General features: G+C 43.2%; 68 protein-coding genes (1 of these 68 cut by a window edge). 32 read left to right on the top strand and 36 right to left on the bottom strand.

Annotated elements, in window-relative coordinates:
* The 12 genes from DX073_RS00330 to DX073_RS00275 all read right to left on the bottom strand — a co-directional run.
* On the bottom strand, positions 1-716 hold the 5' portion of the coding sequence (locus DX073_RS00330) for a KpsF/GutQ family sugar-phosphate isomerase (protein WP_051225776.1). 274 nt of this gene lie to the left of the window's left edge; the window shows 716 of its 990 coding nt (coding positions 1-716); the start codon lies at positions 714-716; its stop codon lies off the left edge, out of view.
* A gap of 165 nt (positions 717-881) precedes the next feature.
* Positions 882-1,487, bottom strand: a complete 606-nt coding sequence (gene hfq, locus DX073_RS00325; protein ID WP_115004490.1) for an RNA chaperone Hfq — start codon at positions 1,485-1,487, stop codon at positions 882-884.
* A 65-nt stretch (positions 1,488-1,552) separates the two neighbouring features.
* Positions 1,553-2,695 carry a tRNA (adenosine(37)-N6)-dimethylallyltransferase MiaA gene (gene miaA, locus DX073_RS00320; protein WP_115004488.1) on the bottom strand — a complete coding sequence of 381 codons (1,143 nt, stop codon included), beginning with the start codon at positions 2,693-2,695 and terminating at the stop codon, positions 1,553-1,555.
* Positions 2,696-2,759: 64 nt separating this feature from the next.
* The gene (locus DX073_RS00315; protein WP_115004486.1) at positions 2,760-3,485 is read right to left on the bottom strand and encodes a hypothetical protein; all 726 of its coding nucleotides are present in this window, start codon (positions 3,483-3,485) and stop codon (positions 2,760-2,762) included.
* An 11-nt stretch (positions 3,486-3,496) separates the two neighbouring features.
* A complete protein-coding gene (gene tsaE, locus DX073_RS00310; protein ID WP_115004483.1) occupies positions 3,497-3,925 on the bottom strand; it encodes a tRNA (adenosine(37)-N6)-threonylcarbamoyltransferase complex ATPase subunit type 1 TsaE in 429 nt (142 codons plus the stop codon).
* Positions 3,922-4,428, bottom strand: a complete 507-nt coding sequence (locus DX073_RS00305) for a GNAT family N-acetyltransferase (protein ID WP_181814333.1) — start codon at positions 4,426-4,428, stop codon at positions 3,922-3,924. Before DX073_RS00305 ends, tsaE begins: the two co-directional genes overlap by 4 nt.
* Entirely contained in the window at positions 4,415-4,669 is a 255-nt protein-coding gene (locus tag DX073_RS00300; protein ID WP_029102153.1) for a type II toxin-antitoxin system TacA family antitoxin, read from the bottom strand. Before DX073_RS00300 ends, DX073_RS00305 begins: the two co-directional genes overlap by 14 nt.
* 9 nt (positions 4,670-4,678) lie before the next feature.
* Positions 4,679-5,275, bottom strand: a complete 597-nt coding sequence (locus DX073_RS00295) for a 6-pyruvoyl trahydropterin synthase family protein (protein ID WP_115004479.1) — start codon at positions 5,273-5,275, stop codon at positions 4,679-4,681.
* A gap of 136 nt (positions 5,276-5,411) precedes the next feature.
* Positions 5,412-5,813 (bottom strand): ExbD/TolR family protein, encoded by a 402-nt coding sequence (locus DX073_RS00290; RefSeq protein ID WP_115004477.1) that lies wholly within the window; start codon positions 5,811-5,813, stop codon positions 5,412-5,414.
* 8 nt (positions 5,814-5,821) lie between these two features.
* Positions 5,822-6,376, bottom strand: coding sequence for a MotA/TolQ/ExbB proton channel family protein (locus DX073_RS00285; RefSeq protein WP_115004475.1), 555 nt, complete (start codon positions 6,374-6,376; stop codon positions 5,822-5,824).
* A 40-nt stretch (positions 6,377-6,416) separates the two neighbouring features.
* Positions 6,417-7,469: an energy transducer TonB gene (locus DX073_RS00280; protein WP_115004473.1), complete on the bottom strand. Its 1,053-nt coding sequence runs from the start codon at positions 7,467-7,469 to the stop codon at positions 6,417-6,419.
* A 133-nt stretch (positions 7,470-7,602) separates the two neighbouring features.
* Entirely contained in the window at positions 7,603-8,799 is a 1,197-nt protein-coding gene (locus DX073_RS00275) for an AI-2E family transporter (RefSeq protein WP_115004472.1), read from the bottom strand.
* A gap of 186 nt (positions 8,800-8,985) precedes the next feature.
* Here DX073_RS00275 and ilvD point away from each other — a divergent pair, with 186 nt between their 5' ends.
* From ilvD to DX073_RS14445, 6 genes are all read left to right on the top strand, one after another.
* A complete protein-coding gene (gene ilvD / locus DX073_RS00270; RefSeq protein ID WP_115004469.1) occupies positions 8,986-10,884 on the top strand; it encodes a dihydroxy-acid dehydratase in 1,899 nt (632 codons plus the stop codon).
* 235 nt (positions 10,885-11,119) lie between these two features.
* Positions 11,120-11,461, top strand: coding sequence for a hypothetical protein (locus DX073_RS00265; RefSeq protein WP_115004467.1), 342 nt, complete (start codon positions 11,120-11,122; stop codon positions 11,459-11,461).
* A gap of 139 nt (positions 11,462-11,600) precedes the next feature.
* A complete protein-coding gene (locus DX073_RS14160; RefSeq protein ID WP_181814332.1) occupies positions 11,601-11,750 on the top strand; it encodes a hypothetical protein in 150 nt (49 codons plus the stop codon).
* A complete protein-coding gene (locus tag DX073_RS00260) occupies positions 11,751-12,329 on the top strand; it encodes a hypothetical protein (protein WP_115004465.1) in 579 nt (192 codons plus the stop codon).
* A 91-nt stretch (positions 12,330-12,420) separates the two neighbouring features.
* Positions 12,421-14,148, top strand: a complete 1,728-nt coding sequence (locus DX073_RS00255; protein ID WP_115004463.1) for an Hsp70 family protein — start codon at positions 12,421-12,423, stop codon at positions 14,146-14,148.
* Positions 14,145-16,040: a J domain-containing protein gene (locus DX073_RS14445; protein WP_220186696.1), complete on the top strand. Its 1,896-nt coding sequence runs from the start codon at positions 14,145-14,147 to the stop codon at positions 16,038-16,040. Before DX073_RS00255 ends, DX073_RS14445 begins: the two co-directional genes overlap by 4 nt.
* Positions 16,041-16,118: 78 nt before the next feature.
* Here DX073_RS14445 and DX073_RS00245 read toward each other — a convergent pair whose 3' ends face one another.
* The 6 genes from DX073_RS00245 to DX073_RS00220 all read right to left on the bottom strand — a co-directional run bounded on the left by DX073_RS00245 (position 16,119) and on the right by DX073_RS00220 (position 23,685).
* Positions 16,119-17,156, bottom strand: a complete 1,038-nt coding sequence (locus tag DX073_RS00245; protein ID WP_258556830.1) for an IS110 family transposase — start codon at positions 17,154-17,156, stop codon at positions 16,119-16,121.
* A 281-nt stretch (positions 17,157-17,437) separates the two neighbouring features.
* Positions 17,438-18,223 (bottom strand): hydroxyacylglutathione hydrolase, encoded by a 786-nt coding sequence (gloB, locus tag DX073_RS00240; RefSeq protein ID WP_115004461.1) that lies wholly within the window; start codon positions 18,221-18,223, stop codon positions 17,438-17,440.
* Between the two features lie 216 nt (positions 18,224-18,439).
* On the bottom strand, positions 18,440-19,522 hold the full coding sequence (gene serC, locus DX073_RS00235; RefSeq protein ID WP_115004459.1) for a 3-phosphoserine/phosphohydroxythreonine transaminase: 1,083 nt from the start codon (positions 19,520-19,522) through the stop codon (positions 18,440-18,442).
* An 88-nt stretch (positions 19,523-19,610) separates the two neighbouring features.
* Positions 19,611-20,498: a hypothetical protein gene (locus DX073_RS00230; RefSeq protein ID WP_147279656.1), complete on the bottom strand. Its 888-nt coding sequence runs from the start codon at positions 20,496-20,498 to the stop codon at positions 19,611-19,613.
* Between the two features lie 182 nt (positions 20,499-20,680).
* On the bottom strand, positions 20,681-23,080 hold the full coding sequence (locus tag DX073_RS00225; RefSeq protein WP_115004455.1) for a M48 family metalloprotease: 2,400 nt from the start codon (positions 23,078-23,080) through the stop codon (positions 20,681-20,683).
* Between the two features lie 14 nt (positions 23,081-23,094).
* The gene (locus DX073_RS00220; protein WP_181814331.1) at positions 23,095-23,685 is read right to left on the bottom strand and encodes a LemA family protein; all 591 of its coding nucleotides are present in this window, start codon (positions 23,683-23,685) and stop codon (positions 23,095-23,097) included.
* Between the two features lie 219 nt (positions 23,686-23,904).
* Between DX073_RS00220 and rodA the strand changes: the two genes are divergently transcribed.
* The 3 genes from rodA (at position 23,905) to DX073_RS00205 (ending at position 26,272) form a co-directional block, all read left to right on the top strand.
* On the top strand, positions 23,905-25,047 hold the full coding sequence (gene rodA / locus DX073_RS00215; RefSeq protein ID WP_115004451.1) for a rod shape-determining protein RodA: 1,143 nt from the start codon (positions 23,905-23,907) through the stop codon (positions 25,045-25,047).
* Between the two features lie 218 nt (positions 25,048-25,265).
* A complete protein-coding gene (locus DX073_RS00210; protein ID WP_115004423.1) occupies positions 25,266-25,445 on the top strand; it encodes a hypothetical protein in 180 nt (59 codons plus the stop codon).
* 257 nt (positions 25,446-25,702) lie between these two features.
* On the top strand, positions 25,703-26,272 hold the full coding sequence (locus DX073_RS00205) for a septal ring lytic transglycosylase RlpA family protein (RefSeq protein WP_115004421.1): 570 nt from the start codon (positions 25,703-25,705) through the stop codon (positions 26,270-26,272).
* A gap of 289 nt (positions 26,273-26,561) precedes the next feature.
* Here the strand turns inward: DX073_RS00205 and DX073_RS00200 are convergent, their stop codons facing one another.
* A complete protein-coding gene (locus DX073_RS00200; protein WP_115004420.1) occupies positions 26,562-26,867 on the bottom strand; it encodes an HU family DNA-binding protein in 306 nt (101 codons plus the stop codon).
* 347 nt (positions 26,868-27,214) lie between these two features.
* On the opposite strand from DX073_RS00200, the gene DX073_RS00195 reads away from it, so the two are divergent.
* The 13 genes from DX073_RS00195 to DX073_RS00135 all read left to right on the top strand — a co-directional run bounded on the left by DX073_RS00195 (position 27,215) and on the right by DX073_RS00135 (position 38,371).
* Positions 27,215-27,916 carry a hypothetical protein gene (locus DX073_RS00195; RefSeq protein ID WP_258556829.1) on the top strand — a complete coding sequence of 234 codons (702 nt, stop codon included), beginning with the start codon at positions 27,215-27,217 and terminating at the stop codon, positions 27,914-27,916.
* Positions 27,917-28,283: 367 nt separating this feature from the next.
* Positions 28,284-28,793: an Rrf2 family transcriptional regulator gene (locus DX073_RS00190; RefSeq protein WP_115004417.1), complete on the top strand. Its 510-nt coding sequence runs from the start codon at positions 28,284-28,286 to the stop codon at positions 28,791-28,793.
* Positions 28,790-30,013: an IscS subfamily cysteine desulfurase gene (locus DX073_RS00185; RefSeq protein WP_115004415.1), complete on the top strand. Its 1,224-nt coding sequence runs from the start codon at positions 28,790-28,792 to the stop codon at positions 30,011-30,013. The genes DX073_RS00190 and DX073_RS00185 overlap by 4 nt, the downstream gene beginning before the upstream one ends.
* A gap of 26 nt (positions 30,014-30,039) precedes the next feature.
* The gene (locus DX073_RS00180) at positions 30,040-30,867 is read left to right on the top strand and encodes a hypothetical protein (protein WP_115004413.1); all 828 of its coding nucleotides are present in this window, start codon (positions 30,040-30,042) and stop codon (positions 30,865-30,867) included.
* Positions 30,868-30,888: 21 nt separating this feature from the next.
* Positions 30,889-31,269: a VOC family protein gene (locus DX073_RS00175; RefSeq protein ID WP_115004411.1), complete on the top strand. Its 381-nt coding sequence runs from the start codon at positions 30,889-30,891 to the stop codon at positions 31,267-31,269.
* 23 nt (positions 31,270-31,292) lie between these two features.
* A complete protein-coding gene (locus DX073_RS00170) occupies positions 31,293-32,135 on the top strand; it encodes a hypothetical protein (protein ID WP_115004410.1) in 843 nt (280 codons plus the stop codon).
* Between the two features lie 47 nt (positions 32,136-32,182).
* Complete coding sequence (locus DX073_RS00165) at positions 32,183-33,085, top strand: hypothetical protein (protein WP_115004408.1); 903 nt, start codon at positions 32,183-32,185, stop codon at positions 33,083-33,085.
* 155 nt (positions 33,086-33,240) lie between these two features.
* Positions 33,241-33,627 (top strand): Fe-S cluster assembly scaffold IscU, encoded by a 387-nt coding sequence (iscU, locus tag DX073_RS00160; RefSeq protein WP_115004406.1) that lies wholly within the window; start codon positions 33,241-33,243, stop codon positions 33,625-33,627.
* A gap of 116 nt (positions 33,628-33,743) precedes the next feature.
* On the top strand, positions 33,744-34,064 hold the full coding sequence (gene iscA, locus DX073_RS00155) for an iron-sulfur cluster assembly protein IscA (RefSeq protein WP_115004404.1): 321 nt from the start codon (positions 33,744-33,746) through the stop codon (positions 34,062-34,064).
* 3 nt (positions 34,065-34,067) lie between these two features.
* On the top strand, positions 34,068-34,610 hold the full coding sequence (gene hscB / locus DX073_RS00150; RefSeq protein WP_115004403.1) for a Fe-S protein assembly co-chaperone HscB: 543 nt from the start codon (positions 34,068-34,070) through the stop codon (positions 34,608-34,610).
* Positions 34,611-34,748: 138 nt separating this feature from the next.
* The gene (hscA, locus tag DX073_RS00145) at positions 34,749-36,608 is read left to right on the top strand and encodes a Fe-S protein assembly chaperone HscA (protein ID WP_115004401.1); all 1,860 of its coding nucleotides are present in this window, start codon (positions 34,749-34,751) and stop codon (positions 36,606-36,608) included.
* Positions 36,609-36,663: 55 nt separating this feature from the next.
* On the top strand, positions 36,664-37,005 hold the full coding sequence (gene fdx / locus DX073_RS00140; RefSeq protein ID WP_115004399.1) for an ISC system 2Fe-2S type ferredoxin: 342 nt from the start codon (positions 36,664-36,666) through the stop codon (positions 37,003-37,005).
* 199 nt (positions 37,006-37,204) lie between these two features.
* Positions 37,205-38,371 carry a hypothetical protein gene (locus DX073_RS00135; RefSeq protein ID WP_115004397.1) on the top strand — a complete coding sequence of 389 codons (1,167 nt, stop codon included), beginning with the start codon at positions 37,205-37,207 and terminating at the stop codon, positions 38,369-38,371.
* Between the two features lie 250 nt (positions 38,372-38,621).
* On the opposite strand, the gene DX073_RS14965 is transcribed toward DX073_RS00135, so the two are convergent.
* The 3 genes from DX073_RS14965 to DX073_RS14955 are packed head-to-tail and all read right to left on the bottom strand — an operon-like array spanning position 38,622 to position 39,510.
* A complete protein-coding gene (locus DX073_RS14965) occupies positions 38,622-38,702 on the bottom strand; it encodes a hypothetical protein (RefSeq protein ID WP_404932915.1) in 81 nt (26 codons plus the stop codon).
* Positions 38,692-38,955 carry a type 2 periplasmic-binding domain-containing protein gene (locus tag DX073_RS14960; protein ID WP_115004395.1) on the bottom strand — a complete coding sequence of 88 codons (264 nt, stop codon included), beginning with the start codon at positions 38,953-38,955 and terminating at the stop codon, positions 38,692-38,694. The genes DX073_RS14965 and DX073_RS14960 overlap by 11 nt, the downstream gene beginning before the upstream one ends.
* A 9-nt stretch (positions 38,956-38,964) precedes the next feature.
* Complete coding sequence (locus DX073_RS14955; RefSeq protein ID WP_115004393.1) at positions 38,965-39,510, bottom strand: ABC transporter substrate-binding protein; 546 nt, start codon at positions 39,508-39,510, stop codon at positions 38,965-38,967.
* A gap of 281 nt (positions 39,511-39,791) precedes the next feature.
* Between DX073_RS14955 and fba the strand changes: the two genes are divergently transcribed.
* Both fba and ruvA read left to right on the top strand, forming a co-directional pair.
* A complete protein-coding gene (gene fba, locus DX073_RS00115) occupies positions 39,792-40,829 on the top strand; it encodes a class II fructose-bisphosphate aldolase (protein ID WP_115004391.1) in 1,038 nt (345 codons plus the stop codon).
* Between the two features lie 65 nt (positions 40,830-40,894).
* Positions 40,895-41,521 (top strand): Holliday junction branch migration protein RuvA, encoded by a 627-nt coding sequence (ruvA, locus tag DX073_RS00110; protein ID WP_115004390.1) that lies wholly within the window; start codon positions 40,895-40,897, stop codon positions 41,519-41,521.
* A 42-nt stretch (positions 41,522-41,563) separates the two neighbouring features.
* Here the strand turns inward: ruvA and DX073_RS00105 are convergent, their stop codons facing one another.
* Together DX073_RS00105 and tsaA are read right to left on the bottom strand one after the other, a co-directional pair.
* The gene (locus DX073_RS00105; protein WP_115004388.1) at positions 41,564-42,115 is read right to left on the bottom strand and encodes a DUF2059 domain-containing protein; all 552 of its coding nucleotides are present in this window, start codon (positions 42,113-42,115) and stop codon (positions 41,564-41,566) included.
* Between the two features lie 59 nt (positions 42,116-42,174).
* Positions 42,175-42,879: a tRNA (N6-threonylcarbamoyladenosine(37)-N6)-methyltransferase TrmO gene (gene tsaA, locus DX073_RS00100; protein ID WP_115004386.1), complete on the bottom strand. Its 705-nt coding sequence runs from the start codon at positions 42,877-42,879 to the stop codon at positions 42,175-42,177.
* Positions 42,880-43,020: 141 nt separating this feature from the next.
* Here tsaA and DX073_RS00095 point away from each other — a divergent pair, with 141 nt between their 5' ends.
* From DX073_RS00095 to DX073_RS00080, 4 genes are all read left to right on the top strand, one after another.
* Positions 43,021-43,794, top strand: coding sequence for a ferredoxin--NADP reductase (locus DX073_RS00095; RefSeq protein WP_115004384.1), 774 nt, complete (start codon positions 43,021-43,023; stop codon positions 43,792-43,794).
* 71 nt (positions 43,795-43,865) lie between these two features.
* Positions 43,866-44,054, top strand: coding sequence for a hypothetical protein (locus tag DX073_RS00090; RefSeq protein WP_115004382.1), 189 nt, complete (start codon positions 43,866-43,868; stop codon positions 44,052-44,054).
* Positions 44,035-44,475, top strand: a complete 441-nt coding sequence (locus tag DX073_RS00085; protein ID WP_115004380.1) for a hypothetical protein — start codon at positions 44,035-44,037, stop codon at positions 44,473-44,475. The genes DX073_RS00090 and DX073_RS00085 overlap by 20 nt, the downstream gene beginning before the upstream one ends.
* 70 nt (positions 44,476-44,545) lie before the next feature.
* Positions 44,546-45,136, top strand: coding sequence for a L,D-transpeptidase family protein (locus DX073_RS00080; protein ID WP_220186695.1), 591 nt, complete (start codon positions 44,546-44,548; stop codon positions 45,134-45,136).
* 14 nt (positions 45,137-45,150) lie between these two features.
* Here DX073_RS00080 and DX073_RS00075 read toward each other — a convergent pair whose 3' ends face one another.
* Positions 45,151-45,630 (bottom strand): pyrimidine dimer DNA glycosylase/endonuclease V, encoded by a 480-nt coding sequence (locus DX073_RS00075; RefSeq protein ID WP_115004375.1) that lies wholly within the window; start codon positions 45,628-45,630, stop codon positions 45,151-45,153.
* Positions 45,631-45,636: 6 nt separating this feature from the next.
* Positions 45,637-46,059: an HIT family protein gene (locus DX073_RS00070; RefSeq protein WP_115004373.1), complete on the bottom strand. Its 423-nt coding sequence runs from the start codon at positions 46,057-46,059 to the stop codon at positions 45,637-45,639.
* Between the two features lie 155 nt (positions 46,060-46,214).
* Between DX073_RS00070 and DX073_RS00065 the strand changes: the two genes are divergently transcribed.
* Complete coding sequence (locus tag DX073_RS00065) at positions 46,215-46,667, top strand: thioesterase family protein (RefSeq protein ID WP_115004371.1); 453 nt, start codon at positions 46,215-46,217, stop codon at positions 46,665-46,667.
* Between the two features lie 96 nt (positions 46,668-46,763).
* On the opposite strand, the gene hemE is transcribed toward DX073_RS00065, so the two are convergent.
* The 3 genes from hemE to cgtA all read right to left on the bottom strand — a co-directional run bounded on the left by hemE (position 46,764) and on the right by cgtA (position 50,287).
* A complete protein-coding gene (gene hemE, locus DX073_RS00060; protein WP_115004369.1) occupies positions 46,764-47,870 on the bottom strand; it encodes a uroporphyrinogen decarboxylase in 1,107 nt (368 codons plus the stop codon).
* Positions 47,871-47,931: 61 nt separating this feature from the next.
* Positions 47,932-49,047, bottom strand: coding sequence for a glutamate 5-kinase (gene proB / locus DX073_RS00055; protein ID WP_115004367.1), 1,116 nt, complete (start codon positions 49,045-49,047; stop codon positions 47,932-47,934).
* Between the two features lie 25 nt (positions 49,048-49,072).
* The gene (cgtA, locus tag DX073_RS00050; protein WP_115004365.1) at positions 49,073-50,287 is read right to left on the bottom strand and encodes an Obg family GTPase CgtA; all 1,215 of its coding nucleotides are present in this window, start codon (positions 50,285-50,287) and stop codon (positions 49,073-49,075) included.
* 152 nt (positions 50,288-50,439) lie between these two features.
* Here cgtA and DX073_RS00045 point away from each other — a divergent pair, with 152 nt between their 5' ends.
* Positions 50,440-50,871, top strand: coding sequence for a hypothetical protein (locus tag DX073_RS00045; protein ID WP_115004363.1), 432 nt, complete (start codon positions 50,440-50,442; stop codon positions 50,869-50,871).
* On the top strand, positions 50,841-51,464 hold the full coding sequence (locus DX073_RS00040) for a type II CAAX prenyl endopeptidase Rce1 family protein (RefSeq protein ID WP_147279655.1): 624 nt from the start codon (positions 50,841-50,843) through the stop codon (positions 51,462-51,464). Before DX073_RS00045 ends, DX073_RS00040 begins: the two co-directional genes overlap by 31 nt.
* Before the next feature lie 124 nt (positions 51,465-51,588).
* Here DX073_RS00040 and rpmA read toward each other — a convergent pair whose 3' ends face one another.
* Both rpmA and rplU read right to left on the bottom strand, forming a co-directional pair.
* Positions 51,589-51,846 (bottom strand): 50S ribosomal protein L27, encoded by a 258-nt coding sequence (rpmA, locus tag DX073_RS00035; protein WP_029102112.1) that lies wholly within the window; start codon positions 51,844-51,846, stop codon positions 51,589-51,591.
* A gap of 40 nt (positions 51,847-51,886) precedes the next feature.
* Positions 51,887-52,198 (bottom strand): 50S ribosomal protein L21, encoded by a 312-nt coding sequence (rplU, locus tag DX073_RS00030; RefSeq protein WP_115004359.1) that lies wholly within the window; start codon positions 52,196-52,198, stop codon positions 51,887-51,889.
* Between the two features lie 573 nt (positions 52,199-52,771).
* Between rplU and DX073_RS00025 the strand changes: the two genes are divergently transcribed.
* Positions 52,772-53,701: a hypothetical protein gene (locus DX073_RS00025; RefSeq protein WP_115004357.1), complete on the top strand. Its 930-nt coding sequence runs from the start codon at positions 52,772-52,774 to the stop codon at positions 53,699-53,701.
* Between the two features lie 375 nt (positions 53,702-54,076).
* On the opposite strand, the gene DX073_RS00020 is transcribed toward DX073_RS00025, so the two are convergent.
* The 5 genes from DX073_RS00020 to DX073_RS14155 form a co-directional block, all read right to left on the bottom strand.
* Positions 54,077-54,292, bottom strand: a complete 216-nt coding sequence (locus DX073_RS00020; protein WP_147279654.1) for a hypothetical protein — start codon at positions 54,290-54,292, stop codon at positions 54,077-54,079.
* Positions 54,282-54,644, bottom strand: coding sequence for a dihydropteroate synthase (locus DX073_RS14880; RefSeq protein ID WP_309473747.1), 363 nt, complete (start codon positions 54,642-54,644; stop codon positions 54,282-54,284). The genes DX073_RS00020 and DX073_RS14880 overlap by 11 nt, the downstream gene beginning before the upstream one ends.
* Positions 54,596-55,201, bottom strand: a complete 606-nt coding sequence (gene folP, locus DX073_RS14875; protein WP_309473746.1) for a dihydropteroate synthase — start codon at positions 55,199-55,201, stop codon at positions 54,596-54,598. Before folP ends, DX073_RS14880 begins: the two co-directional genes overlap by 49 nt.
* Before the next feature lie 109 nt (positions 55,202-55,310).
* Complete coding sequence (locus DX073_RS00010; protein ID WP_115004352.1) at positions 55,311-55,706, bottom strand: hypothetical protein; 396 nt, start codon at positions 55,704-55,706, stop codon at positions 55,311-55,313.
* Positions 55,707-55,712: 6 nt separating this feature from the next.
* On the bottom strand, positions 55,713-56,044 hold a 332-nt coding region (locus tag DX073_RS14155), incomplete at its 5' end, for a hypothetical protein (protein ID WP_220186694.1).

The raw sequence follows: 56,044 nt of genomic DNA, 5'->3' as shown, positions 1-56,044 counted from the left end.
AGTCGCCCCCCTGTCATCACAAGCAAGGCTTTATCAAGACTGGTATCGGCTCGTACCACGGGCAAGTTCTCGGTGTGCATGACATCCTTGACACGGGTCAACAGTTTACGCCCCAATGCCCCTGCTGGGTGCGACAAGGCAAAATCATTACTGGTAAAACCCCGAGCATGCAACAGTGCCACCGCCAACGCATCGCCCAGTGCCAGTGTGGCGGTCGTGCTTGATGTCGGTGCCAGTCCGAGCGGACAGGCTTCTTCAAAATTACCAAGGGTCAAAGCGATATTGGCAGATTTGGGTAAAAACCCACGACGGTCACGGCTGATACTAATCAGGGGAATACCCAACTGTTTGACAACAGGGATAAGCATTTTAATCTCATCGGACTGCCCTGAGTTAGAAATGGCAATCAGTACATCGCCCTGCACGAGCATACCCAAATCGCCATGCCCTGCTTCGCCTGGGTGCATAAAAAATGCAGGCGTGCCCGTGCTTGCCAATGTCGCCGCTATCTTACGCCCGATATGTCCACTCTTGCCCATGCCTGTCACCACGACACGCCCCCGACACGCCAAAATCGCCTGACACGCCTGCACAAAACGCTCATCAAGCTCATCTTTAAGCAGTGCCAATGCTTCTTGTTCGGTGTTAATGGCAGTCAAGCCCACGCTAATAAAGTCAGTATCAAGGTCGGCTGTGTTCGGGGTTTGGTCGTTCATGAGTGGCGAATGGTTTGTAAAATAAAATGGGTATGATACCATATTTGGCGATGTTTTATGGCAAATTTTTATCAAACTGCGATAACTTTTATCATAAAAACTTTTATGATAAAAAAAGCCCACATCATGTGAGCTTTTTGGCATGGTTAGTTACCACGAGCGACATCATTCATCGTCATTGGTTTTGTCAAACCCTTGGCGGTCAAAGGTGCTATTGTCAAAGGCTTTATTATCAAATCCCTTGCCATCAAAGCCACGTTCATTTTTCTCAAAGCCTTTGCCATCAAAGCCACGCTCTTCAAAACCCGAACGCTCAAAGCCTTGATTAAAGCCCATGCCCCCTTGTGGATAGCCACCACGTTCAAAGCCTTGATTGCCACCGAAACCTTGGTTTGGCGGAGTGCGAGTAAAGCCACCCACAGGACGGGTTGTGCCTGCTCCACCGCCAAAGCCTTGACGGTCAAAGCCTGCATTAGGATAGCCCGTGCCTTGATAGTTACTGCCACTCATCACGCCCACCGATGACGGATAGCCCGTACCTACACTAGGGGTTGCACCATCTGTGCGTGGGTTGCGAGTGGGGACAACGGTAGAAATGGCATGCTTATAGACCATTTGGCTCACGGTGTTTTTTAGTAACACAACATACTGGTCAAATGACTCAATCTGACCTTGTAGCTTGATACCATTGACCAAAAAAATAGACACAGGAATGCGGTCTTTACGCAGAGCGTTTAGGAAGGGGTCTTGTAGGCTTTGCCCTTTTGACATTGTTGTTCTCCAAAATTAACACAAGAAAAAAGCAACCAACGGTGCTTGGAAAAATATGTTAAAAATTACGCCAAAAGCTCATTTTGTGCGTCTTTCATGCTTGCAAATGAAAAAATCCGTTGCTGTGACTGGGGGTCACTTGTTATGCTAGCCTTTGTTTTATTCATTTCATTGGCGTTTATAAATTGGGGTAAACTGGTCAGTTGTCTTTGCCATGTTGATTGGCGTTTTGCCAGTTGCCTTGTTGCATATAATGCCTTATTTTTCATGTCTTGGCAAGCCATATCATGCATATTTTGCCCTTTTGTTACAAAATTCTTGCCATTTTCGGCAGTCATTTTGTTGTTTTTTTGTAAATTTAGAGCAAATGCCTGCCAAATGGGGGAGATTTGCATAATCTCATGGTCGGTTATCGCCAAAAACTCTAACACTTGCCGATAGCCCACGCACCGCATAGACGGCATATTGGGCGTTAAATCGGGGTATTTTTGCAAAAGATGAATCACTTCATCAAGCAGTCCCTGCTCCCACATGATGTCAAGGCGTTTGGCGATACGCTCATGTAGCCACGCACGCTCAGGCTCAACCGACAGAGTCAGCCAATGCTGGCGTGGATTATGACAAGGGGCAACTTTGGGCGTATCTTGCCAGACGCTCATGGGTGTGCCTGTCTGCACATGAACTTCCACCGCCCTTGTAATACGCTGGGTGTCGGATATTTTTAGACGCTGACAAATCTTGGGGTCGTGCGTTTGCAGATAGGCGTACAGCTCGCCGATACCTTTATCAGACAGCCACGCCATGACCTGCCCACGAATGACAGGGTCGGTGTCAGGCACGGCAGACAAACCGTCCAAGAGCGCCATATAATACATCATCGTACCGCCCACAAGTAGCGGAATCTTGCCCCGCGCGTGAATGTCGCCAATGAGTCGCTCCACGTCCGCCACAAAAGTCGCCACGTTATAAGTTTCGGTCGGCTTGATGATATTCACCAAATAATGCGGAAAAAGAGCAAGCTCATCATCACTAGGCTTTGCCGTGCCGATGTTCATGTCCTCATAAATCAGGGCACTATCCACCGAAATCAGCTCAAACCGCCCTGTATCAAATAATTTAAACGCCAAATCGGTTTTACCGCTGGCGGTTGGGGCGATTAGGCAAATCACAGAATTGCCAGGCAGGTTTTTATAATATAAATTATTCATTTTTAAAAATCATAAAGCCAAAATAAATATGAAATTATTAACTTAACAATCTTTATTTTACGCCCTACAAAAATTCAATAAAGAAATAAGCCAACAAAAAACTCAAACTAATGGTTGTAATGAAATAATACCCACTCTTTATCCATAATTTTCTTCTGATAAATGACAGATATTTGTAAAAAGAAAATAAAATTAAGGAACATAAAATAGCAATTTCAGTATATCTCTTGATTTTATAATACAGCTTATCATCATCAGGTTTTGTATTATTGGTAATTGTTTGCAAATACAATGGACTTTTTTTGTCCATTACCCTACCAGAAATAAAATGGTAATGATGTCCAAAATCAAATTGCTCATCTTTATACTTATTATTAAAAATATAAATCGGCTCTCTATTGGTTGATTTTTTGGATTTTAATATAACCAGATTATCCAATTTTAAAGAAATAGCGTTATCAAAACCACCACAAGGAATATTGCTATTTTCTATATCAAAATTTTGATAAATCGGAATAACAGGTGTGCTTTTAAAATCAATAATACCATTTTCATTAACTTCATACAAACTTATATGGCATTTTTTACCATTTGATTTATGAGTATAAAGAGTTAAATTTGTTGTCTGTGCAATATTAGCATTTTCCCAATTTAGTTTATTTCTATATTCATCATCAAAAATAACAATATTTATGTGTAATGAACCAATTAAGAAAATAACATACCAAAAAATAGCATAAAAAACCATTAAAATAATATGTAATATAATAGATGGTTTTTGGTGTTTCATTGCAAAAAACTCTATTGATTGCTTATATCAATAATTTTTACTTCTCTACTATCATCATCTAATTTTTTAAATTCAATGACCATATCAGGCGTTGGCAAAATGCTCTCGGCACGGCTCGCCCACTCAATGATAACTAGCGAATTTGGCTCATCAAAATATTCAAAAAACCCAATAAAATCCAGCTCTTCTGGGTCATTTAGCCGATATAGGTCGGCATGGTACACGGGCTTGCCATTGATGTTATACGGCTCAACTAGTGTATAAGTTGGGCTTTTTACCGCCCCTGTATGCCCCAACGCACGCAAAAGATAACGGGTAAAGGTCGTCTTGCCCGCCCCCAAATCGCCCGATAACCACAGACTGCCTGTGGGATTGGTTTTGGCAAGGGCGTTGGCAAGGCACTGGGTGTCGGTTTCGTTTTTTAGGATTAAAGTTTTCATTCTTCACGTTCAATTTTAGAAACAGGAAAAGCCATTCTCAATGGCGCATTTTGCAATTCAAAAAATCCATAACTTTGATAAAATGATTTTGCCTGTTCATCTTTGGCATCAACAATCACACAAGCCACACCAATCAACTCAGCTGTTCTTTTTACTCGCCGTAGGGCGTGTGCCAACAAATCAATACCGATTCCCATGCCTTGATAATTTTTATCAACTGCCAAACGCCCAATCAATATGCAAGGTATGGCAGTATGTGGTGATTGATTTTTTAATTCATCAGGACTGTCCGATTTTTGTATTTTATCCGCTGATAAGGTGTAAAATCCAATGACACGACCATTTTCATGACTAACATAAATAACCGCTTCCTGTCTTTTTACAATTTGACTGGCAAGTTGTTTAATAAAACGATTTAATATGTCATTACCACAGTTAAATAAAAACCTATCGTGATTTTTATTTAACGGTTCAAATACCAATGAATGCTTACGATTTATCAAGTTCATAACCCCGAGCAATTAACGCTTTCATTTTTTCATTTGGCTCTGGGGGATTATTTAAAAAATCCATCATATTATTCCACTCTTCATCAGTCAAATAAATACCTTTGTCTTTATCAACTATTTTTAAAGCGGTTTGATAGGCTTGCTCAGTAATAAAATCACTCAATGGCATACCAACAATTTGACTTGCTTTTTCAATAATCACTTGCTCACTAGGAGTAATGTCTAACACTATCATAGTTTATCCTTAAAAATTCACTTGTCTTAACGGCTGTGGATTGACAAATTTCTCGCCACGTTTTAGCTTATCAAACAGCTCACTATCGCCCCACTCGGCTTTGACTTGCTCGCTAAATTCAAACATATCCAGCGACAATTTGCCCATGCGTTCGTTTTCAACATCTTCACGAAAACATTGGGCGTACCCTGTGGCGGTCTCGTGAACGATGACCGAATAGACCGATACGTCCGTTTCACCATTTTGGGTTGTGGTATTGGCTAGCACTTTATCCGCCCAATAAAAAATCACACGGCTAAACTGCTCGGCAGATGGCGATACAGGCAGACTTATCCAGCGAGCCGAAAAGTCCTTGCACGCACCGATATAGTCGCTGTCGTCCTTATCCCAAAAGGTAATGGCGTGGTCAAAACTGTCAATCAAGTCCTTAATGTGCGACTTTAACAGCCCAAAATCATAGACCATTTGCCCATTGTCAAGGGCATGGGCTTCTAGGATAAGCTCCACTTGATAGCTATGCCCATGAATGGAGCGACTACAACGGTCGGACGTGCAGTTACGGACGATGTGGGCATTTTCAAATTTAAAGAGTTTACGGATACGCATTTTTGAATGTTGTGTGGTTAATTTTTTGTATTATATCATGAAATTTGGGTTTTGGACGGATACGCATTTTTAGCCCAAATACATAAAACCCCACATAAAGTAGGGTTTTATTTGATGATGATTTATTTTTAACAAATCACTCATTAACAAAAGCAATCTTAGTCAGCCCTGCCCCGCTTGCTGTTGCCAGTACTTGGGCGACTGTGTCATATTTGCCTTCTTTGTCGGCACGCAGATGAACCTGTGGGTCTTTGCCTTTTGCCACTTCTTCGCCAAAACGAGCATTAAGCTCATCTAGGCTCAAAGCCGTTTTATCCCAATAAATTTGACCGTCCGCATCAATGCTAATCTGTATCACTTCTGGCGGTACGTCATTGACTTGTGCCGATGTCTTTGGCAAATCAAGCGGTACGGTCGGGTTTAGTACCGTTGCTGTTACCAAAAAGATAATCATGAGTACCAGCATGATGTCAATTAGGGGGATAAGGTTAATCTCATTCATGCCCCCATTGTCGTTGTCGCCCAGCTCAAACGCCATGATACCCCCTAGCGTGCCACACGGGCAAGCAGTGCGTGAGCGGTATCATTGGCGTGATGAATGGCACGCTTGTTGATACGTGTGATGATGTTAAAAAACACCACCGCAGGAATCGCCACCGCCAGACCCAGACCCGTCATAATCAAGGCTTCGCCCACCGGCCCTGCCACTTGGGCAAGTCCTGCCTGCCCGCTCTGACCGATGGAATGCAAGGCGTGAAAAATCCCCCACACCGTGCCAAACAGTCCGATAAATGGGGCAATGGCGGCGGTCGTGCCGAGTACCGACAAACCCTTTTCAAGCTCAAAACGGTAGCGTGCGATGTTCTGTAACAGGCTCTGCTCGGTGATGATTTTGCGTTGATTAAAATCAAGCTCGCCAAAATCTTTGCTGACGTTATCAATCTCGGCAGTGAGTTCATCGCCAATCACGCCTGCCATTTGGCGAGAGCTAAGTAGGCGAGTAATACCCACAAACCATGAAACCAATGACAAAGCAATCAAGATAAAAAATAATGTTTTACTGACAGCGTCAGTATATTGCCAATAATGTGCAAAATCCATAATCATTCCTTATAAAGAATGGGTTAAGTAAATGTCGTGTTTAAAATTGTACTGTCGTAGAGAATGTCGCTGTTCCCGACATCGGCTGACCGCTTGATGATTTAAAAGGGTGCAATCTGGCTCGGCGAAGGGCTTGGGAGATTTGTCTATCCAAGTCTTTATCGCCTGTATTCACGCCAGAGACACTGATAATCCTACCATTAGCATCAATGGTGAGCGTGGCAACAAAATTTGCCGAACCGCTTAATTTTTCGGACGTCAATCCATTCCAGTTAGGTTTGCTTTTCCAACTGGCATTGGAGATGGATAAATTTTGACCTTTTAGCTCACCACCGCCAGCACCACCGCTTTTTGTCGTGTCTTTATTGCCAGTTTTATTGTCGGTTTTGGTGTCTTTACCATCACCGCCCCTGCCTCGACCTTGTTCGGCACGGGCTTTGGCATCAGCTTCGGCTTTTTGACGTGCCAACTCTGCCTGTCTATCTCGTTCGGCTTGTTGGCGTGCTAACTCGGCTTGTCTGTCTCGCTCAGCTTGGCGTTCTCTTTCTTGTTGCTCACGTTCACGCTGTTCTCGCTCTCTTTGCTGTTGTAACTCAAAGGCTTTTTGAGCCCGCTCCTGAGCGATGATGTCCACCTGTGGCTCTGTGACCTTGGGTGGCTCTTTGGGTTTGAATTTAACAGGTTCTTGTTTAAGTTCAGGTTTTGGTGGTTTAGGTTTTGGTAACTCTTTTTGGGGTTCAAGTCTAGGCTCAGGCTTAGGAGCTTTTGGTGGTGGCGGTGGACTTGCCTTGGGTGGGGCAGGTGCCGCCACAGACTGTGCAGGGATGGGCATTGGCTTAGGTTCGGGGATGGATTCAGGCTTGGGTGGTTCAGGCAACTCTTCGTTGTTAAGCTTAATCATCTGAATTTCAAGCGGTGGCGTGATTTTAGGTGGCTCGATATGAAGCATTTGCATGGTTGCCAAGCCCACGCCTGCCACGCCATGCAAAATAATCGCCACAGCCGCCGCCAACACCTTGTATTTATTAGAATGCTCAAAGGTCATCATCACAAGCCCACAAAAGAAAACGCTGTTTTTAGGTACAAACAGCATTTATCATAACAAAAAGTTATACAAAACGGATAAAAAAGTAAGAAACGATAACAATTATCAATCGGTATATTATCTTAAATTTTGTACAAAATTGCAAGGGGGCTAAGAATGATTATTTTTAAAATTTTCACAGTTAAGACTTCTTGTCCATGTCGTCCACTTCTTGCTTTTGTGACAACACCACCACTTTCGGCTCGCTTTTTGCCTTATAAGCGTCATAATCGGCATAGGGGTCGGTTTTCATGTCGTTTTCGTTTTGGTCAAGCACTTTGATTGAATAGTCTTGTAAGACAAACTTCACATACACCACCTGCACCCACACAATCGCCACCACCATAAGCGGTGTCGCCATGGCAATGCCAAGCACACCTGTGAGCGTTCCCATGATGATTTGCGAGAGCAGTAGAGCCACAGGGGGCAGGTCGATAAGCCGTTGTTGCACCATTGGGGCGACCACATAGCTTTCTAACTGCTGAACCACGACAATCATAACAAGTGTCCACAGTAGCAAATCAGGCGAGACAATCAGCACAAGGAGCAGAATCGGCACCGCCGACAGCCACGGACCAATCACAGGCACAAAATCCAGCACAAAGGCAATCACGCCCATTGCCAACGCAAACGGAATGCCCATCAGCCACAAAGCTACCCCTGTTGCCACACCCACAAACGCCATGACCACAAACTGCCCGATGAGCCATTGCTCTATCGCCCCATAACTGCGTTTTAGCAGGTATTCGCCCTTGTCTCGATATGGCTTTGGCACAAGGGCAATGGCACTTTTGGTGTATACGCTTGGCGATAATGCCAAAAACAGCCCCACCACCAAAATCACAAAAAACGTCCCCACACCGCTTAACATACCCCCAAAAAATGCAGGCAAACCGCCGACAATGCTGTCTTGAAATTTTTTAAAAAACGCCTTGGGGTCTTGCTGAAATTCCACCGCCCATGCATTTTGGGTTAGCCATTCATAGATGGCAGGATAGCCTTTGGCGTACTCTTTTATGGCATCAAAGGACTTGGGGGCAAGCTCTTTCATGTCGGCAAACTGAGCGACAAGCTCCGAGCCAAACATCGCCAAAAACCCTGCCACCACCGATAGCACCGCCACCGTTACCGCACCGACTTGCACGCCGTGGGGCAGTTTGGCAAAGTAGTTGCCCACTTTGGGGATTTGGCAGGTAAGCCGTGCCAAACTTAGCAAAAACACCGCCACCAAAATGGACGCAAATACCATAAGCCACACTTGAATGAGATAATAAAAACTCATCAAAAACAGGACAAGGGCGACAAAAAAGACAATGGCGGATTTGTAAGATGTGGTCATGGCAAATTTAGCATAATAGATTTGGTTTGGCTAAAATGTAGCCTAAAATCGTCCGTTTGGCAAGCGGTTATTTTTATAATAATAAGTTTTTAAATTTATAAAAATTATAAATAAAATTTGTCAAATATTATCCTTTAAAAAGTGCTAAAATAACCCTTTTAGCCAACCGCCAATCTAGGAAAAATTATGCCACAATACCGCTCAAAAACTTCCACACACGGTCGCAACATGGCAGGGGCAAGAGCCTTATGGCGTGCCACAGGCATGACGGACGATGATTTTAATAAGCCAATCATTGCCATTGCCAACTCATTTACGCAGTTTGTGCCGGGACACGTTCATCTAAAAGACTTAGGACAGCTCGTCGCTCGTGAGATTGAAAAAGCAGGGGGCGTTGCCAAAGAGTTTAATACCATTGCCGTAGATGACGGCATTGCCATGGGGCATGGCGGTATGCTGTATAGCTTGCCAAGCCGTGATTTGATTGCTGATAGCGTGGAGTACATGGTAAACGCCCACTGTGCGGACGCTTTGGTGTGTATCTCCAACTGCGACAAAATCACCCCTGGTATGCTGATGGCTGCCTTACGCTTAAACATCCCTGTGGTGTTCGTCTCGGGCGGCCCTATGGAAGCTGGTAAAGTGCTGGCAAGCGAAGTGCATGACGGACACATGACCCATGAGACCATAACCGATGAGACGGGCAAAAAGGTGCGTAAACTTGACCTAGTAGATGCCATGATTGACGCCGCAGACGACCTTATCAGCGATGAAGACGTGGCAAATGTGGAGCGTTCTGCTTGCCCAACTTGTGGCTCATGCTCTGGTATGTTTACCGCCAACTCCATGAACTGCCTAACCGAAGCACTAGGCTTGTCCCTACCTGGTAACGGCTCGCTCCTTGCCACGCACGCCAAGCGTAAAGAGCTTTTTTTGGAAGCAGGTCGGCTGATTGTAGAGCTTGCCAAACGTCATTATGAACAAGATGATTATAGTGTTTTGCCAAGAAGTATCGCTACCAAAGACGCATTTTTGAACGCCATGAGCCTTGACATTGCCATGGGCGGTAGTACCAATACCATTTTGCACCTATTAGCGGCGGCATTTGAGGCAGGCGTGGACTTTAAAATGGCGGACATTGACCGCCTATCTCGTGCCGTGCCGTGCCTATCCAAAGTCGCCCCCGCCACCCAAAAATACCACATGGAAGACGTGCACCGTGCAGGGGGTGTGATGGGGATTTTGGCGGAGCTTAACCGAGCAGGGCTGCTTCGCACGGGCGTGCCAACCGTGCATAGCCCAACCTTAGCGGACGCTCTTGCCAAGTGGGACGTGATGAACCCCGACAACCAAACCGCCCGAGAGCTGTACATCGCCGCCCCTGCGGGCGTGCGCACCACGCAAGCATTTAGTCAAAACAAAGTCTGGGGCAACCTTGATTTGAACCGTGAATCTGGCTGTATTCGTAGCAAGGAATTTGCATACAGTCAAGACGGTGGCTTGGCAGTGCTGTTTGGCAATATTGCCGAGCGTGGCTGTGTGGTCAAAACCGCAGGCGTGGACGAGAGCATTTTGACCTTTACAGGACGTGCCAGAGTATTTGAAAGCCAAGACAGTGCGGTGGAGGCAATCTTGGCGGACAAAATCGTCGCAGGCGACATTGTCATTATCCGCTATGAAGGTCCAAAAGGTGGGCCCGGTATGCAAGAAATGCTCTATCCCACGTCTTATCTAAAATCAAAAGGCTTGGGCAAGGCGTGTGCGTTGCTTACGGACGGACGATTTAGCGGTGGTACATCAGGGCTTTCTATCGGACACGCAAGCCCAGAAGCTGCCGAAGGCGGAGCGATTGGACTTGTCGAAGAATTTGACATCATCAAGATTGACATTCCAAACCGCACCATTCATCTGGACGTATCGGACGATGAGCTTGCCAAACGCCGTGTCGCCATGAACGAGCGTGGCAAACAAGCGTGGAAACCTGTAAACCGTGAACGCTATGTCTCCCAAGCCCTGCGAGCCTATGCCGCTATGGCGACAAGTGCCGATACAGGGGCGGTGAGAGATGTGAGTCAAGTGGAATAAGATAACACAACATGATAAAATGAGCTCAACTTTTTGGGCTTATTTTTTTGGTGTAAATATGGATAATTTGATTGGTATTTAATTAACTTTGCCATTAGACAGATTTGTAGGGGCAAATCACATTTGCCCTGTGATAAATATTAATGCTTGAGCGAATGTTATTCGCCCTTACACACTTATATTGCCAATAGCACATTAATTAAACAATGCCATTTATTTTCACAAAGGATATTTTATGAAACACAAACCCATGCTCCAAAAAATCTGCCATGCTGATGAGCTTTCAAACATAAGCCCTGATTTATTTAAAGATGATAAAGCATTATTATCCGCTTTGATTGATGATAACATCTGTATGGTGTTAGATTATAAATACGAAAATCCAAAAGACGTGGCGGAGTTTATCAAACATCGTTTATATCAATTAGCCTTAAAAGAGATAGAGTTATCATTTGAGCATTTAGAAAATGATTTTGAACAATCAGATGATGATAACTTTATAGAATTTATGCTGTCTGATTTTAATAAACAAATCAAAAAAATCAGCGAATATTTTATTATTAGAAAGCCATTCTGATAGCTATTTATTATTTATCACTACCAAAAAGCATAGCAAGAATTTAACCAAACTTAAATCCAATTTTTGGCAATTTTATGAACTAACCAATAAACCCAACGCCAAAATTTATACCATTTATTGCCCAAATTGTAATAATATGAATGTTTGGGAACTGGCATTTGATGAAGCCACACCCGATAATGAAGTGTGCGATAGCTGTCATACACCATTATGGGACGACAACGGTAATCCATGTCAAGGCGTTGATGTGGAAATTGATGACGTTTATTTGACGGATTATGATTAAATGTTAAAAGCCTTTTTATTATTCCTTTATGCCATTATCAGAACCATAGGCTTAATTATCCTATGGTTTGTTTTGGCAGGTGTCATTTCTCATGGTATCAGCGAATTAAATACAGAATATTATCAGCCCAATGATGCACCTAGTGATAGATTTATGGTTATTAGCACAGATACCGATAATGGCTATTATCGTCAAACTTGGCAAGAACATCAAACCGACTCCAAACCGCCATTGACCACACCTGATATCGATTGTATGGACAGTTGTTTAAAAAGATTAGACAATGGCAATTATTTATATACCAATGATAGCCCCATGTATATGAGTTATTCTGAATATCAGATTAAGAATGATAAGATTATCCCCATATCTTTTAAAACCTATCATCTAGGACACATATTTGTCGGTATGATTGGGGCGTTTTTTGTTATGGGGCTTTTAAAATACTTGTTTAGTATTTTAAAAATCAGAAAAGACAAACAAGCAATGATAAGTTATCATAAAAAATTAGCCAAAAATTTACTTATCGCCTGTGCTATCTTGGGTGTATTTTGGGCGGTGGTTTATTTGACGGTATAATTTTGGCACATGATTTAAGCTTTTAAAATAACCCATTTTACCGCCAAAAGTGTGTTATAATTCTTATTTTCATTTTAAAAATAGGATTATTATGATAGTCGGTATTGATTTGGGGACGACCAACAGTCTTATCAGTTATTTTAAAGACGGCAAACCCACACTTATCCCAAACGCCCTTGGCAAGGTGCTTACGCCGTCTGTGGTGAGCGTGGACGATGACGGGCGGATTTTGGTTGGCGAGCCTGCCAAAGAACGCTTGATTAGCCACCCGACCGCCACCGCCAGCACCTTTAAACGCTTTATGGGAAGCCAAAAAACCTACACGCTCACCACAGGCAAGCACAGCCAAAAGTTTAGCCCCGAAGAGCTGTCGGCACTTATCCTAAAATCACTCAAACAAGACGCACAAACACATCTGGGGCATGACGTTACGGACGTGGTCATCACGGTGCCTGCCTACTTTAACGACCACCAACGAGAAGCCACCAAAACATCGGCAACACTTGCAGGGCTAAATGTCGTCCGTCTCATCAACGAGCCGACCGCCGCCGCCATGGCGTACGGCTTGCATGAGTATGATGACGATGATGAACGCAAATTTTTGGTACTGGATTTGGGCGGGGGAACGTTTGACGTTACCTTGCTTGAACTGTTTGCAGGGGTCATGGAAGTCAAAGCGTCCGCAGGGGATAACCTGTTGGGCGGAGAAGATTTTACCGACATCATCATCAAAGATTTTATCGCTCATCACGAAAAACAAGGCACGCCTGCCGACTTTTGGCAACGTCATTACGCCCTACTATACGATGCTTGCGAGTCTGCCAAACGCACCCTGTCCACCCAAGATAGCACCGAGATTCGCCTAACGCTTGACGAAAAAGAGTACAATTATACACTAAATGACGATGAGTTTGAGACACTCTGCCAACCCCTATTTGCCAAAATCACCGCTCCCATAGAACGCACGGTGCGAGATGCAGGGCTAAAAGTGCGAGATTTGGACGCAATTGTACTGGTTGGCGGTTCTACTCGTATGCCCATGTTTAAAAAGATGATAGCCCGTTTGCTTGGGCGTTTTCCCACCGCAAGCCTAAATCCTGATGAAGCCATTGGCATTGGGGCGAGCATTCAGGCAGGTCTTATCGCCGAAGATTCTGCCTTAGATGAGCTGGTACTGACAGACGTATCGCCCTATTCGCTTGGGGTGCAGACCACCATGCAGATAAGCGAAACCGAGAGACGAGACGGCATTTTTGCCCCTATCATTGAGCGAAATACGGTCATTCCTACCAGTCGTGTGCAAAATTTTAGCCCTGTTTATAATGACCAAACCGAAGTGCGATTTGGCATTTATCAAGGCGAAGCTCGGCTGGTCAAGGATAATATCAAACTGGGCGAAATCACCGTCAAAGTCCCCCACGCCTACAAAGGCAAAGCCACCGAGCTGTCCATAGACGTGCGTTTTTCTTATGACGTGAACGGGCTTTTGGAAGTGGACATAGACGCAGGGGGCAATCAGCACAATCTTGTGATAGAAAATGGGGCAAAACGCCTAACCGACACCGAGCTAAAAGCGTCCAAGGACAAACTTTCCGCCCTAAAAATCCACCCACGAGACACACTAGAAAGTCGCACGCTCATCGCACGAGCCGAACGCCTGTACTCTCAACGACTAGGGCATGACAGGGACGAAGTGGGGCGACTCATCGCATGGTTTGAGAGCGTGCTTGACAGCCAAGACACCGACAAAATCCGCCACGCCCAAGTCAAATTTGGTGAATTTTTGGACAACATAGAAAGTAGGGACGACTGGCGATGACGGCATGGCAAATACTGGGCATAGAGCCGACCGATGACGAATCCGCCATTAAAAAGGCTTATGCCAAACAGCTCAAACACAACAAACCCGACAAAAATCCAGACGGCTTTAAGGCGTTGCGTGAAGCCTATGAAACCGCCCTTGCCACACGCTATTATTATGCCAATGATGACGATGATGACGATGATGACGATGATGACGATGATGACGATGATGATTATCAAGATGATGATTATCAAGATGACAGCGTGGGCGATGACCATGCGGACGATGACAAGGCTAATCATCTTGATAACAATCATGATGATATAAAGGATACAGCCAAGCCTAGCCAACACGAGCTTATCATCACAAGCCATACCAGTGCGTTTGATGAGTCGCTACTGGATAAATCGCCATTGGCGGACGATGATGAGCATTCGCACGATACGCCTTATGATGAAGCCGATGACAGCGATGATGATTGGCAGGACGTGGACGACAGCCCACATTTTAGCTCGTTGTGGTATGACATTGACAATGATGATGACGTGGCAGACAAAGACCAAGCCCTACTTGACGTACTCTACGCCCAAACCGACAGCTTGTACACGTTCGCCCTTGATGAACGCATGGACTATGAACAGGCATTGTTGGACTTTTTGACATGGTCAAATGCCGAATATCCCAAAAGCTATCGCCATGCGTTTGGGGCATTTGCGTGGCATGAAATCATGGAGTCATGGCAAATAGAGCGTTATCCGTGGTCTCGGTTGATTAACTTGCAAGAGCGGTATCAATATCAAACACCACCCTTTTCGTCTTATGGTAAATTCCATGAATTTTTAATGGATAATTACCCTGCTTTATATGATTATTACTATTCGCCAAAACCCAGAAATCGGGCGGTGTTTTTATGGCATTTTATCAAAAAATCTTTTTATCCTGAGCATCTGCTTGCATTAAATCATGATTTAAAAAAGGTCAATGAATTATTAACCTTGCACGCCAATCAAGAACAAGAAAACTCAAATGGCAATAATCTGTATCACAATATCCTAAATCATGATAAAGAATATGGCTTATTAAATCAATGTGTCAATAAAGGCGTATTTAGACCCATTTATCTGGCATTTGCTTTTGGCGGGGTGTTTTTAATAGGTTCAATTATTTCTTTAATCATCGCTGGCGATTTGTCATGGTTAAACCGTCATGTTTTGCCGATTGCTTTATTTGTATTTGCCATGATGATTTTTTGGCAATTACGCTGGCATTTATTTGCCAATCCCAGTGAGTTTTCTTATCAAGATTATGCCTATCAGCCCAATGCTCATCTTTTAAGAAGTTTATATATTTCATTGCCGTTAATTTTTGGCATTCTGCTATTTTCATTTTATCGGGTTTGGAAAGAACATGAAGTTGTCATAGACGGCGTAACGAATATTGTTGAGCTGTATGACAAACCAAGCTATTTTTTGACTCATTTGGCAGGATTTGGGCTGTGGTGGTCGCTCATGCGAGCCAATCGCTATGGCAATCCTTTTGTCATACAGGCGTATTGGGTGGCGGTATTTGTGTTTTTGATATTGGCGGTATTTTATCCGAGTGTGGCTTTATTAACTCAGGATTTAGAAGTTAAAAAATTCATCATGGCATATACGCCTTTATTATGGGTCATTATTTGTTTGCCGATTATCATTCATCTATTTGCCCATAACAAAAAAATGCACTGGCTACACCCTATGGCAAATTTAAGCCTACAAATACTGGTTGGTGTCTCCATGCTATTTATGTTTTTTGCAATGATTTATGCTTTATGCTTATTATTGTCATTGCCGTTACTTAGTGTGATTGTCGCTTTTGGGGTATTTTTATTTTTTAAATCGTTCACTTATGAAACAGAAGAAGAGTGATAGATAGTTACAGTAGCAACTGTATCCCTAAAGAATACAGTACCACCAACCCTCATTAACTTTGTTGGCTTGTGGATGTTACTTAACGCTAAGATTAAGATGATAATCCGCTTGCCAAACACTGTCATTTCTAACAATGGCGTTAATGACGATTAGGAGTTTACGCATACAAGCGTTGATGGCAACTTTAAAGGGTTTGCCTTTGCCTATCAAACGCTCATAAAACTGTTTAAATTTGGGTTCATATTGTCTTGCCACATTGGTGGCATTGTATAAGACATTACGAACCGATTGCCTACCCCCTTTGCAATGGCTCTTGTATTTAAGTGTGCCACTTTCTTTGGGGTGTGGGGCAACGCCCACTAAGGAGGCGATTTCTTTATTGCTTAATGTACCAAGTTCAGGTAACATTGACATCAAGGTAGCGACAGTAACACCACCAATCCCCTTGATGTCTTTAAACTTTTTTGTGGTGTCATCAAAATGTTTGCTTAGGGTGTCGATGTCTTGTTCTAACTTAGCAATCTGTTCATCAAGGTAAGCAATGACTTGTTTAACACTCTCAAGCTGACTTTGATGAATTTGCCAAATACGGTTCTTTTCTTGTACACGCATTGCCACAAGCTGATGACGGCGTACTACCAATGCCTCTAAGCGTTCTTGCTCTTCGCTTGGTGGGACATAGAGCAAATGAGTAAGTTTGCTCTCATCAAGACTTAAAAACTTGGCATAAAGAGCAAGCATTTTGGCATCTTGGTTATCTGTCTTAGCATTAGAATAAGACTTAGCAAACTGGCTGGTTTTATTAGGATTGGCAATCACCACATTAAAGCCTGATTGATACAGGGCTTTGGCAAGGGGGATTTCTAATCCGCCTGTACTTTCAAGTACTACCAAAGCTAGGTTTGTGCCTGCATTGGTATTAAGATAAGCCATCGCTTGTTTGATGTCGCCCCCAGTGTTTGAAAAGGTTTTGGTTTTATCCTTACAAGAAAGTGATACCACAAAGACCTTTTTGCCCACATCAATGCCACAGTAAATGGGTTCATTGGGCTTGTTCGCTACATTGGTTTTGGTTTGCTTGGTATTTTTGGTTTGTTTAGCATTATTCATCATTAACCTGCCTTGTATTCGGTTTAGAGTCTATCAACTGTACGGTTTTGATTGATGAAAGGTTATCCACTCTTAAAGCTACGACACGAACTTAATCTTGGGTGGTTGCCCTTATGGTTCTAAGGTGCGTACAAGATGTGGATAACGGGTTTTTGCTTATTATACCTTAAAAGGGGGTATACAAAGGTGTGTATTACGCACCAATATTCCATTTTGTTTAAAAGGTGCGTGGTACGCACCCTATCATATTTGGACATGTTTTGGACGGTGATCTATCTATTCGCCTAAAACTTGTTTTTTAATTCACGCAGTGCCGAAAATACCGATAATTTATCATCATGATTTAAGGGATAAATTTGCTTAATATTATTTATCATCGCCCCATTATCGGTTTGCAAAAAGACGTTAATCAGCCGTTCTTGCTTTAAAGATGTTGGCAGGGACGGGGTATTGTTTTTTAACTCATTTTCCACCGTATTTTTATAACTTAAAATCTCTTTTTTGGTCGTCTCATCACATATCGATAAGCCAAAGTTAAGATTGGAGAGCGTATATTCATGCGTGGGATAGAATAGCGTGTCATCGGGCAAGGTATCAAACCGCTCCATACTATCAAACAGCTCCTCAATCGTCCCTGTAAACACCCGTCCACAACCGCCACTAAATAGCGTATCGCCACAAAACACATGGGTTTTATTAGCCATATCACACAGATAGGACAAATGCGTGTCAGTATGCCCTGCCGTTTTCCATACTTTAAACGTCAAGCCGAGCAGTTCAAATTCACTACCTTCATCGCACGCCACATCAGGGGTCATGCCAATGGCGTTAAGGTGCGACTTATGGGCGTAAATCTTGGCATTGGGATAAGCGGATTTGGCACTTGCCACACCGCCAATATGGTCATCGTGATGATGCGTGATTAAAATGGCAGATAGGGTAAGATTGTGCTCATGTAGATAATCAAGCACGGGTTTGTCATCGCCAATATCCACGGCAACGGCGTTATTATCCTTCACAATAAGCCAAACATAATTGTCATTTAAAATGGGAATGGGGGTAATGTGCATGAGTTTTTCCAAAATATAAAAAACCGACTGGTCGGTTATAAAAATAAGGACGAACCAAATCCATCCTTATGTTAACCTAATAAACCTGATATTTGCCATAGGTTTTATAGGGGCGTGTTGCACACGACCTTTGATAGAGCTAGGCGTGCTCAGCACACCCCTACGTCAATATATCATGAATTTGTGATTTGGGGTTGGTCTATGCATTGGTACAAATCAAGCGTGCGTTTTTTCAAAATCTTTCATAAAGTCCGCCAACGCCTGTACCTGCTCATAGGTTACGGCATTATAAATGCTCGCTCGCATACCGCCAACCACGCGATGACCTTTTAGATTTAACAGCCCTGCATTTTTAGACTTTTCCAAAAAGACTTTATCAAGCTCGCTGTCGGCAAGCGTAAACGGCACGTTCATGATAGAGCGGTGGCGTGGATTGACGGCATTGTCATAAAAGCTGGAATTATCAATGACTTGGTATAGTAGTTCAGCTTTGGCTCGGTTGGTTTTGGCAATGCCTTCTACCCCACCATTTGCCAGTAGCCATTCAAACACCAATCCCGACAAATACCACGCAAACGTGGACGGGGTGTTGAGCATACTGTCGTTATCTGCTTGATTTTTATAATTTAAAATACTAGGACACCACGCACTTGCCCGCTCCATTAGGTCTTTACGGACGATGACAAGGGTCAAGCCAGCAGGCCCGATGTTCTTTTGAGCCCCTGCGTAAATCAGCCCAAAATCATTTACGTTAATCGGCTCGGATAAGATACAAGACGACATATCCGCCACAATGGGGGCGTTTACTTTTGGTATGTCAAAAATCTGCACGCCGTGAATGGTCTCGTTGGGGCAATAATGAAAATAAGACGCACCGTCTGTTAGCTCCCAAGTCTCAGGCGTGGGCACGTCTTTACCACCCCCTTGTGCGACTAGGTTAATCTTGCCTAAGCCTAGCGTTTCATAGCGTTTGGCTTCTTTATGGGCCTTTTGGGACCATGTGCCAGTATTTAGATAATCCGCCGTACCGCCATTTAACAGATTAAAGGGAATGGCGGAAAATTGCAATGACGCACCGCCTTGCAAAAACAGCACGGCATAGTCGTCCGAGATACCCATGAGCGTGCGTAAATCCTGCTCGGCTTTGGTGGCAATCTCAATATAATCGGCACTGCGGTGACTAATCTCCATGATGGAGGTGCCCTTGCCACGCCAGTCTAACAGCTCGGCTTGGGCTTTTTGTAGGACTTCGGTGGGCATGGTGGCAGGGCCAGCACAAAAATTGGCAAGACGGTTCATAGCTATCCTTTAAAGATGGGGAAATGATAGGGCATTGTAGCAGATTTTTGGCAAAATTTTAACAGTTATCGGCACATTTAGCCATAACTTAGCCCACAACCGTTTGCCAAAACTGCTTTTTTAGGGCAGGATTAGTCATCATTTGGCGGATACTCGGCAAGGTCTGGGCGGTTTGGGCGATGACACCTGTGGGCGTATCTGTCAAAAATACCACTTGCACCGCTTGATGATGACCAGATGACACACAAAGCCCAATGACAAAGCCGTCAAAGGTATATTGGGCGGGGTTTAGCCCTACGTCCGAGCGAAATTCATTTTTAACCAATGGATAACCAATCTCACGATAAAAGGCGGTAATGGGCTGATGATTGGCTTGATTGCTTAGGGCATTTTTGAGCGACTGCCACAGCGACTGCTCATCACGGCTCATCAGTAGCATATCCACAATCAGCACCCACTGCCCGAACCGCACGCCTTGTAGAGCAAAGCGAATGTCAAGATGGGCAGGCGGAGCAAAGGGTTGGGGTTGGGCAAGGTTGGTTATGGGGTTTGGTTGGACTGGGGACTGGGCTTGTTCGCCTGTTACAATACTTCCCAATACTCTTTGTGATTCGGGCGTGGCTTGGGGTGGTTGCTTATTTATGATGTCGCTAGGTGCTAATTTAGCAGATGAACCAGTAGGGTCAAGCAACGCTCTGACATCCATGGCAGATAAGATTTGTGATTTATCGGGTGTTGGCGTGGTATTTGGTGTGGTAATTGGCTTGGCGTGTTGCTTGGTAAGCAACTCATCGGGCAACAAATGAGTCAAGCGTGGATTGGGTTGCAAGCGGTCATACGCAGGCGGTAGAGTTGTAATCTCTACCCTACTCTGCCCTGCTGTCGGCTGTTTTTTTGCCCACAAAGGTATGCCCGCCAATGCTAGGATATGGCGATTTTGGGCAATCTTTGGCGGACAGTTAGACAGGGTATTCATGTTATATGGGGCGTTTTGCCAAGATAATTTTACAAATAACTTAATATACATCACAAACTTGCAAGGGCTGGTTCTGCATGCTCTTTTGATGACTTTGTTGATAAGGCGTGCTCAGCACGCCCCTACACCCAAATATCATTGTGTTTATAGTAATTTTAAAGTTTTGTGGCTATTATTGAAAATCAATACAAAACAAATTCATCATCAGGGCACCAATATTGATGTAAGGTTAATAATATTTCATAATCACGCTCACACAATATCCCATCGCCCAATAAAGCGGTATGTAGTGTATCAATATATCGCTTAGCCGTCAATGTATTTTTCTGCTGATATTTTAACAGCCATAATGCCATATCCATCACACTAAATGCACTCATGACTTGCATTAATTGCGTCATGTCTGTCTCATCAATCACAATCTCATGATTGATAAGCCGAATCAGCCGTTGTATGCTTGCACGGCATTTTATGTCATCGCCATCATCATAATGAGCCATAACCATATATATCATTACTGTTATCATTATCCAATCATTCATGTCCATGTCATATTTATGATACATGAATGTCAGTTTTTGCAACAATGGCTTATCAGCAATATCCATATCATCGGCAAATATCGATAATAACCGATATAAATGTACGCCCTGCCATAATAGGCTCAAATCATCATGATGATTGTCTTGATGATGTAACGCATTGATAAAATCCAACAGATGATGAACGTCATTTTTTAATAAAGCCCGTTTATCATCATGTTCCAAATCCTTGATAATACGCTGATAAATCAGCATTAATAAGCCATTATCAATACGTCTATCCATCTCTGCCACAGTTTTTAATAAAGGCTTATCTATTTTTATAATATTATCACCATCTGATTTTACATAAAAAATATTTGCCAAATCAAGTGAATCAGACAAATAAAACCCATCATTATCATGACAAAAGACAATCACATAAAACAGCGAAAATAATTTACTCGTGGGGCGATGTAGGTCATCATTACGTAAATAACGAGCGATGATAAGGGGCAATGTCATGCTTTTGACATGAGTCATATTAACATGATGAATATTTTTTAATTCATAATCGGCTCTGGCTTGCTTGGGGTATATCATCTCGCCTTGGGCTTGCCATGATTTATCCACAACCAATCTGCCATTAATCACTTTATCTTTTGATATTTCAATGTCATTATTATAAATAGCAATGTCAATCGTTTTTTTATCATCACCAGGACTCACAAATAAATGAGCATCTTTATCTTTACCTATATCTTTATCATCACATAATACAAACTCCACGGTTTTATAATCGCTCACGCCTGATTTTTTATGCCAATTGATAAGCATCATTTTATCATGAGTTTGTTGTAATACATCCACATCCAAATCATCAATCGCCATCTTGGCAAAGTCGTCATAATACTGCTCATCCAACGCCAGTATTCGCTCATGGTTGCTCGGGTGCGTGCTACCCATATGCCCCATTCGCTCACGCCAATTAATAGACGTCTGGGCATCTTGGGGGTTTAGGAAGAAAAAATAACTCAAATGCGTGGTATAGCGTTTTTGGGTGTGTGCCAAATACGGCGTTCGCTGCAGGGTTTGCAATAATTTTGCCACGCCATCGCTACGGGTTAATTGCACCGATGTTGCATCCGCCAAAAACTCACGCTGACGATTAAAATGCTGTTTTATCCATTCGCTACTTGCCATGCCTAAAAAGCCCAATAAGCGAATCACCAAAGAAATAAACTCTATGGACAATCGCCCCGTACCCATCACAATCACATATTCTTGGCGTTCACCTTTATCATCTTGGTATTGATAGCGTTTGGCTTTGGGTTTTTGTCGCCATTTGGACAGCCATTCTAAGCCATCGGCAACATCATAAAGCCATGACAGACCTGACATTAAGACATACATTTGTACATTTAATTTGGCATCGCCATGTAAAATATGCCCATATTCATGCCCAATAAGCCCATAAAGACTTTCATTATCTAATTCTAACGCCCCTTTACTGACAACGAGCATCATATTTGTTTGATTAACCCCTGCCACAAAGGCATTCACCCCCGTCTCATCCATGACGTATAATTTGGGTAAAATAATGTTTGAGGCAATGGCTAACTGCTCAGCAAATTCATAATACCGCCGATATTTTGGTTCAAAGTCTTTGATGTCTTTGGCATAAATCACCTGCTGTCTTTTTTTCTTTTTATTATTATCTTCATCATCATTAAAATGATTAATAGGCAAATCCACGCCTGAGATATTAATAAATAAGCGTGTGACATCAATGTCTTTTAATAAAAAGTCATTATCATGGCTGATTTTATTATAATGATACAAAACACTCATGATAAAATAACTGGGCACAAGAATCAGCACCCAAAACCATGCAAAGCCACCCAAATCACCAAAGATAACATACCATATTATCATAAAAAATAATAAGGCAAGCAATACATGAATCATCATCGCCATGACAAATAACGCATATAACACCATGCTGTTTCTTTTGTAATGGCGTTGTAATTCAAAAAAGTTTTGATAAATTCGCTGTGGCATACATCACCAATATATCAAAGACTGACCGTTGGTGCAACATCAATGGCGGATTTATCAGCAAATTCTAATTGTGCTATTGGCATAAACCCAAACCAATTTGCCACCAAATTATTAGGAAAACTCTCACGTTGGTTATTATAAAACATCACGCTGTCATTATAAAACTGACGGGCAAATCCAATGCGATTTTCGGTGTTTTTAATCTCATCAGAGAGCTCTTTTAGGGCAGAATCGGCTTTTAATTCAGGGTAATTTTCTACCACGGCATAAAAACTACCCAACGCCCGAGACAGGTTGCTCTCAGCATTTGCCAGTTTGGCAAGCCCGTCCGTGCCTGACAGCCCTGCATCTTTAAGTGCATCCAATCCACTTTTGGCGATGTTTCTGGCTTCGGTCACTTGGGTTAGTACCTGCTCTTCGTGGGTCATGTAGCGTTTGGCGACATTGACAAGATTGGGTATTAGGTCGTGGCGACGTTTGAGCTGAACATCAATCTGTGCCAATCCATTTGCCACTTGATTTCTTAGACGAACCAGTGCGTTATACACCGCTATCAAAAAGCCGATGATAACTGCCAATATGATGAGTGTTACGATGATGGCCATAATTTTTCCTTATTTTTACAAAATTTTGCCCTAACACAAAATTTTACTGTTAAAAATCATCAAGATGAATTAAAATAGCATGTTTTGATAAAAATGTCAGTCGCTGATACATCAAGTAACTTACACGACCATCTTATAATTTATCATGAAATCCGCCAACTATCAGCAATTTTTTGATAAATTTTATCAAAAGTCTATCCAACCGCACCACGATTTGCCATGAGAGAAGAACAGTACCGATTTTCACGCCAAAGCCATCACTTCGTTGGGCGAGATTTAGAGCCGAGCGTGTGGCAACGCATTCACATCGACCCGTGGCTGACCCTGATTTTGTTCAGCATCTGCTTTGTGGGTTTGACGGTGCTATACAGTGCGTCCACGCAAAACATCGCCATGGTCATCCGACAAATGGTAAGCTATGGCATTGCCTTTGTGGTCATGGCAGTCATGGCACAGATTCCCCCCACTTTTTATCGCACGCTAAGCCCCATTTTTTATGTGCTGGGGCTGATTTTGTTGGTACTCGTTGAGATTATTGGCGAAGTTCGCATGGGGGCGAGGCGTTGGATTGATATCCCTGGCTTTGGTAGCGTTCAGCCGTCTGAGTTCATGAAACTTGGCATGCCGATGATGTGTGCGTGGTATCTATCCAGAAAGGAGCTACCACCAAGCATTCCCACGGTCTTTACCACGCTTGCCATCATCGCTGTGCCTGTGATACTCATCGCCAAAGAGCCTGATTTGGGGACATCTATTTTGGTGGCGGCCAGTGGCATGTTTGTGCTGTTTTTATCGGGGTTGCCTTGGTGGATGATTGGCGGGGCGATTGCGGTGTTTATTCCTTTTGCGTGGGGCTTGTGGAATTTTTACATGCACGACTACCAAAAAACCCGTGTCATGACCCTATTTGACCCCGAAGCGGACGCCTTGGGGGCAGGTTGGAACATCATCCAATCAAAAACCGCCATCGGTTCGGGTGGCTTGACAGGCAAAGGCTATCTCGAAGGCACGCAGTCGCACTTACATTTTTTGCCCGAAGGTCATACCGACTTTGCCATCGCAGCATTTAGCGAAGAGTTTGGTTTGGCAGGCGTAGGTCTGTTGCTGTTCTTTTATCTGTGCTTATTGGCTCGCTCTTTTTATATTGCCGTTGTCAATCCTGACACTTATTGTCGTCTGCTCGCTGGGGCATTGACCATGTCATTTTTTGTCTATATTTTTGTAAATATGGGCATGGTCAGTGGCATACTGCCCGTGGTTGGCGTGCCTTTGCCATTTATCAGTTATGGCGGTACGGCAGTGATTACCCTAATGGCAGGCTTTGGACTGCTAACCTGCGTGCATACCCATACCAAGCAGTAGGATACAATACCTTTTGTCGCTATTTTAAAACCGTATGTCATAAAATGATGTACGGTTTTGTTATAAATCATGTTAAGATAAGAACATGACAGATTTATGACAAAAAATCATAAATAATGGTTTTTATTGAAGTTATTTTAACAAATAATGGTTGGGAAAGCCCCTTATTTTGTTAAATTTTTAAAAACAATAGGGCGTGCCTGCCTTTGGTATTTGCAATGAAAAATAGGGGAAATCGCCCGTTTTTCAAGGAAAAAGTGAAGCTTGATAGTCGTTCTATCAAACGAGCTTTTGACGAAGAAAAACAAGATTTAGCCATTTTTCATGCAAAAATTGATAAAAGCATTAAATTTTCATCTTATTTTATAAAAATGTTATCAATGGTAGGCACGCCCTAACATCATTATGGTTATTTGGCATAAAACTTGCAACAATTAATTTTATATCATGGGACGGATTTCATTTTAACCTTTGCAAATTTGTAAAGTGACTTATAAAACAATCTTGCAAAATAAAGAGAAACCCCCATCTTATTAAGATAACTAACGATTGGCTTGCTTAAATTGACTTAACACCAATCATTAACCCACCAGAATGCCATCATGCTTTTGTATGAATGACAAAAAATGTCAGGCATTCCTTTATAGGTTCTCACATGAAATATCTAAAAACTGGTGCGATTGCACTTGCAACAACCCTAGGAACAGTCGCTCCTGTTCAAGCGGTCAATGCGGCAAACACAAGTGCCAATATTGATAAAGTATTGGGCGAGCTTAGCCGTCAGCACAATAACGCATCAAGCCTTGTCAAATCCACTCGTGACAACACTTCATTGACGTTATCAAGCTCTTTAATCAAGGACGCCAAGAGTGACTCTCAAAAAGACTCGGACATGCTAGGACAGCTCTCTGCCGTTGCTTCTAATACTGTCAGCAAATTTAAACAATCAGGCATGGCATCATGGTACGGTCGCCAGTTCCATGGCAAACCCACCGCCAGTGGCGAAACCTTTGACATGAATGCCATGACCGCCGCTCACAGCTCTTTACCAATGAACTGCTACATCAAAGTCACCAATAAGGACAACGGCAAATCTGTCGTCGTTAAAGTCAATGACCGCCCTGCCCAAGCCAACCGTATCTTGGATTTGTCTTATGGTGCCGCCAAAGCCATTGGGCTAACCCAAAAAGGCGTGGGCAATGTCAGCATTGAGCGTATTGATTAGGGCGTGTCGGACCTTTATAACACATTTTAATATTTAGAAATTTCATAGAAATAAAATGGTGTTTTTGCATGAAAAATGGCTAAATTTTGCTTGTCCTTGCAAACACCAAAGACAGGTACGCCCTACACCAAAAGAACCAAGTTCCGTTAAGTACAGAAACTTAGCCTAACTAGATCCAACCAAATTCCAATAATAAACTAACCCCCATCTTAACTCAGCAATTAATGCTAGATTGCTGGATAAGAATTGGGGGTTAGTTTATTGTTTAAATATTTTAACGATGTTAAAATTATTTTTTGCCTTTTTTAGCGGATTTTTCGGTAGGATTTACCGCGTCTTTTAGACCTTTACCTGCTTTAAATCCAGGCACTTTGCTGGCAGCGATTTGTAGTGGCTCACCAGTCTTAGGGTTGCGACCTGTACGGGCAGCACGCTCTTTAACGCTAAAAGTACCAAAACCAACCAATACCACGTCATCACCACGCTCCAAGGCACCTTGTACGCTAGAAGTAAAAGCATTAATGGCTTTGGTGGCTTGCTCTTTGGTAAGACCTGCTTCGTTGGCAACAGCATCTACTAATTCTGATTTATTCATGATTTGTCCTCATGGTGTTGATGATAAGAATGTGAAATGAATTTACATTTGCTAAGTCTTGCAATAGCAATAAAGTCAGCAAAAGCAAATCTAAGCCTACAACACATGCTGCATGCTTGGGCTTATTTTGAGTGCATTGTATAAGGGTATTGTCCATTTTACAAGGGGTATGGCAAAATATTTTTATCTTTTTTACAAAAATACCCCATCAAAGGCGTGATATTTACGATAAAAGCTTACTTTTATCCTTTTTTACCAAAAAATCACGCATTGGTTACATTAAGGTGGTTTACTTTTTTTGGATATCATTTTATCATTAGCATTATTTTTTAATCAGATAATCACGCATGACCGACCCACAGCCGACTCACAATACCAAGCCTAGCGACCCACAGCCGACCTATCGCACCGATGATGGCGATAATGGCGGTGTCTCTCGTGGACTGTTAAATGTTCTATTGGTGTTTTTAGAATCAGCCATCACTCTAATTCTCCGCTTTGACCCCAAACTGCGACAGCTTGCCTACCCACTTGCCGAGCGTGGTACGGTGGTCTGCATTCGTACCTACCTGCCTCACGTGCAGTTTTATGCCACGTTTGGCTATCGTGGGGTGCTACTTGATGACCGCCTGCCCAATGACAAGACCACGCCCGACATGACGGTAAACGCTTACAGTTTTCAGCTCATCAATGCCATTACCACGCATAGCAGTGGTAGTGTTGAGTCGCTACAAATTCGTGGCAGTCATGAAGATGTGCATGACTTTAAGGCGTTTTTGGTGCAGTTAGGCGTGGGCGGTGTCATTCAAAATCTACTGGGTAAAGTCAAGGGCAAACCTACCCCCACCCCCGAACAAAAAGCCGAAAAACAAGAAAACTACAAAGCCAAAATCGCCGAGCAGTCTGCTCGCATTGATGAGCTAACGATGCATAATCACAAGCTAAATACTGCTCTCATCGAACTACAAGGCAAACAAAAAAGCACCTTTATCGCCCTTGTTGTCGTGGGCATCATCGCACTGGTTGCCATCATCATGAACTTTGTTTGATTATTTTTTACGCATAAAAAGGCGAACTTTCCGCCTTTTTATTTATTTTACTGGTTATTTATTTTATTGGCTTGATTTTTCGTCCTAACGACAAATATCAATTCCTACCCCCTTAGTCGGATTGCAAACCACATCTGCCATGCTATAATAAGCCTCAATATTTAGTTTCAGTTTAATTTGGGCTATATCTGACAAGTAATTCAAAAGATAAATTTATGATGAATTTTATCAATGGCAAAAATCAATTACTTTGATAAAAAATAATCTTGACTGGATTACTAGGAATTATTATAATAGTCACATATAATCTACCCACGCCTAGCTTAGTTGCCATCAACGTTAGGCTAGGCAATTTGGAAACCATATTATGCGATTGACAACTCGTGGACGCTATGCAGTGACTGCCCTACTTGATTTGGCGGTACAAGAAAGTCGCCATCAAGGGGCGGTGTCCTTGTCTGACATTGCAAAGCGTCAATCCATCTCCATCTCTTATCTTGAACAACTTTTCTCAAAGCTACGCAAAAAAGGCTTGGTCAGTAGCACTCGTGGGGCGTCTGGCGGTTATCATCTTGCCAAACCCTTAGACGAGATTGACATCATGAGCATCATCACCGCCGTTGATGAGTCCATTAACGCCATGCAGTGTGGCGGTAAGGGCGACTGCCGAGACGGTGAGATGTGCCTAACGCACGACCTATGGCATGATTTGTCCAGCCACATCGAAGCCTATCTAAGCAATGTTACCCTAGCCCAACTCTTAGAATCTAAGCACACAGGGTACATCGCCGACCGCCAACAACAAAAAATCGCTGGCGAGAAAAACGACAAAACCAATTCAATCAATACAATTAACTTAGGGGTCAATCCAGCATGAGCCAGTCATCACTTATTTATTTAGATTATGCCGCCACCACGCCAGTCGCCCAAGAAGTCGCCGACAAAATGGTCAAATACATGACCTTTGACGGGATTTTTGGTAACCCTGCCAGTCGCTCGCACGGCTTTGGTTGGCAAGCCGAAGAAGCGGTAGAAAATGCCCGTTTGCAGATTGCCGAGACGGTCGGTGCCGACCCCCGTGAGATTGTGTTTACCAGTGGAGCAACCGAATCTGACAACTTGGCTCTAAAAGGCGTAGCACATTTTTATCACGAAAAAGGCAAACACATCATCACCTCTAAGATTGAACACAAAGCAATCCTTGACACTTGCCGTCAGCTAGAAGAAGAAGGCTACGAAATCACCTACCTAGAACCCCAAGAGGCGACAGGCATCATCACGCCTGAGCAAGTAGAGCAAGCGATTCGCCCTGACACCATTTTAGTCAGCCTAATGGCGGTCAATAACGAGCTTGGTACGGTAACCGACATCGCCAAAATTGGCGAGATTACTCGCAGTAAAGGCGTGCTGTTCCATGTGGACGCAGCCCAAGCCGTTGGCAAAATCAAAATTAATTTAGAAGAGCTAAAAGTTGATTTGATGAGTTTTTCTGCTCACAAAATCTATGGTCCAAAAGGCATCGGTGCGTTGTTTGTTCGCCGTAAGCCCCGTGTGCGTATCAAAGCCGAACAGCACGGTGGCGGACATGAGCGAGGCATGCGTTCTGGCACACTTGCCACGCATCAAATCGTGGGTATGGGCGAGGCGTTTGCCCTATCCGCCCAGCGTTTTGATGAAGACCACGCCCACATCACTCGTCTGCGTGATAAGCTGTGGAATGGTTTGCAGGGTATTGAGGAGATTTACCTAAATGGTAGCTTGGAGCAAGGCATTCCTAATATTTTAAATGTCAGCTTTAACTTTATTGAAGGCGAATCTTTGATGATGTCGCTTAAAGATTTGGCGGTATCGTCTGGCTCTGCTTGTACTTCGGCAACGCTTGAACCTTCCTATGTGCTACGAGCGATTGGTCGTCCTGATGAGCTGGCTCACTCGTCCATTCGTTTTAGTATCGGTCGCTACACCACCGATGAAGACATCGACCGTGTGCTATCACAAATCCAAGATGCGGTAAACAAACTTCGTGAACTGTCGCCCCTTTGGGATATGTTTAAAGAAGGCGTGGATTTTAGTAAGGTTGAGTGGCAAGAGCATTGATTTTTAAGATTTTTTTGGAAACTTAAATGAAAAAATTTGCAGGTAGTCTCATCTTATTGGCAAGCGTCAGTGCCAACGCCCAAGCGGTGTTGCCCACTTACGCCCCAAGTGAGCCTTTGAGTGCTACCATTTATGGCACAAGCGACAGTGGCTCTATGGCAATGTCAGCAACCGCTTTTTTGTCAGACGGTTCTTATTGTTCGGTAATGGCGGGCGTGGGTGCATTGGCATCTTTGACAGGCAAATGGCAACAAAAAGGCGATAATATTGAAATCGCCTTAAACCCAATCGTCCCCAATGTCCATGCTGTATGGGAACACAAAACAGGAACAACGCCCAATGTGCTTATCAGCGATTGGCTGGTGGAGAGTTTTTCTGCACCGTTTTGGGTGGGGTTTGGCAATCACACCCCCACAAATTTAAGCATTTATGACCCCAAAAAAGGCGAAAGCACGCTTAATATCCCAACAGGGGCAACGCACTTTTTTATTGGCACATACGAAAAAGGGGCAACCAAGCACAATCTTACCCGATTTTCGTTAGATTACACCCATTTGCCCGCTCCCGACAAAGGCGAAACTTTTCAATTACAAGCCATCGCCTTTCCCAATATGCTGGTTGGAGCTGAACAGCATTTGAGCATTGTTTACAAAATTGAAAACGGGCAATTATTTGGCAAATCATCGATGTTTGGGATTGATGATGGTTTCTCTCCTGTTGGCAATGGTCAAAAGATAACTGACCCAGAGCAAATCAAAACTTTACGCCAAGAATGTACGCTTGACCCAGCCAGTGACAGAGACAGCGAGGAGCATGCCTTTGCTCAAAAAGACATCATCGAATGGCAACAATAATCTTATTAAAAATAAACACAAATGAAAATCACCGCCCTTGACCATTTGGTATTGACTGTTGCCGACATTGATAAAAGCATTGATTTTTATGTCAATGTGCTTGGCATGAGCGAAATCACTTTTGGCGATAATCGCAAAGCCCTACAATTTGGCAAGCAAAAAATCAATTTGCACCAAAAAGGTAAAGAAATTCTACCCAATGCCACGCACGCCACTTGTGGTAGTAGCGATTTGTGTTTATTGACCGACACACCGCTTGATGAAGTGATGAGCCATCTAAACGCCCATCACATCGACATCATCGACGGTATCGTGCCACGCACAGGGGCGGTAGGTGCAATCTGGTCGATTTATATTTATGACCCCGATGGCAATTTGATTGAAATCAGTCGTTATGAATAATCAACTAAAATGAGTGTATTATCATGTTAAAAAAGATAATGATAGGTCTTGTGCTAAGTTTGTCCACCCTATCCACCTACGCCCATACCATGAGCGACATCGCAGGTGCATATGATGAGGGTGGCGTGGACAGCATGAGCATACATTATCTTTTGCCCACAGGCGAGTATTGTTTTGTTTTGATGGCGGGCATGTTGGATTTACATTTGGCGGGTCATTGGCACATTGAAAAAACCGAAAATGGTAAAACTTTTGTTAAGATTTCGCCCCAAGCCTTAGTAAAAACGCCCTTCCCTGTGTGGATAAATCACAAGCAAGGCCGTGATGAACGCACTTTAAAATTCATCACAAGCCGTATGCAGATGGCGGGCGAGACTTTTATTGGTTTTGGCGAACAAGCGGACAGCCCCTCTGTGCTTGCTCCTATTTTTGATTTTAATCATGAGTTGGAGGGACAGTACGAATTAAGCGTTCCCAAAAGTGCCAATTATTTATTTGTTGGACAACAAATTGATACAGACCGTTTTGAATTGACCCGTTATGCCTTATCACAAGACATCAAACACACCATTCAACTTGGTTATGACATTAATGCAGGGTATGCCAAGCAGTTTGAACGCTTGGTCGGTCAATTTCATGAAGGCAAAATGGCGTTTGGACTTCTTGACGACCCAAGTGGGACATCATTTCACAGAGGCACGCCGAGATACGCCTTTAAGAATGATAACGAAGTAAACGAAGCCAAACAGTGTGCCAATGCGGTATTACAAGGCGACCCCTTAGTTTTATTCCCTGCTCAAAGCGAGCTTTTAACGCCAACCACGCTCATGTGGCAAGGCAAGGCAAATGAGCAGGCGTGGTTTTAACTTGCATTTTTAAGATGAATACAAAAAGCCCAAACAAGGACTGATGAATGAAACGCTGGTTAATCAGCTTGATGTTATGTGGTGCAACGGCTCACGCCCATCAAAGCGAACCTGTAATACCAAAATATGACACGCAAGATTATGCAGTATATGTCTATTATGTTGGCGACACAGACAACCACCAAAGTACGCATTTATTTGGTTCGGACGGTCAATATTGTTATATGCAGATGACCGAAGGCAAATACAACACGGTGGATGGCTCTTGGGAGCAACGAGACAGTAGCATTCATGTTAATTATCACGCCCCAAAACGCACATTTTTTGGATTGTGGAATGATTGGTACTCTCACGCATCGCCTGTGATAGATGTACAAAAATTGGTAGATGGACATGGTTTTGATGGCGAGCCGTTTTTGATGGGTTTTGGCAATGACACACCAAGCACACTGGCGGTCTTTGACCCCAAGATTCATACGGTTCATCAGCCGATACCGACAGGGGCGACCCATGTTTTTGTTGGCGAAACCACCAAGACAGATAAGGGTTATGCTTTAACCGCATTTTCACTTGAAAATATGGCTAAAATCAACACAGATAAACAAGAAAATGCTTATGTCTTATCATTGGCAAGTACTCCAAATACACTCAGTGATGATGACATTCGCCAATTACCCCAAAATTTTGCAATAAAAGAGGGTACATTGATGCTCAGTGATTTGCCAACTTTTGCGTTTATTTCTAATGATACCAATACCGATGTGATTAGTATTGGTAATGCATTAAACGAATGTCAAGGGGCAAATCCCTTAAATTCTTTGAAAGCTTATTATCAAAATTTTAGCAACACACCCCAAGAAAAAGCAATATTGCCCTTTCTTGAACCCCACCATCAGCTCATTTACCATCGAGGCGATGTTGATGAGGGTGCTTGGTTAAAAAGACCATAGTTTTTTAATAGCAGTTTAAATTAAATTAATTTAATGATGGTTTTAAAAAATTGTCATTAAACCAATCATTGAAACTGGGTAAAAAATCCTTACCTAATTTATCAACATTAACAACAAGCAAACGCCATCAGGCAAGTAGCAAATCGGAGATTATCATGGCATATTCAGACCAAGTGATTGACCATTATGAAAACCCCCGCAATGTCGGCAACCTAGACAAAAACGCCAAAAATGTTGGCACAGGCATGGTGGGAGCCCCCGCCTGTGGCGATGTGATGCGTTTGCAAATCCAAGTGGGCGATGATGGTATCATCGAAGACGCAAAATTCAAAACTTATGGCTGTGGCTCAGCAATTGCGTCAAGCTCGCTCGTTACCGAATGGCTCAAAGGCAAAACCCTAGACGAAGCCCGTGCCATCAAAAACCTAGACATCGCCAAAGAATTGGCATTGCCCCCTGTCAAGGTGCATTGCTCGGTACTTGCCGAAGATGCGATTAAGGCGGCGATTGACGATTATCAATCCAAAGTAGCGGTGGCTTAATTAACACGGTCTATTCTTGATTTTGTTTTTGGGTTTGTAGGGGCGAATTGCAATTCGCCCATGAAATAAAATTAAGTTAAGAATAGATAATAAATTCAATAACATAGGAAAAACTTATGATTACTCTGACAGAACAAGCAATTACCCATGTCAAAGATTTTTTGGCAAATCGCGGAAGTGGCGTTGGCATTCGTGTCGGCGTACGAACAGCGGGGTGTTCTGGTCTTGCCTATGTGCTTGAATTTGTGGACGAACCCAATGACACCGATGAGCGATTTGACAATGACGGTGTGAGCGTGTTTTGCGACCCCAAAAGTTTGGTGTATTTAAATGGCTTGCAAATGGATTATGTGACCGAAGGGCTAAACTCTGGTTTTAAATTTAACAACCCCAACAAAACAGGCGAATGTGGTTGTGGCGAATCCTTTACGGTGTAAATCATGGCTCAATTAACCAATCATTTTTTTGACTTATTTGGCATGCCTGTGGCGTTTGGCATTGATAAATCCGCCCTAAAAGCGACTTTTTTGAACTTGCAAAAACAGCACCACCCTGATAATGCCGACAATATCGCCCAAGCCGAGCAAAATACCGCCTTGATTAACCACGCTTTTGGCACCCTAAACCGTGATGACAGCCGTGCAATCTATTTGCTTGAATTATCAGGCGTGGCATTTAATTCGGACAAAACCATTGCCGATGAGCCGTTTTTGATGCAAATGATGAGCTATCGCATGGAGCTAGAAGATGCCATTTTTGATAATGATAAAAATGCGATTAACCAAATTGCCAACAATATCAATGTCTTAATGAGCCAAACGGCTGATGAATTTGACAGCGTTTATCAAGCAAAAGACTGGCAAACCGCCCAAATCATCGCCCAAAAATTACGCTTTTTGGGTAAATTGCACGATGACATGACGGATGCTTTATCCAAATCATCAAGCCAAGATGACGGGCAAGATGATGATTTATATGTGTGATTTTTTATTATTTTAAAAATTTAAAAAACTTAAACAACCCATAAAACGCCAAAAATTTTAACACCCAATTTATCCCAAATGGGTAAATCCATGTTAAAATTTTAGCCAACTTGTAAAACCATAAAATACCATAATACCATGTCCCTACTTCAAATCAGCGAACCCAGCCAATCCGCCAAACCCCACGAACATCGCTACGCCTTAGGCATAGACTTGGGGACGACTCATTCGCTTGTGGGCGTGGTACGCTCAGGACGGGCGGACGTGTTGCCCTTTGGCGATAGCCCCCTATTACCGAGTGTGGTGTATTATGGCGACAAGGCGGACACCCCCATTGTGGGCAAGCACGCCTTGACTTACAACGACCCTACCAATACCATCATTTCCGCCAAACGTTTTATGGGGCGGTCTTTGGCGGACATTAAATTTAGCCACCCTTACGAGCTGGTTGGGGGCGACAACGCCATGCCAGCGTTCGTTACCGCACAAGGCGACAAATCACCTGTTGAAACGTCCGCCCATATCCTAGCCAAACTCTACAACCACGCCAAGGCAAGCCTACCGCCCGACAGCATACAAGGGGCGGTGATTACCGTGCCTGCCTATTTTGATGAAGCCCAACGCCAAGCCACCAAAGACGCAGGGGCGAGTATTGGACTTAACGTATTACGCCTACTAAACGAGCCGACCGCCGCCGCCATTGCCTATGGGCTTGACAAATCCGCCAAAACAGGCACTTATCTGATTTATGACCTAGGCGGGGGGACGTTTGATGTGTCGGTGCTATCCCTAAAAGACGGCGTGTTTGAAGTGTTAGCCACAGGCGGAAATTCGGCATTAGGCGGAGATGACATTGACCGCTTGATTGTCAATTTCTTTATCAAATCGGCAGGACATGACCCCAAAGACGTGGACAACGCCCAAAAGTCCACCCTTGCCAACCTTGCCAAAAGCTACAAACAAAAACTCTCCGAGCGTCAAGCGGTGTCGGTGGGCATTGAAATCAACGGCACGCCCTTTACCACGATTTTGACAAGTGAAACTTTGACCCAGATTTGTGAACCTGTCATTCGCCGAACTTTGCAAACTTGTGAACAAGTACTAACTGACGCACGCCTTGATAAGACCGCCATTGATGAAGTGGTGCTGGTGGGCGGTTCTACTCGTATGCCCATCATCAAGCAAGCGGTGCAGGCGTTTTTTGACAAACAGCCCCTCTGCTCAATCAACCCCGATGAAGTGGTGGCGTTGGGGGCGAGTCGCTTGGCTCATCAGCTCATTCACAAAGATGATAACAATCTGCTCCTACTTGATGTTACGCCTTTGTCATTGGGCTTGGAGACGATGGGCGGACTGACCGAAGTCATTATTCCACGCAATACCCCCATTCCTGTGGCACGCAGACAGACCTTTACCACGCACACGGACGCTCAGACGGGCATGGTGATTCATGTCGTGCAAGGCGAGCGTGAGACCGTGGCGGATTGTCGCACTTTGGCGAATTTTACGCTGACAGGCATTCCACCCATGAAAGCAGGGCTTGCCCGTGTGGAAGTTACCTTTGCCATTGATGCCAACGGACAGCTTACCGTCTCAGCCATGGAGCAAAGCACCAAAGTGGCAAGCAAAATTGATGTCGTGCCAAGCTATGGTTTGAGCGAAACTCAGCAAGAAGAACTTCTAAAAGCAGGCTTTATTCACGCCCAAGCGGACAAGGAAAAACGCATGCTCATTGAGGCACAAGTGGAAGCCGAACGAGAAATTTTGGCATTGCAGTCGGCTTTGGTGGAATTTGGCGAGTTGCTTGATGAGGCTACCAAAGTAAGCCTAAGCGACAAAATGACCGCCGTCCAGTCCGCCATTACCAGCGATGACAAGGTGGTGCTGGATAAAGCGGTAAGTGAGCTTAAACCCTTGTCGGATAATTTTGCATCCGTCATCATGAACCAAAACATCAAACAGGCTTTGACGGGTACTAAGGCGAGCGATTGGCAATAATTGCCAAGCCTATTGATTATAACCTATTGATTTTAAATAATTAAGTGAAACTATTATGGTAACTGTAACCGTACTTCCCCACCACGAAATCTGCCCAGAAGGGGCGACCGTTGAGCTAAACACAGGCGACAATTTGCTTGAAGCTCTGCATGACAAAGGCATCAATATTGAACACGCTTGCGACTGCTCAAAGGCATGTACCACTTGCCATGTGGTCATTCGTCAAGGCTTTGACAGCCTTGAAGAAATGGACGACATTGAGGCGGACTTGCTTGACCGTGCGTGGGGGCTAGAACCCAACTCTCGCCTATCGTGTCAGTGCGTGGTTGCTGACGAAAACTTAACCGTCTATATCCCCAAACATACGCTCAATCACGCCAAAGAAGGGCATCATTGATTGAGCTTACAAATAACAACCGCTTTTATACAGATAAAGGCGGTTTTTTATGTGCTTTTGTGTATAATTCCAAACATAATTTACTTATCCATACCTATCATTTTGACATATCCCACTCAAAATCACGCATTTATCATAAAAAATTTCCAAAAAATCCAAGAGTTGGTATAATAAACCTTTTTATACAGTAGGCATTATTATGGCGACTTTATATTATATCAGCACCAAAAATCTACTTAAACTTGACAACGGCAAAGAGTCCACCATTTCTTGTCAAGCCATCAATCAATACACCAAAAATATCAAACAAATCAAAGACAGAAGAGCGTGGAAAACCGAAGGTGCTGGGGCAATGTTTATGGGTACAGCACAGACAGAGCAGGATGATTTTGACGCAATTTACCCCACCGCCATTGCTTTTATGGACGACACCACCTATGTGTATAGTGCCAGATTGCAAGAAGGTACAGCGATTCAGTCCAAACCAATCAGTAGCGACACGGTAAGCGAAGGGCTGATTTTACGCAAGAGCGATTTTCAGGTATTTGATTTGTGCTATGATTCAAAAAATAAACGAGTTATCGTCTCGGCAAGCGACACCCCTTACGCCAGTCCTTATGGCGAGCGACATTTGTGCGTATTATCGCTTGACAGTGCTCGCACGCAGTTTGTTACCGAAGGCGAATGCCAAGACAAAAACCCAAGCGTAGACCCCAATAACAGCACTGTAATTTATTATGATTCTTGTGGACTTGCGTACACCCAAGATAACATTGTGTTTAGCCCTCGTCAAGTCAATCGCTTAGACCTTGCCACGGGTGAGCTTGAGACGGTACTGGCAGACGATAAATTTGACTATTTTGCCCCCATTATGGACACCCAAGGCAACCTTTATGTCATCAGACGCCCTTATCGTGAGCGTGATAGCACCGACCCTGTGGGTACTGCCAAAGACCTGCTCACAGCACCTTTTAAAATCCTAAAAGCCATCGTAGGCTGGCTGGACTTTTTTACCAAACGCTATTCAGGCGAATCTTTAAAAACCTCAGGTGCTAACCCTGCTCGCACCAAACCCAAGAGCGAAGAAGAGCTGTTTATTGAGGGCAATCTTGTCAAAGCGGATAAAAATTTGCTAAAAAATCAAGCAGACGGTGAGAAGTTTGCAGGCTTTATTCCCAAAAGTTGGGAGCTGATAAAATACCTACCTACAGGTGAGACACAAATCATCAAAAAAGGTGTTATGGCGTATTGTCTTGCAGATGATGATATTATCATCTCCAACGGAAAATCAATCGTCAAAATCACTAACGGTCAAGAAGAGTTGATTGCTCATGCTCCCAAAGTTGCCAAACTGATGTGGGTGTAAATTTGTAAAACAAAGGAAAACTTATGGCGATTCAACGCCCTAATTTTAAAGACAAATTCCTAGCCTTTATCTTTAAAAATTTACAATGGCTTTTGACTTTAGTTATCCCATTGAGTGTGTCTGGTTCGTTAATGGGCGTTGGAATGCGGATTGGGATTTGGGTATTTTCCTATCAATACCCATCTGGATACTTTATAAATCTTAGCAACAAAAAAGACTTGGCAACACCAAGTCTTTTTAAGCATTTAACCTATTTTGTCGCAGGTAATTGCTCTGGTGCCACACCAAACCATTTTTCATAAATTTTTGCATAAGTACCATCAGCGACAATGTTGGCAAGCCCTGTATTGATTTTTTTCCATCAAATCATTTTCAGACTTTGGTGTGATGATAACCATGTCGTAGTACTCAAAAGCCTCGCCTTCACCGACGATTTTAAAGTTAACCTCAGGGAACTGCTTGGCATAGTAACGTAGCACACCTTCATCTGCCAATACCGCCTCAGCATTGCCTGTCGCCAATTCTTTAAAAGCTAAGAACGCGGATGGTTTTCCAATAATACCAGGATTGCCTTGACCAATCACTTCTTCTAATTACGGAATATAGGGGCTGTCAGCCAACGTTGCAACTTTCTTGCCATTTAAATCTTTTAAGTTTTTGATACTGTTGTTTTCCGCAGAAACAGCAAGTGCATCTCGTCCCCATGCATAGGTATTAGAAAGTAAATATTTTGCTTCTCGCTCATCGTTTCTTGAAAAACCTGACATCGCAATGTGGCTTTGGGCATTATCCAAGCCTTTGACAAGCACTTCCCAATCCTGAGGAACGACGTCCACACCAAAGCCTTGATTTTCAGCGATGGCTTTGATGATATCCACATCAAAACCTTGGGCGTTACCATTTTCATCCTTAAAATCATAAGGGGGATAGTTGGCATCGATACCGACCACATAGCTTTGGGCGTTGGGTACGGTGGCACTGGTACTGACTTGCTCGCCTGTGGCTGGTGCTGTTGCGGTAGGTGCCGGCTCGCTCTTAGGCTCGCTGGCAGTTTCAGGGGCTTTATCACTACATGCCATTAACGCTGACAACATCAATGGTAAAATGGCATACTTTGCCTTAGTATTGAAATTTTTCATAGTTTTCTTCTCCCAATTAAGGGATTGATTTAACCTAACAAATTGTTAATTTTTTATGATGATAACACGTTATTTAATCTTAATACAGTAGTTTCATAAGTTTATTACATTTTGTTGCAAATTGTTTGTTTCAAAAATAATGATTATTGATAACTTTTTTTATTTGATTCGTCTTTGATGTCTAGAAAATTAACAATAACTGTGTGATTTGATACAAAACACCATGATTTTCACGTTTTTTTTTGATATAATTTGACAAATTTAATCATTTTGGAGCTATCATGGCACTTGTATCCTTACGCCAACTTCTTGACCACGCAGGTGAACACGCTTACGGCCTGCCCGCCTTTAATGTAAACAACCTAGAACAAATGCGTGCCATCATGATGGCAGCGGACGAGACCGACTCGCCTGTCATCGTGCAAGCCAGTGCAGGAGCCAGAAAATACGCAGGGGCTCCCTTTTTACGCCACCTTATTTTGTCTGCCATTGAAGAGTGGCCGCACATTCCTGTTGTCATGCACCAAGACCACGGCACAAGCCCTGCCGTCTGCCAACGCTCCATTCAGCTTGGATTTAGCTCGGTCATGATGGACGGTTCATTAAAAGAAGACGGCAAAACCCCTGCCGATTATGACTACAACGTGCGTGTAACCCGTGAAGTGGTCAAAATGGCTCACGCCTGCGGTGTGTCGGTCGAAGGCGAAATCGGCTGTTTGGGTAGCTTAGAGACCGGCATGGCAGGCGAAGAAGACGGTGTGGGGGCAGAAGGCGTACTTGACCACAGCCAGCTTTTGACATCAGTTGAAGAAGCTCGTCAATTCGTGGCAGATACCAACGTGGATGCTCTTGCCATTGCGGTGGGTACGTCTCATGGGGCGTACAAATTCACCCGTCCGCCTACTGGCGACATTTTGGCGATTGACCGTATCAAAGAAATCCACGAAGCCCTGCCAAATACTCACCTTGTCATGCACGGTTCATCAAGCGTTCCCCAAGAATGGCTAAAAATCATCAACGAAAATGGCGGTAACATCGACGAGACTTATGGCGTACCCGTTGAACAGCTTGTTGAAGCCATCAAGCACGGCGTTCGCAAAATCAACATTGACACCGACTTACGCCTAGCCAGCACAGGGGCGATTCGTAAATTTATGAACGACCACCCTGCTGAATTTGACCCACGCAAATATTTGCAAGCCAGCATGAACGCCATGAAAGACATCTGCGTACAACGCTATGAAGCCTTTGGTTCGGCAGGTCATGCCAGCAAAATCCGCCCAATTTCATTAGAGAAAATGGTAGAATACTATAAATAAATCGGTGTAAATCGTACATAAGGGCGACAGAGATTCGCCCTTATTTGTATTTTAAAGGAAAAACAATGATTGGTATGATTGCAGGGCAAGTTGCCCATCTATCCGCTCCCGTCGCTTGTGTCATGACATCAGGCGGGGTCGGCTATGAGATAGAGATGACCATTGGCGGATTTTGTACGCTGTCCGTTGGCATGAATGTTACACTTTATACGCAACTGGTCGTGCGTGAAGACGCTCATCTGCTGTTTGGCTTTACCGACAAATCCGAGCGAGAAATTTTTAAAAAGCTCATAAAAATCAATGGTGTGGGGGCAAAAATGGCACTTGCCATACTCTCAACCTTACCGCCTAGCGAACTACATCAAGCGGTAGAATATGGCGATGAGTCTGCCCTAACCCGTGTGGCAGGCATTGGAAAAAAAACCGCCCAACGGCTCATCATTGAATTAAAAGGCAAATTGGACAGCACATCGAACGACTTATTTACCCCAAGCACTACCCAAGATGAGCCAATACACACCGCCAACCCCATGCATGTCATATATGAAACCGAAAGTGCGTTGGTGAGCCTAGGCTATAAAGAAAAGGAAGCCCAATCCGCCATTAAGACCGCCAAACAATCGCTGTCCGATGATGAGCTGACCACATCAAACCTATTAAAGGCAAGTTTAAAGATTTTGTCGGGGTTTTAAGTTATCCACAAAAAACACCGTCATCACAACGGTGTTTATCAGTCATTCTGCAAAAATCCGCTCTATCTCTTTTTCAATATCTTGTTGCATTTTTTCATTATTGAGATTGGGGTTGTCAATCAGTATTTGCACAACCAACTTTTGTAGCTCGTCCATATATTCAGGTGTCATTATGTTGGTTTTTTGAACAACGCTTTTGCCAATAGGCGTGCTTAGAAATTCATTATAAGCATCAATCTCTTCTTGGGTATAGTATTTTTTGGCGACATCAATAAAGATTTGGTTGATTTGTTGGCGACGTTGCGGTGTTATTACTTGACCTATCACTTGATTCACATGTTTTTCAAATACCATACCTACTTGCTTGGCTTGCTCTGGGGTTACACCTTCTTTTTGGGCGATCTGAGCTTCAAAAAGCTGTCGCTGTGCATCCAAACTGCCTTGCATACCAAGGTCAAAAGCTTTATCCATCTCCGATAATTGCATAAACTCTATCAAAGATTCATCGGACGGCACTTGGGCGGTGGCATTCATGGCAAAGGCTAGGGACATGCCAAGTAGCATGGCGGTGAGTGATTTTTTCACGGCTTTCATGGGTTTATCCTTAGTTAAAAAAAGCTTATTTTAAATAAATCTCATTTATTTTTCAAGTCCTAAACCACCCGCACCCCACACACCGCCATAACCCCCTGCTCATTCATGACAAAATCCACGTCCACCGCCCCATACCGCATGGCACACGCCACCCCGATTTCAGATTGGCGATAGGCAGGGCGTGGGTCTTGGGCAATCAGCTCGCCAATGAGTGCTTTGTCATCGGCTGTTAATAAGCCCAACTTTATCAATTGTTCAAATTCATCATTTGCCTTATCATTAAAGATAACATTCCGCCCAGTCGGTTTGTCAAATCCCATCGCCCCATTCACACCGTCCACATAGGGCAGATACGGCTTGATGTCTAGTATCGGCGTGCCGTCCACCATGTCCGCCCCTATAATATGTAAAATCACTTGACCATCAACCACTTCTACCTTATCAAACCCCACCACCGACAACCCCATCCCAGACGGGCGGTACATACTGCGTGTGGCAAATACCCCGATTTTGTCATTACCACCCAAACGTGGCGGACGCACCTGCGGACGAAAATTGGCTTGTGCTTTGTTATGATGAAATTGCCACAATACCCACAAATGGCTATACTGCTCAATGCCGACAAAGGCGTCGGGTGTGCCATAAGGAGTGACAAAGCGGATATGGCTTTTAATGGCGACAAGGTTGGGCTGGCGTGGAATGCCAAACTTTTGGGATAGGGGTGAGCAATGATAGCCGATAATCGGTAAAACGTGTGTGTTCATGGTATTTTTGGGCGGTTTATGCTAAAATGACAAATGGATATGCCAATTTTTAAGTAAAATTTGGCATAAAAAATCGCTATTATACACAAAATTTGCTATTATATCAGATTTGATAATCATTCTTAATAATTGGATAATGCCATGTCAAAATTCATCAACGAAACCGTCACCTACGTCCACCACTGGACAGACCGCCTATTTACCATTAAGACCACCCGTAGCGACAGCTTGCGTTTTAGAAGTGGCGAATTCGCCATGATTGGCATTGAAGTGGACGGCAAACCTCTTGTCCGTGCTTACTCTATCGCCAGTCCCGCTTGGGCAGAAGAGCTTGAATTTTTCTCTATCAAAGTCCAAGACGGCCCTTTGACTTCACGCCTGCAACACATCAAAGTGGGCGATACCCTGCTTGTCTCCAAAAAGCCCACTGGCACGCTCGTACTCGATGACCTGCTGCCTGCCAAGCATTTATACCTACTTGCCACAGGCACAGGACTTGCTCCATTTTTATCGCTCGTGCGTGAGCCTGAGATGTACGAACGCTTTGAAAAAATTATTCTGGTGCATGGCGTGCGTCATACCGAAGATTTGGCGTATAAAGACTTTTTTGAAAATGAACTGCCCAATGATGAGATTTTTGGCGAATGGGTGCGTGAAAAACTCATCTACTACCCCACCGTAACCCGTGATGAGTTTAAAAACCAAGGGCGTGTTACCGACATCATCAAATCAGGCAAACTCTTTGAAGACATTGGCTTACCGCCCATGAACAAAGACGATGACCGTGCGATGATTTGCGGTAGTATGGCGATGAATGCCGATATGTCTGCCATTTTAGACAGTTTTGGTTTGACCGTTTCGCCACGCATGGGCGTACCTGCTGATTATGTGGTAGAGCGGGCGTTTGTGGGTTAATTCCAAAATCCAAATAATATGCTAAAATAAAACGTGTCATTTTTGGCACGTTTTATTTTTGAGATAAATTTATGACAAATTTTACCCAAATACAAACCCTAAAAGCAAAAATCCCTTGTTCCACAAAACAAGCCTTAGATTTATTAGAACAAAGTGATGGCAAGATAGAAAAAGCGGTAGAAGTTTATCATCAAAATAATATCGCTGATATTATCACGCAAACGGATTGCAATAAACCACTTGCTAAAAAAATATTATGAATTTTTTCATCAAGACAAAGAAAAAGCCATTAAGAAAATACAAGAGCTACAAGACCATGATAAATTTATTCATCATCTCATCACTACCAGAGAAGACAAACGCCGTTATCGAGAACCAGGATTTGAGTTCTATATTAAATCCAAAGATAAAAATTATCATTATGATACCAATGATGATTGTGTATTTATTCCCATGCCTGACTGTTGGTTGATTAGCGATATACTTGCAAAACACTGTGATGATTTTGATTATACATTTTTTAACGAATTTAATCATCAAGCAGTTTTAAATATTATTCATGAAATTTCATTATTAACTGATAATGACAAGCAAATCATGCAATTTTATCAAGAAGTAATTGCTTGGCTAGAAGAAAAATCCAAACCTGATAATATTATAGAAATGTATGGTAATATTTAAAAATTTTTTCACATTTTTTCCATAATACTTATCAAATCCTTACGGTACAATGTTTCTATTTATGAAGAAAATGATGAACAAATTAAGCTTAGTGGCGTTATTGGCGATTGGGATTTTATCAGCGTTTGCGGTGAATTTTTATGAAAAATCGCCCGATAACCCTGCGACCGAACACTCTCAATTATCAAAAAGACAATTAGATTTATTAAACGCTCCGCCCTTAGCCACAGGGAGCAAGATTGACAAAATCGTGGTGCGAAAAGCCGACCGTGAAATGGACGTGTTTTATCAAGGCAACTTCTTAAAAACCTACCCCATATCGCTTGGCAAAAACCCGATAGGACACAAAGAATTTGAAGGCGACATGAAAACGCCCGAAGGGGTCTATGCCATAAACGACCGTAATGCCAATAGCGGTTATCACAAAAATTTGGGCATCTCTTACCCCAATGAAGCCGACATCGCCTACGCCAAAGCTCACGGCAAATTAGCAGGCGGGGCGATAAAGATTCACGGCATAAAAAACGGACTTGGCGACATCATCGGGGCAAATCATCTGCTCAAAGACTGGACGCATGGTTGTATCGCCGTAACTGACCCCGAAATAGACGAGCTGTTTGTGGCGGTTGTGGAAGATGCGATGATTGAGATTTTACCTTAATGCTTAAATTAAAACTATAGCCAGTCAGGGCTTGGGCGACCCGTGTACGCCAAAAGATCCGCTTTGCCACAGCGATAATAGGCACGATAGGCACTAACGGTATCATCGCCTTGATACTCATCAGGCATGACCTGTGGCGGTGCTGCAAATGGCGTGTCGGCAGAGATGGGGCAGTTTATCAGAATGTGGCGGAGCTTTTGGTCGGTCAGATGAACCTTGCCATAGCGGTGCGTATATTCATCACATAGGGCGACAAACAGCTGGTAAAGCCAGTCATAATGCGACTTTGAGCCACGCACCCACACCGCACATGGGTGGTTTTGGTGCGTGCATTTATACAGCACCGCCCGCTCATCATCGCAAAGGACGCTATCACCTAGATGATGAGCGGTACACAGTAACTGGGCGTATTCCAATATCATCTTGACCACATGCTTATTACCATGAAAAATGGCACAGCGTATCGGGTCAGGGTCAAGGTAAAAAATGTTCAAAACGCCCTACTTACTGTCAATGACCGCACGGATTTTACTTGCCAGCTCCGCCAGCTCGTCTTGGTCTGCCATGACACTCTCGTGCTTGCCCAGCTCGTGAACGTGGGTTGGGATTAGGTGCATGTGATAGTGGAACACGCTTTGCCCTGCACCTGCGTGGTTAAGTTGCATTTGGACAATGCCATCCACGCCCAGGGCAGTGCGTTGGGCAGTGATGACTTTTTGGGCGGTTTTGAACACCGCACAGGCATATTCGCACGGCAAATCAGACAGCTCCACCGCTTCACATTTTGGAATGACCAGCACATGACCTGTTGCCTGTGGCATGACGTCCATAAAGGCAAGGGTTTTGTCATCTTCATAAACCTTATGGCACGGGATTTCGCCACGCAGAATTTTAGCAAAAATATTAGTGTTGTCGTAAGTCATGGACTACTCCTTTTTACAAAATGAATACTTACATTCTAACACAAACCATATTAAAAACACCCTGATTTTTCAATTTTTAACAAAAACACTTTCCACATAAAGATGATATTCTTTACATTTAGGTGTACAATGGTTAAAAATTTAAGGAATAACCCATGATTGCTCAAGCAAAACCCATTTTTAGCAACCACTACAAAGTCTATATCAACCACACAGACGCAGGCGGTATCGTCTATCATGCCAATCATTTGACTTTTTTTGAAAACTGTCGCCGAGATTGGCTGACCTCGTTAGGATTTAATGGTTATTTTTTTGACACGGACGGGACGGCAGATGGCACAGACGGACAGCAAGGCAAGGTGCATTTTGTGGTCAGCCGTGCTGATTTAACCTATAAATTACCACTTTTGGTTGATGACAACCTTGTCGTTGCCATTACTGATGTCACCAAAAAGTCCGCCAGTCTCATCATGACTCAGCACATCTACCGCAGTGATGATGATTTTAATCAGGGCAAGGTCGCCACCATTGGTGTGATTACCCTTGCTTGCGTCATGAACAGCGAACACGGCATTCGCCCCTGTCGTCTACCCATGACGTTTCGCTAATGATTTGTCAAACAGCCAAGTCACAAAAAATCATTTGGCTTAACCATAAAAAAACAGGAAGTATCTTCTTCCTGTTTTTTTTATTTTTAAAATGGCTTACAGTTTAAACTCATGCACGCTATCCACAAACACCTTAGCGTGTTCGGGTTTGACCCACTGGGTAATGCCATGCCCAAAATTTGCCACATAGCCCGTTTTGTCATTCACATAAGCATCTGATAGCATATCATGTACCGCCTTTTTGATGTCGGCAGGCGAGCCGTATAGCGTGGCAGGGTCAAGGTTGCCTTGAATGGCTTTTTGACGTTGTAGCTTTTTATGCTTGACCGTCAAAGTCTTTTGAGCGTCATTTAACTCACGTCTTGCCTTATCTAGGGGCATTGTCCAGTCAAGACCCAAACAATCCGCCTCGCTGTCCGCCTGTATGTCAAGCCACAGCCCGCCCCCTTTGGTAAACATGACCACAGGCACATCGGGATGCTTGGCTTTTAAGCGGGCGATGATTTCACGATTATAATTATGGCTAAATTCCACAAATTGACGATGACCCAACGCCCCACCCCAACTGTCAAAAATCTGCACAATCTGAGCCCCTGCGTGTATCTGAGTATCTAGGTAATCCACGACAGCGTCTGAGATTTTGGCAAGCAGGGCGTGCAAAAACTCAGGTCTGGCATACATCATCTCTTTGGTGTGGCGAAACTCACGACTAGAACCACCCTCCACCATATAAGTCGCCAAAGTCCAAGGACTACCGCTAAATCCAAACAGGGGTACTTGTCCATTTAGCTCTTTACGGATATTGGTTACCGCTTTCATGACATAGTCAAGCTGACTGTTTACATCAATCTTTGGCAAGCGTTCAAGGTCGGTTGGGGTGCGGACAGTGTATTTAAATTTAGGGCCTTCGCCTTCTTCAAAATACAGCCCAAGCCCAAACGCATCAGGGATTGTCAAAATATCACTAAACAAAATCGCCCCGTCCAGCTCAAAACGGCGTAACGGTTGCAGAGTAACTTCGGTCGCCATGTCGGTGTCTTTGCACAGGCTCAAAAAATCGCCCGCTTTGGCACGCACTTCTTTATACTCTGGCAAATAACGCCCTGCTTGTCGCATCATCCACACAGGCGTGGCGTCCACAGGCTCAAAACGCAAGGCGCGCAGTAGGCGGTCATTTTTTAAGGGGGCGAATTGTTGGGTCATTGTCATTCCACTGGTTAAGTTAATTCTTAGTTAAGTTAATTTTTAAAATTTCAAATATCTATCACAAAACCGCCATGTCATCACGGTGTACCATAATGGCTTTGTCGTTGTCGCTTAGGCTTAGGATTTGTAGGACTTCATCGGTGTGTTTTTGGGTGATTTGTTTGGCTTGATTGCTGTCAAATCCGACTTGACCCACCGCCAACCGCACCTTTTGGGTATTTACAATCTCCACCACATCGCCTGCGTCAAAGTCGCCTTGCACGTCTAGCACGCCCACAGGCAGTAGTGATTTGTGCTGTTCGGTGATTGCCTTGACCGCACCGTCATCAATGATGAGCGTGCCTGCCATACGAATGTGCGTGGCAAGCCATTGCTTTTTGGCGATAAGGCGGTCAGCATGGTCGGTCGTGAGCCGTGTGCCGATAGACTCGCCGTCCGCCAGTCGCACGATGACATTTTCTACTTTACCATTGGCGATAATGGTCGGGCAGTTTGCCATGGCGGTCAATCGCCCTGCACGGATTTTGGTCAGCATACCGCCAGACCCCCATTTACCGCCGTCCCCCGCCACATCAAACAGATAATCCGCCATGGCTCGCTCGCTTGTGATGAGCTTGGCGTTGGGATTGGTGCGTGGGTTATCAGTAAATACGCCGTCTTGGTCGGTTAGGATAATGTACAAATCCGCCCCTATCATGGTTGCACTCATCGCCCCAAGCGTGTCATTATCGCCAAATTTTATCTCGCCATAGCTGATGGTATCATTTTCGTTAATGACAGGCACGACACGCCACGCCAAAAGCTGGCTCATGGTCTGGCTGATGTTAAGATAACGGGAGCGATGAGCTAGGTCATCATGGGTTAGTAGGATTTGTGATGACTGCACGCCTTTTTGGATTAACGCTTGCCACCATGTCTCAATCAAGCCCATTTGCCCAATGGACGCACAGGCTTGCAAGGCAGGCAATTTTTTGGGGCGTTCGGGCAAATTCATGCGAACCACGCCTTCGGCAACCGCCCCACTCGACACCAGCACCACTTCAATCCCACGAGCGTGCAACGTGGCGATTTGTCTTGCCCATTCATAAATGGCGGTGCGGTCAAGCCCCCGACCGTTATTAGTCAAAAGCGATGAGCCGATTTTTACCACGATACGCTTTGGCGAATTATCCATGCTATTTCCTTATATCAGCTCATCATCAGTACGGAGCGTATTCCACCGCCACATCATAGTCGTCATCATTCCAATCATCATCGTCATCGTCCGATAAGCCTTCACGCTCGGCTTTACGGCGGGCACGGTAGGCTTCTTTTTGGATTTCGGTGTTGTGGCGAACTTCTTCTTCTAGACGAGCAAACCGCTCAGCTTGGGCTTTGGCAAACTCTTCATCGTCCGCTTCACGTTCTTGCTCTTCTTCAATTTCGTTCATCAGATGATATTTAATCTCGTCCACGCCTTGCCCACTAATGGTAGACGTGCGAAACACTTCGCCTTGCCAGTCCAATTCTTTGATGATATTGTTACAAACGTCATCAATCTCATCATCTTCTAATTGGTCAATTTTGTTTAATACCAAAATTTGGGGCAATTTGGACAATTCAGCAGAGAATTTTTCAAGCTCATTTAGGATAATCCGTGCATTCTCCACGGGATTTGATTCATCAATGGGCTTGACGTCCACGATGTGAAGTAGCCGTCTGGTGCGGGCAACGTGCTTCAAAAAACGAATGCCAAGCCCTGCTCCGTCTGATGCCCCTTCAATTAAGCCTGGGATATCCGCCATCACAAAGGACTGATGCGTTCCCACGTCCACCACACCCAAATTTGGCACAAGTGTGGTAAAGGGATAATCCGCCACTTTTGGGCGAGCGGACGACACTTGACGGATAAAGGTAGATTTACCTGCATTCGGCAAGCCAATCAGTCCCACGTCCGCCACGACTTTTAGCTCCAACTTCAAATTTTTGGCTTCGCCAGGAAAGCCAGGGATAGCTTTACGGGGAGCTTGGTTGGTAGAAGTCTTAAAACGGGTGTTACCAAACCCACCATCTCCGCCTTTGGCAACCAGCACGACTTGTCCCACTTCGGTCAAATCGCCAATCGCCACATCAAGGTCGGTATCAATAATGGTCGTCCCCACAGGCACTTTTAGGTACACATCGTCCGCCCCTTTGCCCGAGCAGTTTTTTGAGCGACCGTTTTCGCCCCGTTTGGCTTCAAATTTACGAGTATAGCGAAAATCCACAAGCGTGTTGGTGTTGTCATCGGCAATCACATAAACGTCGCCACCCTTGCCACCGTCTCCGCCATCAGGCCCGCCCTTTGGAACGAATTTTTCACGGCGAAAGCTTACGATACCATTACCGCCATCGCCTGCTTTTACGCTGATTACAGCTTCATCAATAAAACGCATAATTTCTCAAAATATTTTAATCTAACTGGTAATTATATCACGTTTTTTTTATAAAATCTTTATCGTAAAAGCACGGTTTATAAAAAATATCTGTTGGCTGAAAAATTATATCCGAACGATTACAATACATTCATCACACTGGGCGTATATTTATGAATTTACACAATATTGGCTTGATATTGCTTGGTATTGGCTGTATGACAGTAATTTTAGCAACTGGATTGTATTTTCAGCCGATTTTTCGCTATTATGACCTGCACCAAAGCTCATTTTTTAAAAGCATGACTCAAACACTCATTAATGACACAGGCAACAAACGTATTCACTACAGGCACGTTTGTTTTTCACACACATATTTCTGGGATAAAGATGAGCGACCCTATCAAATGGAGCTAACCACCATGCCCTCACTTATCTCAAAAGAATTTCAAGCAGTTATCAAGTTTAATAACACACACATTGAAGAAAATCACCTTATGGCAATTGACAATCGCACAAATAACATCACAGATTCTTTCATCAATGAACTCATCAAACTAAAGTCATTTATCCTTTGGCTTACAATGAGAAATTATGGTTTTTGATTTTATTTAAAAGCAGTTTATGTTTACTTACCTTTGTTGTGATTTGGCTTGTCCATTATCGTCTTTATCATTATTCTTATGAAGGTTTGTCTTCATATTTGGGATTTGATAAACTAAATTGGAATTTTTTATTATTATGGACGATTATTTTTATTAGCTTACATTCATTTCAATGGGCGAATCACACCCAAGCTACTCATATTAGGTTAAGCGAAGATATTTTAACTTATGGACTTTGGGCAACCTTAGATGCCTTTCAAAGCGAACGCATTGCTTTAGTTCTTAGCAGTGCTGTTTTTGCTTTTACACACTACAACTTTGACCCAACCGCTGTAATATTCTATTTTATCAGCAGTTTTATTTTTGTTTCTGCCAGAACCACAGGGGGACACTTGCCTTTGCCATATTTTTGCATTTTTTACACAATTTCGCCTTGGTGTTGGAAACGTTGGTCATCATGTCAAAATAATACGGTCAAAAATTTTAAAAGTACCGCAAAATCAACCTTAGGCGTAGGGTGCAGCCACGCATCGTTTGAAGCAACAGCCCTTTATTGGTGCATGATACGCACCTTACGCAGGCTTTATAGTTAATTCCGTCCCCTATCCAAAACACCACGCAAACATCAAAAAGTATTATGTTAAATAAATTTTAATCACCCAAACAAAAACCCCACCAGTTTGCACTCGTGGGACTTTGTGTGAGGTTTTTGGCTGATTATTCGCCAACAACAGACACATAACGGCGACCAAACTCGCCTTTCTTTTCAAATTTTACCACGCCATCGGTCAAGGCAAATAGGGTGTGATCACGACCCATGCCTACACCTTCACCTGCGTGAAACTCGGTGCCACGCTGACGCACGATGATGTTACCTGCGATGACATCTTGACCGCCAAACACTTTTACGCCGAGCATTTTTGGGTTAGAATCGCGACCGTTCTTGGTGGAACCACCAGCTTTTTTAGTTGCCATGAGAATATCTCCTGTGAATACTTTTTATAAAGTATATAAATTAACCATTGATTGCGTTGATTTTAAGCTCGGTGTACCATTGGCGATGACCTTGCTCTTTGTGATAGTGCTTACGGCGACGGTGCTTAACGATACGCACCTTTTTGCCACGACCGTGAGAAACCACTTCTGCAACCACGCTGGCACCAACAACCACAGGCTGACCGATTTTTACATCAGCACCATTTACTACCATTAGCACTTCCTCGATATTCAAGGTTGCACCAACTTCTGCTTTCAATAGCTCAACTTTCAAAGTCTCGCCAACGCTGACACGGTGTTGCTTACCGCCACTTTTGATAACTGCGTACATCTGTACTCTCCAAGAAACCTGTCTGCCGTGATTGGCGACCTGCCAACACTTGAAAACGGACGAGACTAGGATAAAAACGCCCCATTATACGCTATTTTTTAGGGGAGTGCAAGTACTTTTTATGCGTATGCCATTGTATAGTCAAAGGGGCGAATGTGTTCTAATGCCGATTGGGAATTTTGTTCAGCTTGTAAGTTGGGTTACAGTACGAAACCCAACTTTTTTCTACCCTGCACCCTAAAAACTCACAAATAATGATAACATTGGTGGTGTGGTGTTATTATCAGTGGGCGTGGAGCGATAGATACAACTTTTTTATAAAGAGCAGTCTTTATAATGGTATGCCTGACAAAGAACATCTACAACCGTTAAAATTCCAAAGTCAGTCTGTAGTTGGGTTAAGCGATAGTAAAACCCAACAGTTTAAGTTTCAGATTTAAAATGTTGGGTTTCGTTATCTCAATCTAACCTATGGGCTTCCATAGAAAAAATGGGCAATTTCAAACCTGACAACGACTCTTTTTATCGCGATACCGATGAAAAAGCCCAAATTTTTGAGATTTTTAAATTGAAATGAAAAAACTATACGAAATTTTAGACAAAAATTACAACGATTACAACTTAGGCTTTGAAGTGCAATCGCCTGAAAAAGAATTCGTTTCGTGGGATAGCACTTATGCCGAAATACTCGCCTTGCCCTGTGTGGAACCCAACAATACGCTCGATATAGGCTTGGAACTTTCCAACCACTACGCCTTTAAATACCCTGTGCGAGTGGGAAATCTGCTCTTTAAAAATTGGGGATTTTATTATATTCCCCACCACAGAAAGGATATTGCTGTTCAGTCGTATTCTTTTGTGGTTTTTAATCCTTATACCATTGATTTAGAAGAAGTTTTAACGATAAAAAACACTTTGCACAGGCATTTAAAAGAACGCAAAAATCATATTCCTTATTACGACATCGGTTTTGATTTTGACACCAATAATCATATAAACTTTCATTTGTATTTTTGGAAAGACACTCAACAACTTCATTTTGAAGTCATTAACCAAAGAGAATATCCGCATTTACTTTTGAATGAAGAATATGAAAGCAAGATGCAAATTTCTGATTTTGTGCTTTTTGAAGAAGAAATTTCTTTGACCAGAAATTATAAAGAATATCAATCGGTGAAACGCCGACCACCTATTTTAACAGAGCGTTTCGGCAAAAAGCCTGTTCTATGTGTGGATAAAACCAATGGAATTTTGGGAATTGCCGATGAAATATCAGCTCAATTTGTACCGCTTGGCCAAATAGAACGCTTTGAAATGACGCGTGCCTTACCCGCCAAAGGCTGCGGCTGGGACGATTTTTGCATTTTAGAAAAGAGCAAAGAATACACCACTCGCCTTTTTATTTTGCCTTGTTATGCTTTTGATAAAAACCATTTAAAAGAAAAGATAGAAAAAGTGATTGGGCAAAAACTGCCTATTGTGGATTATGGTTATGATTATTGAAAATCAATTTTTTTAATCAATTCAACTTTTAAGCAAAAAAAATGACAGAATATCCATTTTTTTAAAGAAGACGGCATTGCTTCTACCCAAGAAAAGGGGTTTATTCCAAACCTTCAAAAAGCGATGCCGATTTGGGTTTATACTGAAAATGAATATTTTAACGATTTTTCACCCAAACAAAAAAAGGTTTTTGAAACATTTTTTAACGCTGGAAATATTTTAACGCCACTGCAAGTCGCCATAGCTCGGTAGGTTGGGTTAAGCGATAGTAAAACCCAACAGTTTAAGTTTCAGATTTAAAATGTTGGGTTTCGTTATCTCAACCTAACCTACAAGCTATAATATGATTCATAAAACCAACTCCATTTAATAACATCATTCTATAAACCAAATATTTCTCACAATCATTATTATCACAAATAACGACAATCCAGCCACCACCAATACCATTTCTATTTTTGTGGCTTTTGGGTGTTTCATTCCAATGGAAATAAAAAATAGTTGATTTTTAATCATATATTTTATTATCCCCACCGCAAATGTCAAAAACGCCAAAAATTGCAAATACGCAAGCCCTGTATCAATCATCATCAATCTTATCCGAAAGCGAATACCACACCGCAAGTGCCTCCACCGTCTGTGCGACATTGTGCGTGCGAATGATACTTGCCCCCTGTGCCACCGCAAGTAGGGCAAGGGCGGTGCTGGCGGTGTCTCGCTCGCTGGGCGTAGTGCTTTGGTATTGGGGCAACTTACTGTTTGCCAAAAGCTCGCCCAAAAAACGCTTGCGAGACACACCAAACAACATCGGATAACCCAATTTGCCAAATTCACCCAAATTTTTCATAATCTGCGTATGATGTTCGTACTTTTTGGCAAAGCCCATACCCACATCTATGATGACATTTTCACGCTTGACACCAGCCCTGATTGCCTTATCCACCAAGCCCCAAGCTCCGCCGACACTTCTTCTAACACCTCATCATAGACCGCCATTTTATCCATTGTGGCAGGCTCACCACGAGCGTGCATAATGACCACAGGCAAGCCCAAATCAGCCGCCATCTGTGCCGCCCCTGTCCGCTTTAAGCCCCGCACATCGTTCCAAATATCCGCCCCCAAATCCGCCATCGCCTCCATCACAATGGGACTGCTGGTATCAATGGACAGCCAAAGATTGGGGTAGGTTTTTTTGATTTCGGTAACAATCGGCGTAAGCCTTGCCAGCTCCAACTCGTCTGTAACAGGCGTGGCATTGGGGCGAGTGGATTCCGCTCCAATGTCAATAATGTCCACCCCCTGCTGTATCATCTCGTCCACTCGGGCAAAGGCGGTGTGGGTGGCGGTAAATTCGCCACCGTCCGAAAATGAATCAGGCGTTACATTTAAAATCCCCATTATTCTGGGTTTGGATAAATTTAAAATTTTGCCATTGGCGGATAAGGCAAAATTGGGTAAAGGGGCGAATAAAGGATTTGGGGTTTGGTTAAAGTCGGTCATTGTAAATTTGTCCAAATAAAATTAAATAATGGCAATTATTATAACAGATAATTTTATTAAAAACATCTTATTTTTTAATAAAAATTTTTATTTAAAAATTCATTGATTTTTAGTTTGATAACCTGTCAAATACCGTTTCTATATAATATTGATATTCATTGTTTAAGGTTTGATAAATGGGTTTTTCGGTTAATGCCAATATTTTTTGGGTAATGATATGTTTATGGTGCAAGCAATCTATCCATTTAGCAATTTTGCTTATCAAACCCAGATAATCCAAATCAAAATCATAATAAAAGTTTGCACAAAAATTTATAAGCACAACATCATTATTTAAACCTTTTAATAAAACTTCCAATAATTCATCAGTCACTTCTGTCAATCCAGAAACATAAAACATTTCAATTATACCAAAAACATTGATATAATGAAAATTATCTTGATATTGGCATAATTGATTTTTAAAAAATAATTTGGCAAATTGTTTAAAAATGGCTAATTCCAACTTTGATCATACACCCAAATCCAAATAGCATTTTTGTAAAGAATATTCAAAATCTACATGAAGTTCTTGACCTTGCACCAACAATTCAAACACTCCTGGGATAAAATACCGCATTTCATCAGAAATAGCTATTTTATCAACCCTGCCTGACACATCAATATACTCATAAATTACCCAAGCAGGTAACTCACGCACAGGTGTTCTATAAATTGTTTGAACGGTGTTTTCGCAAATCCAAGACCTATTATACAATTCAAGCGGTTTATGCGGACGATAATTTTGAAAAATTACACAAGCCATTTCTATCAAAGTGTGAATGTCTTTGGTATTTTCAATCT

This window comes from Moraxella lacunata (assembly GCF_900453205.1).
GTDB classification, from domain to species: domain Bacteria; phylum Pseudomonadota; class Gammaproteobacteria; order Pseudomonadales; family Moraxellaceae; genus Moraxella; species Moraxella lacunata_B.
Note: the sequence above shows the minus strand (reverse complement) of the source record. Positions and strands in the feature narration are given on the sequence as shown.

Excerpts from the sequence above, each read along its gene's own strand:
- hfq (WP_115004490.1), bottom strand. The coding sequence starts at position 1,487 with ATGTCAAAAGGGCAAAGCCTACAAGACCCCTTCCTAAACGCTCTGCGT.
- miaA (WP_115004488.1), bottom strand. The coding sequence starts at position 2,695 with ATGAATAATTTATATTATAAAAACCTGCCTGGCAATTCTGTGATTTGC.
- DX073_RS00315 (WP_115004486.1), bottom strand. The coding sequence starts at position 3,485 with ATGAAACACCAAAAACCATCTATTATATTACATATTATTTTAATGGTT.
- tsaE (WP_115004483.1), bottom strand. The coding sequence starts at position 3,925 with ATGAAAACTTTAATCCTAAAAAACGAAACCGACACCCAGTGCCTTGCC.
- DX073_RS00300 (WP_029102153.1), bottom strand. The coding sequence starts at position 4,669 with ATGATAGTGTTAGACATTACTCCTAGTGAGCAAGTGATTATTGAAAAA.
- DX073_RS00295 (WP_115004479.1), bottom strand. The coding sequence starts at position 5,275 with ATGCGTATCCGTAAACTCTTTAAATTTGAAAATGCCCACATCGTCCGT.
- DX073_RS00290 (WP_115004477.1), bottom strand. The coding sequence starts at position 5,813 with ATGGCGTTTGAGCTGGGCGACAACGACAATGGGGGCATGAATGAGATT.
- DX073_RS00285 (WP_115004475.1), bottom strand. The coding sequence starts at position 6,376 with ATGGATTTTGCACATTATTGGCAATATACTGACGCTGTCAGTAAAACA.
- DX073_RS00280 (WP_115004473.1), bottom strand. The coding sequence starts at position 7,469 with ATGCTGTTTGTACCTAAAAACAGCGTTTTCTTTTGTGGGCTTGTGATG.
- DX073_RS00275 (WP_115004472.1), bottom strand. The coding sequence starts at position 8,799 with ATGACCACATCTTACAAATCCGCCATTGTCTTTTTTGTCGCCCTTGTC.
- ilvD (WP_115004469.1), top strand. The coding sequence starts at position 8,986 with ATGCCACAATACCGCTCAAAAACTTCCACACACGGTCGCAACATGGCA.
- DX073_RS00265 (WP_115004467.1), top strand. The coding sequence starts at position 11,120 with ATGAAACACAAACCCATGCTCCAAAAAATCTGCCATGCTGATGAGCTT.
- DX073_RS14160 (WP_181814332.1), top strand. The coding sequence starts at position 11,601 with ATGAATGTTTGGGAACTGGCATTTGATGAAGCCACACCCGATAATGAA.
- DX073_RS00260 (WP_115004465.1), top strand. The coding sequence starts at position 11,751 with ATGTTAAAAGCCTTTTTATTATTCCTTTATGCCATTATCAGAACCATA.
- DX073_RS00255 (WP_115004463.1), top strand. The coding sequence starts at position 12,421 with ATGATAGTCGGTATTGATTTGGGGACGACCAACAGTCTTATCAGTTAT.
- DX073_RS14445 (WP_220186696.1), top strand. The coding sequence starts at position 14,145 with ATGACGGCATGGCAAATACTGGGCATAGAGCCGACCGATGACGAATCC.
- DX073_RS00245 (WP_258556830.1), bottom strand. The coding sequence starts at position 17,156 with ATGATGAATAATGCTAAACAAACCAAAAATACCAAGCAAACCAAAACC.
- gloB (WP_115004461.1), bottom strand. The coding sequence starts at position 18,223 with ATGCACATTACCCCCATTCCCATTTTAAATGACAATTATGTTTGGCTT.
- serC (WP_115004459.1), bottom strand. The coding sequence starts at position 19,522 with ATGAACCGTCTTGCCAATTTTTGTGCTGGCCCTGCCACCATGCCCACC.
- DX073_RS00230 (WP_147279656.1), bottom strand. The coding sequence starts at position 20,498 with ATGAATACCCTGTCTAACTGTCCGCCAAAGATTGCCCAAAATCGCCAT.
- DX073_RS00225 (WP_115004455.1), bottom strand. The coding sequence starts at position 23,080 with ATGCCACAGCGAATTTATCAAAACTTTTTTGAATTACAACGCCATTAC.
- DX073_RS00220 (WP_181814331.1), bottom strand. The coding sequence starts at position 23,685 with ATGGCCATCATCGTAACACTCATCATATTGGCAGTTATCATCGGCTTT.
- rodA (WP_115004451.1), top strand. The coding sequence starts at position 23,905 with ATGAGAGAAGAACAGTACCGATTTTCACGCCAAAGCCATCACTTCGTT.
- DX073_RS00210 (WP_115004423.1), top strand. The coding sequence starts at position 25,266 with ATGAAAAATAGGGGAAATCGCCCGTTTTTCAAGGAAAAAGTGAAGCTT.
- DX073_RS00205 (WP_115004421.1), top strand. The coding sequence starts at position 25,703 with ATGAAATATCTAAAAACTGGTGCGATTGCACTTGCAACAACCCTAGGA.
- DX073_RS00200 (WP_115004420.1), bottom strand. The coding sequence starts at position 26,867 with ATGAATAAATCAGAATTAGTAGATGCTGTTGCCAACGAAGCAGGTCTT.
- DX073_RS00195 (WP_258556829.1), top strand. The coding sequence starts at position 27,215 with ATGACCGACCCACAGCCGACTCACAATACCAAGCCTAGCGACCCACAG.
- DX073_RS00190 (WP_115004417.1), top strand. The coding sequence starts at position 28,284 with ATGCGATTGACAACTCGTGGACGCTATGCAGTGACTGCCCTACTTGAT.
- DX073_RS00185 (WP_115004415.1), top strand. The coding sequence starts at position 28,790 with ATGAGCCAGTCATCACTTATTTATTTAGATTATGCCGCCACCACGCCA.
- DX073_RS00180 (WP_115004413.1), top strand. The coding sequence starts at position 30,040 with ATGAAAAAATTTGCAGGTAGTCTCATCTTATTGGCAAGCGTCAGTGCC.
- DX073_RS00175 (WP_115004411.1), top strand. The coding sequence starts at position 30,889 with ATGAAAATCACCGCCCTTGACCATTTGGTATTGACTGTTGCCGACATT.
- DX073_RS00170 (WP_115004410.1), top strand. The coding sequence starts at position 31,293 with ATGTTAAAAAAGATAATGATAGGTCTTGTGCTAAGTTTGTCCACCCTA.
- DX073_RS00165 (WP_115004408.1), top strand. The coding sequence starts at position 32,183 with ATGAAACGCTGGTTAATCAGCTTGATGTTATGTGGTGCAACGGCTCAC.
- iscU (WP_115004406.1), top strand. The coding sequence starts at position 33,241 with ATGGCATATTCAGACCAAGTGATTGACCATTATGAAAACCCCCGCAAT.
- iscA (WP_115004404.1), top strand. The coding sequence starts at position 33,744 with ATGATTACTCTGACAGAACAAGCAATTACCCATGTCAAAGATTTTTTG.
- hscB (WP_115004403.1), top strand. The coding sequence starts at position 34,068 with ATGGCTCAATTAACCAATCATTTTTTTGACTTATTTGGCATGCCTGTG.
- hscA (WP_115004401.1), top strand. The coding sequence starts at position 34,749 with ATGTCCCTACTTCAAATCAGCGAACCCAGCCAATCCGCCAAACCCCAC.
- fdx (WP_115004399.1), top strand. The coding sequence starts at position 36,664 with ATGGTAACTGTAACCGTACTTCCCCACCACGAAATCTGCCCAGAAGGG.
- DX073_RS00135 (WP_115004397.1), top strand. The coding sequence starts at position 37,205 with ATGGCGACTTTATATTATATCAGCACCAAAAATCTACTTAAACTTGAC.
- DX073_RS14955 (WP_115004393.1), bottom strand. The coding sequence starts at position 39,510 with ATGAAAAATTTCAATACTAAGGCAAAGTATGCCATTTTACCATTGATG.
- fba (WP_115004391.1), top strand. The coding sequence starts at position 39,792 with ATGGCACTTGTATCCTTACGCCAACTTCTTGACCACGCAGGTGAACAC.
- ruvA (WP_115004390.1), top strand. The coding sequence starts at position 40,895 with ATGATTGGTATGATTGCAGGGCAAGTTGCCCATCTATCCGCTCCCGTC.
- DX073_RS00105 (WP_115004388.1), bottom strand. The coding sequence starts at position 42,115 with ATGAAAGCCGTGAAAAAATCACTCACCGCCATGCTACTTGGCATGTCC.
- tsaA (WP_115004386.1), bottom strand. The coding sequence starts at position 42,879 with ATGAACACACACGTTTTACCGATTATCGGCTATCATTGCTCACCCCTA.
- DX073_RS00095 (WP_115004384.1), top strand. The coding sequence starts at position 43,021 with ATGTCAAAATTCATCAACGAAACCGTCACCTACGTCCACCACTGGACA.
- DX073_RS00090 (WP_115004382.1), top strand. The coding sequence starts at position 43,866 with ATGACAAATTTTACCCAAATACAAACCCTAAAAGCAAAAATCCCTTGT.
- DX073_RS00080 (WP_220186695.1), top strand. The coding sequence starts at position 44,546 with ATGATGAACAAATTAAGCTTAGTGGCGTTATTGGCGATTGGGATTTTA.
- DX073_RS00070 (WP_115004373.1), bottom strand. The coding sequence starts at position 46,059 with ATGACTTACGACAACACTAATATTTTTGCTAAAATTCTGCGTGGCGAA.
- DX073_RS00065 (WP_115004371.1), top strand. The coding sequence starts at position 46,215 with ATGATTGCTCAAGCAAAACCCATTTTTAGCAACCACTACAAAGTCTAT.
- hemE (WP_115004369.1), bottom strand. The coding sequence starts at position 47,870 with ATGACCCAACAATTCGCCCCCTTAAAAAATGACCGCCTACTGCGCGCC.
- proB (WP_115004367.1), bottom strand. The coding sequence starts at position 49,047 with ATGGATAATTCGCCAAAGCGTATCGTGGTAAAAATCGGCTCATCGCTT.
- cgtA (WP_115004365.1), bottom strand. The coding sequence starts at position 50,287 with ATGCGTTTTATTGATGAAGCTGTAATCAGCGTAAAAGCAGGCGATGGC.
- DX073_RS00045 (WP_115004363.1), top strand. The coding sequence starts at position 50,440 with ATGAATTTACACAATATTGGCTTGATATTGCTTGGTATTGGCTGTATG.
- rpmA (WP_029102112.1), bottom strand. The coding sequence starts at position 51,846 with ATGGCAACTAAAAAAGCTGGTGGTTCCACCAAGAACGGTCGCGATTCT.
- rplU (WP_115004359.1), bottom strand. The coding sequence starts at position 52,198 with ATGTACGCAGTTATCAAAAGTGGCGGTAAGCAACACCGTGTCAGCGTT.
- DX073_RS00025 (WP_115004357.1), top strand. The coding sequence starts at position 52,772 with ATGAAAAAACTATACGAAATTTTAGACAAAAATTACAACGATTACAAC.
- DX073_RS00020 (WP_147279654.1), bottom strand. The coding sequence starts at position 54,292 with ATGATGATTGATACAGGGCTTGCGTATTTGCAATTTTTGGCGTTTTTG.
- folP (WP_309473746.1), bottom strand. The coding sequence starts at position 55,201 with ATGACCGACTTTAACCAAACCCCAAATCCTTTATTCGCCCCTTTACCC.